The following is a 55420-nucleotide window of genomic DNA, read 5'->3' on the forward strand; positions in this document are numbered from 1 at the left end:
GGGTCGGTGGCGCGGTTGGGGTGGGAGCTGGTGCTTTCGTCGGCGGCGCGGTCGAGACCGGAGTCGGGACCGTGGTGGGCCGAGCGGTCGGGACCGTCGTGCGTCGCGCGGTCGGGACCGGAGTCGGGACCGTCGTGGGCCGCGCGGTCGAGACCGGAGTCGGGACCGTGGTGGGCCGAGCGGTCGGGATCGGAGTCGGGCCCGGAGTCAGGACCGTTGTCGGTGGGCCGGTGGGGGATGGAGGCAGTACCGCCACGCTCGGCCCGGTGAGGGGTGGAGTCGATACCGCCGCGCTCGGCCTGGTGGCGGTTGGAGTCGGTAGCGCTGCGCTCGGCCCGGTAGTACAGGTCGGCGTAGCGGCCGGCGTACATCAGGTGCAGCGCCGCCCAGGCCATGAACACCCCGGCGAGCGCGATCGCGGCCGCGGCGACGCGGCTGTCGGCGTTGCCGCGCAGGAGCAGCACCACGATCGCGACCAGCCCGCACAGCGCGGTCCCGACGACCAGCGGCTCCTCCAGCACAGGCCGGAAGTCCTCGCGCTGGGCGTTGCGCCGCGTGCGCGCGGCGTCCATCGGCCACAACACGGCCCAGCCCGTCACCACGAAGACGGTCTCCGTCGCGGCGATCCCGGCGAGAACCCCCAGCGGCGCGTCGGCCAGCGTGCCGACGAGCCCGCCCGTGGCCACCCCGGTGACCGCCGCACCCACCAGCCGGGCCAGCGCTGACACCGGTGACCTGCTCCACATGACGATTCGACGGTAGTGGTTTCCGCGTCGCGGCGACCGCAGGCGCGCGTGGCCGTCCATCTTCCGTACGCTGGGGCACGGCAACATTTCCACGCGAAGGGTCTCAAACGTGCGTAGCTCCATATTCGGCAACCTCGACGGTCAGCCGCTGCCCGGCGGGTTCGCGCTGGAGAACCGCAAGATGTTGCGGGTGCAGTTGCCGCACGAAGTGCTCGCCAAGCAGGGCTCCATGGTCGCTTTCCAAGGGCAGATGGACTTCGACTACGAGGGCTCGGGCGGCCTGGGCAAACTGTTCAAGAAGGCCGTCACCGGCGAAGGCGCCTCGCTGATGCGCGTACGCGGCCAGGGGCTGCTCTATCTCGCCGACAACGCCGACGACATCCACCTGTTCTACCTGGAGAACGAGGGACTGACCGTCAACGGGCGCAACCTGCTGGCCTTCCAGCCGCAGCTCGCCTGGGACATCAACCGCGTCCAGGGCGCCGGAATCGCGGCCGGCGGACTCTTCAACACCACCGTGACCGGGACCGGATGGGTGGCCGTCACGACGCACGGCACGCCGGTGCTGCTCGACGCCGCCCGCATGCCGACGTACGCGGACGGGCAGTCGGCCGTCTGCTGGAGCACCGGTCTGCACGTCGGGATCAACCGGACGATGAAGGCCGGAGCCCTCATCGGCCGAGGCAGCGGCGAGGCCATGCAACTGGCATTCCAGGGACAGGGTTTCGTCCTCGTCCAGGCCAGCGAAGGCGCCCCCATCGTCACCACAAGCTAGCCACGCCCCGTCACCTGGGCCGCCCGAACAGAACCAAGACGGAGCCCCAGCCGCCAGCCCGCCAACGCCCTGCCCGGGAGCGGCAGACAACCCCTGCCCCGGGACACGGATGACGGTGCCCTGACCCGGGACACGGATGGCGATGCGCTGGCCTGGTACACCGATGGCGGCGCGCTGGCCCAGGAACGCGGATAGCGGCCCGCCAGAGCCCGGCCCTCGGCCGCAGGTGTGCCGTTTGGGCTCGGAACGGCGGCGTAACGGAGCCCGGGCCTGGAAGGCGCCGAACCCGAGCCCGGACCCGTACGGCTACACGCTGGGGTCCTGGGCCAGCGGCGCGCGACACGGGACGCGCACGACGGCGGCGCGCCAGACCCCGGGCCTCGGACGGGGATTCGGACGGCGCCGAGCTGGGGCTTGGGCCTGGGACGGCGTCGAGCTGGGCCTGGGCCTCAGCGGGGCCTCGGCCGGTGGCGCGCCGGGCCGGGACACGCACGACGATGGCGCAGGCCTGGGACGCGTGCGGCAGCCTGCCAGCCGGGAATCCGGACGACGGCGGAGTGGGCGGCGTGCTAGCGCGGGATCCGGACGACGGCGGCGTGCCCAACCTCATGGGACAGGCCAGCCAGCGGGAGATTCGTACGACGGTGGCGTGGGCGGCGTGCCCAACCTCATGAGACAGGCCAGCCAGCGGGGGGATTCGTACGACGGCGGCGCGGGCGGCGTGTTAGCCGGGGATTCGGACGGCGGCGCCTGAGACGTGGATCCTGGGATCGCCGTCGCGGAGTTCCACCCGGAGCAGCCCGGGACGCCCCATGTCCTCGCCCTGATGCAGGGTGAGAACGGCGGCGGGGGAGACCTCGCCGAGCTCCCTCAGGTAGGCGCCCAACGCCGCCGCAGCGGCACCGGTGGCGGGATCCTCCACCACACCGCCGACGGGGAACGGGTCACGGACGTGGAACACATGCCCGGACGCCCGCCACACCAGTTGCACGGTCGTCAGATCATGCCCGGTCATGTACGCGGCGAGGCGGTCGAAGTCGTAGTTCAGGTCGGCCAGGCGCTCGCGGGTGGCGGCCGCCAGGATCAGGTGCCTGGCCCCGGCGTAGGCGAAGCGCGGCGGAAGCCCGGGATCGAGGTCGCCCTTGTCCCAGCGCAGCGCGTCCAGGGCGGTGCCGAGGTCGGCCGCCTCGGTCACGTACGGCTCGACGCTGGTGAGCGTCGCCTGGAGCACGCCGTCCACTTCGGTCACCTCGACGGGGATCGTCCCATTCCTGGTGGCGAACGTGAGAGCGCCTGGGCCGATCCGTTCCGCCAGCGCGACCGCGGTCGCGACCGTCGCGTGACCACAGAACGGGACCTCGGCCAGCGGGCTGAAATAGCGCAGAGTGAAGGCTCTGCCCGGTTCGCCGAGATCCTCCGGCGGCGCGGTGAGGAACGCGGTCTCCGAATAGCCCAGGTCCGCGGCGATGGCCAGCATGGCCGCGTCGTCCAGCCCGGAGGCGTCCAGGACGATCCCGGCCGGGTTGCCGCCGACGGGATCGCTCGCGAAGGCCGTGTAGTGCAAGATGTCAGTGTTCAGATCGCTCATGTGCCCATCGAACACACCAACGCTCTCCGCCGTCCACTTCCCGTTGTTCGGGCTTGTTCAGATCTTGCCGGCCATGCGGGCTCCGGGTTGGAGTGGGCGCGCCTGAGCGTGCCCACTCGTGTGAGTCGAGTGTGAGTGGACGGACCTGTGTCGACGCGCCTATTCGGGTCGAAGCATGCGCGGGTCGGCTGTGACAGGGGCGCCTTGAGCGGGCGGGGTGGTGCGCGTTGCGCCTGCACAGGCCGGCTCTGCCTGAGGCGCCATCGCGTGGGCGGTCCCAGGTGGGTCGGTCCTGGACGGGTCGGCATTGGGAGCGTGGTCCTGGTGGGGCGTGCCTGTGCGGTTCGGTATTGAACGGGCGCCTTTGCGTGGGCGGTCCCATGTGGGTCGGTCCTGGACGGGTCGGCTTTGAGTGCGCGGTCCTGGGCGAAGGCGCGCCCGTGAGGCTCGGCTTTGAATGGGCGTGTCTGTGTGGGTCGTGCCTGTGTAGGTCGGGTCGGTTTTGAGTGTGCGGTCTTGGGCGGGGGTGCGCCTGTGAGGCTCGGCTTTGAACGGGCGTGCCTATGCAGGCTGGGGAGGCTTGAGTGTGTGGTCCTGGGCGGAGCGGTCTGAGTGTGTGCCAGGCTGTGAAGTGGGGTTAGTCTCCGATCTCCCTGACGGGAGGCCCGTTCCGGGCTGAAAATCGGGGTGGTTGCCCGCCGACGTCGTTTGCTCTTTGGTCCGCTGGAGGCCGTGGGTTAGTAGGACGCCGGAAGCCGCGCTGTGGGCCCTTCACTGTGCTTCGAGCACGCGGACTAGATTCGCTTCTTCCCTGGCGGCTCCTTGGGCACTGTGCAGGGTGCTGGTGCGTGAAGAGCGGCGGGAGGTCGCGATGCTGGAGGAAAGCAGGGACCACGAGGAGATCGTCGAGCGGGTCGCGGCGCTGGACATCGGTAAGGCCACACTGATGTGCTGCGTACGCGTACCGGATGAGGACAAGCCCGGGCGGCGACTGCAGGAGGTGCAGTCCTACTCCACGATGACCCGCTCGGTGCTGGGCATGGCCGACCACCTGCACACCCTCGGGGTGAGCCGGGTGGTGATGGAGGCCACCTCCGATTACTGGAAACCCATCTTCTACCTGCTGGAAGCGGCTGAGTTCGAGGTGTGGCTGGTCAACGCCCGCGACGTCAAGCACCTGCCAGGCCGCCCGAAGACCGACCGGCTGGATGCGGTGTGGCTGTGTAAGGTCGCCGAACGGCAGATGCTGCGCCCCAGCTTCGTGCCGCCGCCCGAGATTCGCCAGTTGCGCGATCTGACCCGCTACCGGGTCGATCTGATCGGCGCCCGGACCGCGGAGAAGCAACGCGCCGAGAAGCTGCTGGAGGATGCGCAGATCAAACTGTCGGTGGTCGCCTCCGACATCTTCGGCGTCTCCGGCCGGGCGATGATGGCCTCGCTGATCGCCGGGGAACGCAGCCCGCGGGTACTGGCCGAGATGGCGCGCTCCACCCTCCGCAAGAAGATCGCTCTGCTGGAGGAGGCCTTCACGGGGCACTTCACCGACCATCACGCGTTCCTGCTGGCCAAGATGCTGGCTCGCGTCGATCAGATCAGCCATGACATCGCCCAGGTTGATGCCCGGATCGAGAAGCTGATCGCCCCTTTCGCCCAAGCGGCGGCGCAGCGGCTGGATGAGATCCCCGGCATCGGCGCCACCGCCGCCCACGCCATCATCGCCGAGATCGGCCTGGACATGAGCCGCTTCCCAACCGCCGCACACCTGGCCTCCTGGGCCCGTTTCGCCCCGGGCATCAAGCAGTCAGCAGGCAAGAGCAAGGGCCGCGGCGCGACAGGGCACGGCAACCGCTACCTGGCCCGAGTGCTGGGCGAAGCCGCCGTCGTCGCCGGCAAGAGCGACACCTTCCTCGGCGAACGCTACCGGCGCATCGCCCGCCGCCGCGGCACCAAGCGCGCGATCGTCGCCATCGGCCGCTCCATCTTGACCATCATCTGGCACCTGCTATCAGACCCCGACGCCCGTTTCATCGATCTGGGCGCCGACTTCTACGACAGGCGCATCGGCCCCGAACGCAAGAAACGCAACCACATCCGCCAACTCGAAGCGCTCGGCTATCGGGTCATTCTCGAACCAGTCTGACCAACAGAGCCGAACACAATCTCAACCTGCCATAGCCCGCCGGGTCCGCTGCCGCCTGCCCACTGACTCTCCGATTTTCGGACTAGAGCAGGTTGCGTTCCATGGCGGTGGTGACGGCAGCAGTGCGGTCTGATACGGCGAGTTTGCCGAAGATGCGCAGCAAGTGTGTCTTCACCGTGGTTTCGCTGATGAAGAGGCGTTTGCCCACGTCAGCGTTCGTCAGGCCTTTGGCCACCAGGCGGAGGACCTCGATCTCGCGTGGCGTCAGCGAGCCGGTGGCCGGGGTGCGCATGCGGGTGACCAGCCGGGTGGCCACCGAAGGGGACAGGACGGTCTCGCCCTGGACCGCCGCGTGCACCGCCGCCAGCAGGTCTTCCGCGCTGGTGTCCTTGAGGAGGTATCCGGCGGCGCCGGCCTCGACGGCGCGGACGATGTCCTGGTCGCTCTCGTAGGTGGTCAGCACGATCACCCGAGTGTCGGGGCGGGCTGCGAGGATGCCGGTGATCGCGCTCACCCCGTCGCCGTGCGGCATTCTGAGGTCCATCAGGACCACGTCTGGTTCCAGTTCGCGGGCCCTGACCACGGCCTCGTCGCCGGAGGCCGCCGTGCCGGCCACCAGCAGGCCCGGGTCGCCGTCGAGCATGCCGCGCAAGCCCTCACGCACCACCGGGTGGTCGTCCACGATGAGCAGCTTGATCACGCGGCCACCTCCACCGTCACCGTCGTGCCCGCGCCGGGCACGCTGTTCACCGACATCGTGCCGCCGGCCTGCTCCACCCGGGCGCGCATCATCTCCAGACCGTAGCCGCCGGTCGCAGGTTCGGCGAAGCCGGCGCCGTCGTCGGTGACCACCAGGCTCAGGCAGCGTTCGCCGTACGTGAGGACGACGCGCACCCGGCTCGCGGCGGCGTGTTTGCGTACGTTGGCCAGTGACTCCTGTAACGCCCTGATCAGCACCACGTCGAGGCGCGTGGGCAGCGGCCTGGCCGTGCCGTGCAGTTCGAAGCCGGCCTCCACCCCGATCTCATGGCCGGTTCGGCTGGTGATCCGGTGCATCGCCTCGACCAGCGAGGACGAGTCGAGCGGCGCCGGTGTGAGCGCCGAGATCAGGGCCCGGGCCTCGGCGAGGTTCTCCTTCGCGGTCTGGACGGCCAATGTCAGGTGATGGGTAGGATCGCGGTGGGTCCGCGCCTGCTTCTGGGCGGCCTGCACCAGCATGATGATGCTGCTGAAGCCCTGAGCCAGGGTGTCGTGGATCTCTCCGGCCAGCCGCTCGCGCTCCTGCTGCGCCCCCTGCTCGGCCGACAGCCGCTCGACCTCGGCCCGGCTGGCCTCCAGCTCCTCGATGAGACTCGCCCTTTCCCTGCTCTGCTGGGTGATCTTCTCGATCCAGATGCCGAAGGTGCTGGAGAAGAAGATCACGACAGTGATGATCACGATCAGGTTGAAGACCTCGTCCATGGTGTCGCCAGTGACGACGATTTTGATCGCCGGGGCCGTCCACAAGGCGATCACGCCCACCGTGGCCTGCTTGGCGGGCAGCGCGAGGAAGCACTGCGAGCAGAGCCCGAAGAGCGAGAACGAGACGGCGGGCATGGTCAGCACGGCCGGGGTGAAGAGCGCCACCAGGACGGCGACGTAGATCACGCTCTTGACCTGGCCGCCCTGCGTGATCGCCGGACGCCCCAGTAGCAGGTAGGTGGGCAGGGTCGCCAGCAGGCAGATCGAGACGATTGCCTTGTCGCGCGGGGGATGGTCGCCGAGCAGGGCGAACAGCACCGGGGTCGACACCGTGGCGATCAGGAGCATCTCCCAGCCCCACAGCTTCTCCCAGGCGTTGGGCGCCACGGCCGTCAGCCGTCGCCGTGCGGCTTCCAGCGGAACGTCATCAGGCACAGCACCAGGCCTCCGGCTATCCACGCGCCCAGCACGAGGGCGACCTTGCCTAATTCATATGACTTCGCCAGCTCCAGTGCGACGCCGGTGTCGCCGAGGAAGACCGAGCGGAAGCCCTGCGCCACCCACCTGAGCGGGAACACCGACGCGATGTTGATCAGCCAGGGCGGCAGCTCGGTGAACGGGATGTAGATCCCGGAGATGAACTGCAGCACCACGAACGGCAGCGTGATCACGGCCGCCGAGCTGCGCGCGGACTTGGGGATGCTGCTGGCCGCCAGGCCGAGCAGGCTGCCCGCGGCCAGGCCGAGCACCAGCACCCAGGAGAAGGTGAGCCAGGAGGACACCTCGGACGGTAACTCCAGGTCGTACATGAGCACGGCCACCGCCAGCAGCAGCGCCACCTCGATCGCGGCGATGACCAGGACACTGAGGATCTTGCCGAGGAAGTAGGCGCTCTTGGGCATGGGAGTGCCCGCCAGCCGTTTGAGTGCGCCCTCCTCCCGCTCGACGGCGACGCTGATCCCGAGGTTCTGGAAGCTGACGCTGAGCACGCCCGCGCTGATCAGGGCCGCGGCGTAGACCTGTGAGACGGTGATGCCGACGTCGTCGTAGGAGCCCGCGAAGATCGAGCCGAACAGCACCAGCAGGACGATCGGGAAGGCGAAGGTGAAGACGACGTGTTCTTTCTCCCTGAAGAACACCTTGAGCTCGTAGCCCGCCCGCGACAGCCCGATCCTGGCCGTCGAGGGCAGCTTGACGGTGGCCGCGGCCCGCGGCCGCGCGGTGACGGTCATGACTCTTCCTCCAGCAGGCTCAGATAGACGTCTTCGAGGGTGGGACGGGTCACCCGCAGCTCGGGGATCTCGCCGTCGTAGTGGCGCATGAGCCCGGCCACCGTCTTGGTCGGCGTGCTCGTGTGCTCCTCGCCATCGGCCCAGCTCACCGTGGCCTTGCTGGTGGCCCGGCCGCCGAGCGTGCGCGGGTCGCCCTCGGCCACGATGCGGCCGCCGTTGATCACCGCCACCCGGTCGGCCAGGGCTTCGGCCTCGTCGAGATAGTGGGTGGTCAGCAGGACCGTGGTGTCGTCGAGACCCTTGATCAGCTCCCAGAACCTCCTGCGTGCCTCGGGGTCGAACCCCGTGGTCGGCTCGTCGAGAAAGAGCAGCTCAGGACGGCCGATGAGACCGAGGGCGACGTCGAGCCTGCGCCGTTGCCCGCCGGAGAGCTTGCGCACGCGCGCGCCCGCCTTGTCGCCGAGCCCGACGCGCTCGATGATCTCGTCGGGATCGGCCGGGGCGGGGTAGTAGCCCGCGAAGTGCATCAAGGTCTCGCGGACGGTCACCTCGGCCACGTCGTTGGCCGTCTGCGGGACGATGCCCAGCCGGGACCGCCAGCGCCTGCTCGGTGCCCGGGGATCGGAGCCGAGCACGCTGACCTCGCCCGCGTCTCTGTCACGATGGCCTTCGAGGATCTCCACCGTGGTGGACTTGCCCGCGCCGTTGGGGCCGAGGAGTGCGAAGGTCTCGCCCTTGGCGATCTCCAGGTCCAGGCCGCGTACGGCGTGGACGTCCGCATATCGCTTGGCCAGCCCGCGTACTTTCACCGCCGAATCCATGCATCCAGGTTGCCGAGAACAGCGGGGCGACGGCACCTACGACCGGTGGACCCGGTGTCCTCCGTTCGATGGACAACGACGACGATGGTGCGGGCTGGTCGCCGCGACGGGGGCATTTGTCATAGGTGGGGCGTAGCGTGCCCCCATGAGGAACGCGCATACACCGCTCGACGGCGAACAGTGGCAGCCCGGGGACCTGGTCGTGGACGCCGACGGCGGTCTGTTCACGCGTGCCGGCCTGGCGGATCAGGACAAAGGCTTGCCGTGGGGATATCCGCGGGACCTGGCCCGGCTTCCCGGTGGTGGCGCGCACGTGCCCGAAGGTGAGCTGGCGGAGGAGGCGCCGGCCAGGCCGCTCACGTTGTTGCTCCGCGACGGTCATCCGGTCCTGCCCGCCGCGCCGGCGAACGCGTCCGCCGTCCTCGGCACTCAGGCGCGGCAGACCGCGGCCGGGGTGGGGGTCGGCGGGTTGTACCTGGCCGCCACCGCCTTCGACCCCGACGGCGCGGGCGATCCGCGAGCGGCGAAGCTGCGTGCCGACCTGCTCGACACGGTCGTGGTGGTGGAGAGTACGGAAGCGCTGGGTGCGATGTTCGGCGGTGCGGCCGACGGGCTCTTGGTCGAGTTGGCGGAGTGGCATCGGCGGAGTGTGGAGGAAAGCGCCTGAGGCATCACCGCGAGAACGCCGAAACGTCGGAACACCGGAACGCCGCATCGGCTGGCGTCGGTCGGCATCGCAGGCCAGCCGTCGCCTGGGTGCTGGACGGCCGTCGCCGGAGCGCTGGACGACCGGTCGTTGCCGAGTGCTGGACTGATCGTGATCGGAGGGGTGGGCTGGTCTTCGCAGGAGAAGCGGGCCGGTTGCTACAGGAGAAGCGGGCCGACCGTCAGCTGGTGGCGGATCGGTGGTCGCCGTAGAGGCGCTCCGTCTGGTTGTCGAGCAGGCCGTCGAGGCGCTTGCGGAGCAGCGCGGCCCAGGAGGCGGGAATCGCCTCGGGGTGGGCGAGCAGGTGCCGGGCGGCGTCCAGGTCGGTGCGGTCGACGTTGAGCACGCGGTGCGTCTCGGCCGCGGTGATGCCATGACGGGGACGGAAGATCAGGTCGATGCGGTCACCGGCGGCCACCTGGCCGGGACGTAGCACGCGGAAGTAGAACCCGGTCCTGCCGCTGCGCTGGGTCAGGACGGCCATGTCCGCGATGTCGTGGTGGGCGGCCAGCTTGTAGCAGGGACGGCGTGGCTGGCTCACTTGCAGGACGGCGGTGCCGACGGCGTAGACCGAGCCGAGCACGGCGTCGCTCTCCAGGATTCCGGAGATGGTGAGGTTCTCGCCGAACGCGGGGATGGCGAGGTTTCCGGCGGATGTGGGGACGGCGGGGTTTCCGGCGGATGTGGGTTCGGTGAGGTTTTCGCCGGTGGTGGGCTCGGTGGGGTGCTTCTCGGAAACCGGTGCGATGGGGCTGCCTTTGGGAAGCGGCGACGATGTGCGGTCATTCTCGGGGGGCGAGGTGGTGGGGGTCTCGACTGATGCCAGCTCGAGAGGGTTCTTGCCGAAGTGCGGTGTGGCGGGGTACCCGCCGAAGAACGGTGCGGTGGGGTACCCGCCGGGAAATGGTGTGGCGGGGTTCTCGCCGGAGGCCGGCGCGGTGGAGGTCTCGTCGGAGATCGAGGTTGTGGGGGTTTCGCCGGGTATCGGGGTGGTGAGTGTGCCGAGTTGTTCGGCCCAGGCTGTGTAGTGCTCGATCGGGTAGGCGAGGAGGGCCTTGTCCGGTCCGCCGTGGTGTTTCGTGTCGCCCTGCTCGTCGCCTGCCAGGCCGAGCGTGGTCACCTCGACCGGTCCGCGTACCGGCGTCTTCCTGATGCCGGACACCACCGTGCGGCCGCGCCAGGACAGGGGGCGTACGACGCCTGCGGACCCGACCACCACTCGTTGGTCGGTCATTAGATCACCACTTCTGCGGGCACATCGGCCTCCTTGATGTCGCGTGGCTCAATCGCCTCGGGTCAGGATGTCACATTATTGCTAGGAGTCCTACCTAGTGATGGTGGAGCTGTGTGGTGGCTGGGTCTGGGTAGGTGCGGCGGTGTTCGGTGTCGTCGTGTGGTTCGTGGCTGGCCAGTGGGGCAGCGACGGCTGTAGGTGTACGTCCCGCTGTCCGAGTTCGTGTGACGGCCTCGCCATCGTCGGTCAGGGTGAGCGGACGGTGGTGGGCGTTGGGCCGGGTGAGTGGGTGGTCGGCTTCTTGGGTTCCAGTGTGGCGACGGCATGGGACGCCGTTGGCGGGGTGGTGTTGGACTCCGTGGTGAGGGTGCTTGCCTCCTGGTGGGCGGTCGGTTGTCGGGAGAGCGTGAGCACGGTCTGTTGCTGCGGTGGGGAACGGCCGCGATCGCGGGCGCTGCGCTGGGCGAGCGTGCGCAGGTCGTGCCTGAGCCGTTCGAGATCACGTTGGCCAGTCGTCGATCTAAGGCGGACGGTGGCGGGCGTTGGGCCGGGTGTGTGGGTGGCTGGCTTCTTGTGTTCCGGTGCGGCGATGCCTTGGCGTGGTGGCGTTGAACTTCGTGGTGAGGGTGCTTGCCTCCTGGTGGGCGGCCGGTTGTTGGGAGAGTGTGAGCACGGTCTGTTGCTGCGGTGGGGATCGGCCGCGGGCGCGGGCGTTGCGCTGGGCGAGCGTGTGGAGGCCGTGCCTGAGCCGTTCGATCACGTTGGCCAGTCGTCGATCTAGCCGGTCGGCGGCCGGTCCAGGTCGGTTGGTCGCCGATCCGGAAGGGCTGGTCGCTGATTCGGGTCGGCCGGGGTATCGGTGCTCGTTGCGAGCTTGGTCGCCGCAGGTTTGGTGGCTGCGGGTTTGGGTGGTCGCGGGTTGGTGGCTGAGGGTTTGCGCCCGTGGACCCGGTCGTCGCGGGCACGGTCGTCGCGGGCACGGTTGGGGTGGGCGCGGGCGTGGGTGTGGGTGCGGCCTGGTGAGCGGGTGAGGTCGGTGGTGTTTGGTGTGGGCTTGGGTGTGCTGGTCGCTGGTTGAGCCTGCCTCGTTGTCGGGGCTCTTCGTGCGTGTTCGGTCATGCCGCCCGCCTCGAAGCGCAGCACGGACTCCTGATCGTTGTCCTGGCATGCACCGAGACGGACGGCGTACAAGCCGTCGCCGCCGGATCAGCCCGCCTTGTGCAGGGCCACCTTCGGGAAGTCGACGGGCACCGACAGGGCGACGTTGACGTAGTTGGTGAAGAGGTTGAGCGCCACATGCGCCACCAGTTCCACGATCTCCCCGTCGTCGAAGCCGGCCGTGCGCAGCGCCTCGACGTCGGCGTCCGTGACCTGGGCGCGAGCGTCCACCAGCTTGGCGGCGAAGCCGAGTGCGGCGGCGACGCGCGGGTCGTGCGAGTGGCCGGCCTGGGCCTGGCTCATGTCCGCCGCGGAGACGCCCGCCTTCCTGCCGAGCGCGGTGTGTGCGGCCAGGCAGTACTCGCAGGCGTTGCGGTCGGCGACGAGCACCGCGATCTGCTCGCCGAGCTGGGCGCCGAGGCGTCCGCCGCCCAGGGCGCCGAAGCCGGTCCACATCATCTTCAGCGCGGCCGGGGAGTTCGCGACGGTCTTGAACATGGCCGGCGTGCTGCCGAACGTGGCGGTGATGTCGTCGAGCAGCGGCTTGGACTCGCCGATGGCGTCCTGCGGGTCGATCAGTTTCACACGGGACATCGATGACGCTCCTGTCATTGGTGAAGGGGAGAGATGGATGCGCTGTCACTCGATCGATCGATCGTTAGGAGTCCTATCAATGTTGTTAGGATGGCGTCAACCTGAAGCCGATCGGGGGGAGGGAGCCAACCTTTGTGACAGTCGGCGGCGTCGGTATGGGCGAGAGGAGTCGTCTTGGATCGCAACGACAGCTTCCGCGAGTTCGTCGCCGCGCATCAGCAGTCGCTGATGCGCACCGCGTACCTGCTCACGGGAGACGCCCATCTCGCCGAGGACCTGCTGCAGAGCGTGCTGCTCAAGGTGCTCGGACGCTGGCCCAGGCTGTCGCACGTCGACAACCCGCGGGCGTACGCGCGCCGCGCCCTGGTCAACCAGCACATCTCCTGGCGACGCCGGCTGACCTGGCACGAGTCGCCCGTCGCGGCGCGGCCGGAGCGGGAGCCGTCCTGTTCGAGTGAGGACGCCACGGTGGTCAGGCTCGCCGTGCGGCAGGCGCTCGCGCGGTTGCCGCCGCGTCAGCGGGCGGTCATCGTGCTGCGCTTCTACGAGGACCTCACCGAACACGAGACCGCCAAGGCGATGAACTGCTCGATCGGCACGGTCAAGAGCCAGACCCATCACGCGCTGGCCCGGTTACGCATGCTCGCGCCGGAGCTGGCGCCCAGATTCGCCGAGATGGAAGACCCGAGGGAGGCTCGCCGATGACCTGGTTGCGTGACGTACTGGACGACCTGGCCGCGGACTCCCCCGAAGTGGACCTGGCCGAGCGGACGATCAGGCTGCGCGACCGGCGGCGGCGCACCGCCGTCTCGGTGCTAGCGGCGGCCACGGTCGTCGTCATCGCGCTGGCCGTGACGGCGGCCGTGCGGCTGCCGTCCGCCGAGCCCGCGCCGCCCGCGACCCCGGAAGAGGTCGCCGACCTGCCCGCGCGCGGGGTCGGGCCGCTGAGCCACGCCTACAAGACGTTCTGCCGCCCCGAGGACGGCAAGGTCCCGCCCGGCTGCGTGGACGGCGGCTGGCGGGTGGTCACCCGGAGCGGCAGGACGTACCGGCTGGCCCAGGCGCTGCCCGCGCTCAACCGCTACCGATGGACGGGCCTGCGCGACAGCCCGCTGGCCATCAGCTCGGACGGCCGCAAGATCGCCTACTACAGCGCCGCGGCCGGCACCTTCGCGGTCCGCGATCTCGCCTCCGGCGCGGAGGTCACGGCACCGTCGAGGGTGCCGCACGCCTGGCTCGGCACCATCGCCCACCTGCTGCTGTCGGACGACGGCCGCTTCCTCGCCTTCACCAAGAACCCGCCGCTGAAGGACCCGGCCATGCTCATCGACCTGCGCGAACGCATGGTCAGACCGCTGCCGAACGGCTGGAACCCGATCGGGCTGTCCGCGGACGGCGCCACGATCACCCTGGCCCAGTACGCGCCGAAGACCCGGCTGCGCACCATGACACACCTGTGGACGACGTCCACGGCCGGCAACGCCAGAACCGCCGACTTCGACCCGCCCTACCTGGTCGGCCCGCTGGGCCCCGACGGGAAGACCGTCGTCGCGCTGGAGAACGTCGAGATCCCCGGCACCCACTGTTTCAGGCAGGGCGACGACCTCGTCCGGCTGGACGCGGCCGCCGGCGAGGTGCTGCGCAGGGTCCCCATCAAGGGGGTGCCGATGAAGACCGACCGCGTGGTCCTGCGGGGCTGGCACAGCGAGACCGAGATCACCGCGCTGGCCACGCCGATCAGGTGCGACCCCGCCGCCTACGACGATCCGGGGCCGTCCAGGGAGGAGGACCGGTTCGACCCGCCCTTCGCGCCGGTGACCGCCTACGCCGTCGACGTCAGGACCGGCTCGGCCAGGAAGATCGGCTCCTACACCGCCCAGGGCCTGTTCGAGATCGTGGTCCCCGGTTTCCCCGGGACGGTCTGACGTGCCGGGAGCCGCCCGAGCAGTCGTTTCCCCGGTCGCCGGGGAACGGCGGGGCGGGCGCCAGTCGATGACCTAAGTCGGATGACCGATTCCTCCTCCGTCCGCGATCCCTAGCTTGGAGATCACCCAGCGGAGGAGGAAATCCCATGACATTCCACGTTCTGATCATCGGCGGCGGCATCGGCGGACTGACGCTCGCGCAGGGCCTGCGCAAGGCGGGCGTCAGCACCGCCGTCTACGAGCGCGACCACGCCAAGGACGACCGGCTGCAGGGGTACCGCATCCACATCTCGCCCAAGGGCTGCGCGGCGCTGCACGAATGCCTGCCCGCCGAGCTCTACGAGAGGTTCGTGACCACGTCCGGCAAGCCCAACACCACGCTCGGCTTCTACGACCACAAGTTCACCGAGCTGCTGACGATCGGCGAGGAGAACGCGCCCGAGCACTACATCGACAGCTTCAAGTCGGTCAGCCGCATCTCGCTGCGCGAGGTCCTGCTCGCCGGCCTGGACGACCTGGTCCACTACGGCAAGACCTGCACCGGCTACGAGCAACTGCCCGGCGGCCGGGTGCGCGCGCTCTTCGCCGACGGCACGCACGCCGACGGCGACCTGCTGGTGGCGGCCGACGGGGTCAACTCCAGGATCCGCGCCCAGCTGCTGCCGCACGCCGAGCGCATCGACACCGGCGCGCTGTCGATCTCGGCCAAGGTCCCGCTGGACGACGAGACGCGCAGGCTGCTGCCTCGGCAACTGTTCGCCGGCTCGGGGTTCCTGTTCGGCCCGGGCGGCAAGACGGTCTTCCTGGCCGCCCACGAGTTCCGCACCCGCCACACCGCTCACGAGCCGCGTACCCGCGACGCCGCGGACCAGTCACGTACCGGCGACGCCGCCTCAGGCGGGCCGGCGCAGGACGGCGGGCTGCTCATGGACAACACCGCCGACTACGTGATGTGGAACATCGTCACCACCTGGGACAAACTCGGCGACCGCGCGGAGCTGGAGCGCATGGACGCCGCCGAGCTGCAGCAGGTGGCCTTCGCCGCGACCGAGGGCTGGAGCAGGCACCTGCACGAGCTGATCGGCCGCAGCGACCTGGGCAGCGTCTCGGTCTTCCCGCTCAAGACCTCGACGCCGGTCAAGGGCTGGCGGACCACGAACATCACGCTGATCGGAGACGCCATCCACAACATGCCGCCGACCGCCGGCGTGGGCGCCAACACCGCCATCCTGGACGCCTGCCTGCTGCGCGACAACCTGGTCAAGCACGTCAAGGGCGAGCTGCCGCTGATCGACGCCGTCCACGCCTACGAGAGCGAGATGGTCGAGTACGCCTTCAAGGCCGTGGCGACCGCCATGCGCAACCTGAAGATGGGCGTCAGCGCCAACCCGGTGCAGCGCGTCTTCACCAAGACGCTGTTCCGCTTCTTCAACGCGGTGCCGCCGATCAAGAAGCAGATGACCGCCGCGATGATGAAGTAGGCGGCGGCGATGCGAACGGTCTTCCCCAGCCTGCTCGTCGTCCTGCTGCTGGCCACGCTCGACACCACGCTCACCGGCACCGTCGCGCCCGCGCTCGTCGCGGAGCTCGGCGGCGGTGCGCGGGTGGGGCTGGTGGTCATCGCCTACGCCACCGCCTCGACCCTGACCATCCCGCTCTGGGGACGGGCCGGCGACCTGCGCGGGCACGGCCGGATCCTGCTCGTGGCGCTGGCGGTGTTCCTGCTCGGCTCCGCCTGCTGCGGCGCGGCGCGGGACATGGCCCAGCTCGTGGCGGCCAGGACGGTGCAGGGGCTCGGCGCGGGCGGCCTGATGGTCGGCGTGGTCACCGTGGTGGCCACCCTGGTCCCGCCCCGCGAACGGCCCCGCTACCAGGGTTACGTGGCCGCCGTCACCGCGCTCGCCATGATCGGCGGCCCGCTGGCCGGCGGATGGCTGACCGACCTGGTGTCCTGGCGTCTGGCCTACCTGATCAACCTGCCGCTGGGCGGCGTGGCCTTCGCGGTCCTGCTGCACTCCGCCCGCCGCACACCACCGGCCGCGGCAAGCGCCCGCCGCACACCACCCGCCGCGGCAAACCCCGACAACGCAGACCATTCCCTGCCTGCCGAACAGCGGCGGTCCCTGGCGATCGTGCCGCTGCGGCTGCTCGGCGTGCGTAACTTCGTCCTGACCGGGCTGCTCGCGCCCCTCCAGGGAGCCGTGATGCTCAGCGCGGTCACCTACCTCCCGCTGCACCTGCAGCGGCACCAGGGCGTCGGCGCGGCGGCCAGCGGGATGCTGCTGCTGCCCCTGCTCGGCGCCTCGGTGGCGGCCTCGTTCGCGGCCGGCCGCCTGATCAGCGCGACGGGACGCTACAAGCTCGTCCTGGTCGCGGGCACCTCGCTCACCGCCGCGGGCGCCGCCGCCGTCGCGCTGACCGGGGTGAGCCTGCCGGCGATGGCGACGATCGGGCTGGGCGGCGGCATGCTCATGCAGCTGGTCACGCTCGTGGCGCAGAACAGCGTCCCGGCCGCGGACGTCGGCGTGGCCAGCGGGGCGGGGCCGTTCCTGCGCCAGCTCGGCGGCGTGGCCGGCGTCGCGCTCACCGGGGCGCTGTACGAGACGGGCTCGCTCGGCCCGGCGTTCGCCGCGCTGACCGCGCTCGCGGCGGCCGCGGTGGTGGTGGCCTGCCTGATCGAGGAGCTCCCACTGCGCGCCACCACGGGGTGAGCCCGCTGGTCATGGAGATCACGACAGGGTAAGCCTGGCCAGCTCGGTCCGTGTGCTCACGCCCAGCTTCGGATAGGCGTTGTAGAGATGGTGACCCACGGTCCTGGGGCTGAGGAAGAGCTGGGCGGCGATCTCCTTGTTGGTCGCGCCCGTGGCGGCCAGCCGGACCACCTGGAGCTCCTGCGGGGTGAGCCGGCCGAGCAGGTCGGCGTCCGAATCCCTGGTCAGGGTCTCGCCCGTGGCACGCAGCTCGGCGGCGGCCCGTTCCGCCCACGGCCGGGCGCCGAGCCGGTCGAAGGTCTCGGCCGCGGCCCGCAGCGGCGTCCTCGCCTCCTGCTTGTGCCGCTCCCTGCGCAGTCGCTCGCCGTGCAGCAGCCGGGCGCGTGCCTGGTCGAACGGCTGGTCCGTGGCCGTCGCGGCGACGTGCGCCGCCTCGTCGTCGGACGTCAGCGCCAGGCAGCGGTCGAGCACCGCCCGCGCCCATGGCTGCTCGGCGGCCGGCACCCAGTCGGCGAACGCGGCCAGCGGACCGGCCGCCCGCTCGGGCGCCCCGGACCGCACCGCGGCCTCGACCAGGTCGGCGACCGCCGCCGGATGATGCGCGGAGACGGGTTCGAGCCGGTCGAGCGCCGCGTCGTACCGGCCGAGGCCCAGGTCGAGCAGCCCGAGCGCCCACCCCGCCCACGCGCGCCCGTGCGGCACCGCGGACGCGCGTCCCGCCAGCTCCCCGCAGGCCCGCGCGTCACCGGCCACCGCCGCCAGCCACGCCCGCACCCCGCACAGCTGCGCCTCCAGATGCGCCTGCCCGGTCTGTACGGCGATGCGCTCGCCCGCCTCGGCCTCCGCCGCAGCCTCCCTGTGCCGGCCGGCCATCACGTCGGCCCAGGCCAGCAGCAGGTGCGTGTGCGGCAACCAGCCGATCATGCCGAGTGAGGTGCACTCGCTCGCCAGCAGCCTGGCGATGGCCGTGGCCGACTCGTGGTCACCGACCAGGAGCGCGGTCTGCGCGGCGTTGTTGCGCAGGCCGTACAGGCCCTCCTCGGCCAGCCTGCCGCCCGCCACGACGCGGCGCAGCAGCGGCAGCGCGACTCCGGGCCGGCCGGCCAGCAGCGCCGTCATGCCCTCGGCCATGGCCATCAGCGGGCGCAGCGGGTCGTCGTCGTGACGCAGGCCGGCGAGCAGCGCGGTGGCCTCTCGGGCGAGCGCCAGGTCGTGGGCGTACCAGGCGTTGCGCACGGCCTGCAGCAACAAGGTCCTGGCCGGGGCGTCGGCCACCCCGGCCGGCGGCCTGGCCGCCTTGAGCAAGGTGTCGCTGGCGTCCGCCAGCTTGCCGCGCTCGAACTCCACGTCCGCCCGGATGTTGGCCAGCCGCAGCCGCGTCTCGCCGCCGGAGCGGGTGCGGTCGAGTTCCTGCGTGGTGAGCTGCCAGGCGCGGTCGAGCTGGCCCGCGGTGAGCGCGGCGTCGGCCGCGTCCGCCAGGCGTCTGCCGCGTGCCTCCGCGTCATCGGAGAGCGCGGCCGCGCGTTCCAGCACCGCCGACGCCGCGGCGTACCCGGTACGCAGCCGGAAGCCCGCGGCGGCGCGTTCGAGCTCGCCGGCGAGCCGTTCGTCCGGGCCTGACGCGGCGATGGCCAGGTGCCAGATGCCCCGCTCAGGCCCGCTGACCTCGGCCAGGGCGCGGTGCGCCGCGCGGCGGCGGGCGAAACCGGCCGCCTGGTAGACCGCCGACCTGGCCAGCGGATGGCGGAACGACAACGTCGTGCCGCGCACCCGCACCAGATCGGCCTCCTCGCAGGTCTCCAGCGCGGATTCGTCCACGTCGAAGGCCCGCGCGGCGGCGCTCATGATGACCCGCAGCTCGCCGGTGTCCTCCGCCGAGGCCACCAGGAGCAGCGCGCGGGCCGGCTCGGGCAGCCGCGCGACGCGGTGGTGGAAGGCGTCCTGCAGCCGGCGGGTGAGCGGCAGCGGGCCGAGCTCGGGCGCGCTCTCGGCGCTCAGCGGCAGCTCGATCAGCCCCAGCGGGTTGCCCTCGGCCTCGGCCAGGATGCGTTCGCGCACGTCGGCGGCCAGGTCCGGGGCCCGCGCGGCGAGCAGTTCGCGGGCCGCGGCGCCGCCGAGCCCGGTCAGGGGCAGGCCGGGCAGCCCGTCCGCGTCGAACTCGGGACGGGCCACGAAGATCAGGACGACGCCCTCCGCCCGCAGCCGCCTGGCCGCGAACAGCAGGGCGTCACGCGAGGCCCGGTCCAGCCACTGCGCGTCGTCCACCACGCAGAGCAGCGGCTCCGGCTCGGCCACCTCGGCCAGCAGCGACAACGTGGCGACGCCGACCAGGAACCTGTCGTCGCCGGCGGCCTTCTCCGCGCCGCCGGGGTGCGTCAGGCCGAGCGCCCGGCGCAGCGCCGCGGCCTGCAGCTCGGGCAGCCGGTCGAGCGCGCCGAGCGCGGGCAGCAGGAGCTGGTGCAGCCCGGCGTAGGGCAGCTCGGCCTCGGACTCCACGCCTGAACCGCGCAGCGCGGTGAAGCCGTCCGCTGAGGCCACGGCGTGATCGGCGAGCGCGGACTTGCCCACGCCGGGCTCACCCGTGATCACCAGGACCGCGCTGCCGCCCTGCCTGGCCCGCCGCAGCAGGTCCTCGATGACGCGCTGCTCGTCGGCTCTGCCGTACAACACACCGCGATCTTACTTAGGCCGGATTCATGGGGAGGATGACCGATTCCGCGAAGCGGCGCGCTCCGTAGCGTCGTGAGCCATGAGGATCTCCTTCGTTCCCGGCGCGGCCGGGATCACGATCAACGCCAACCCCATGCTGGACGAGCCGTTCCTGGCGAGCTTCGACGGCATCCTGCCCGACGTGCGCGCCACCGCAGACCACGTGACCGTCGACTTCCCGCGCAGCTTCCACCCCGACAGCACCGGTTACGGCGGGAAGGTCACGCTGAACGCGACGCTGCCGTGGGCGATCGAGGTGCGCGGCGGCGCCGCACGCCTGGACGCCGACCTGCGCGTGCTCCCGCTGACCCGGCTCGACCTGCAGGGCGGCGCCGACCGGGTACGCGTGGACCTGCCCGCGCCCGCCGGCGAGCTGGTGATCCACCTCGCCGGCGGCGTCTCGCTGAGCGACTTCCGCCGCCGTCCGGGGGTGCCCGCGCGGCTGACCGTCGTGGGCGGGAGCACGCGGCTCCGGCTGGGGGAGCGGGCCGTGGTCGCGGCGCCGCCGGGAACCGTCCTGACCGACCCCGGCTTCGACGAGGCCGCCGACCGCTACGACATCCGCGTCTCCGGCGGCGCGGACCGGCTGACCGTCGACTGAGCCCCACGCGTCGGCCGAGCCACGCATCGGCCGCGCGTCGAGCGGGGGCGCGTGACCTGGTTAGGCTGGCGGGCATGCGTAAGGACGCCGTGCACAACCGCGAGCGCCTGCTGCGGGCGGCCCGGCGGCTGTTCGCGGACCGGGGCCTCGACGTGCCGCTCGACGAGATCGCCCGCTCGGCCGGGGTCAGCATCGGCACCCTGTACAACCGCTTCCCCACCCGCGACGCCCTGGTTGCGGCCGTCTTCGCGGACCGGGTGGCGAGCGTGGCCGAGCTGGCCGAGCAGGCCCTGGCGGCCGACGACGCCTGGGACGGGTTCGTGGCGTTCCTGACCGGCGCGTCGGAACTGCAGGCGGCCGACCTCGGCTACAACGACCTGGCCGCGCGCGGGGCGGCGGCGGCCGACCGCGGCCCCGCCCTGATGGAAGAGATCATCGGCCGGGCCCAGCGATCCGGCGACCTGCGGGACGACGTCACGCTGGCCGACATGGCGTTCGTGGTCTGGGGCATGGCCGCGACGATCAGGGCCACGGCCAAGGTGGCGCCCGGGGTCTGGCGGCGGCACCTGGCCCTGGCGCTCGACGGCCTGCGCGCCGACGCCGCCAGGCCGCTGCCGGTCCCGCCGATGACCGACGAGCAGATCCGCGCCGCCATGCGGGAGTGCTGACCGGCCGACGGGGCCGGACACTCGTCGGTACGCGGGCGTGCCGGCCGCCGACGGGGTCAGACGGTCGCCGGTAGGCGCAGGGCGAGCAGGGCGATGTCGTCGGCGCGCGGCGACGGGGCGCGCGAGACGATCTGGTCGCAGAAGACCTCGACCGGATGCGTGGCCAGCATGGCGGCCTGGTGGCGCAGCCGCATCAGTCCGGCGTCCAGGTGGGCGCCGGGGATCTCGACCAGGCCGTCGGTGTACATCAGCAGCGTGCTCCCCGGCGGCATCGGGTGGCAGGCGTCGGGGCGGCCGCCGTCCTCGTCCAGGTGGATGCCCAGCAGCAGGCCCTGGCCCGCCTCCAGGTAGCGGCTCTGGCCGTCGGCGGTGACCAGCAGCGGTGGCAGGTGGCCCGCGCTGGCCCAGCGCAGCAGCCAGCCGTCCGGCGGCGCGGCCTCGACCCTGGCCAGCACCACGGAGGCGGTCGGCGCGTCGCTGACCCCGGCCATCACGTGGTTGAACCGGTCCAGTACGGCGCTCGGCGGCTCCTCGTGGTGGTCCCAGGCCAGGGCCCGCAGCATGTTGCGCAGCTGGGCCATCTGCCCGGCCGCCTCCAGGTCGTGGCCCGCCACGTCGCCGATGGCCATCGCGGTCGCGCCGTCGGGCAGCAGGAAGGCGTCGTACCAGTCTCCGCCCACCTGCGAGCCGAGCGGCGCGGCCAGGTAGCGCGCGGCCAGCTGCAGGTGGTCCACCTGCGGCAGCGCGGTCAGCAGGTGGCGCTGCATGGTCTCGACGATGTCGCGCTGCTGGCCGAACAGCGAGGCGTTGTCCGCGGCCATCCCGGCGCTGCGGGCGATGTCGGCGATCAGCTCGACGTCCGCCGGGCCGTAGGCCGAACCGGTGCGTGCCACGGTCAGCGCGCCGAGCACGCGGCGCGCGCTGCACAGCGGCGCGACGATCGCCGACCGGCCGCCCAGCACCGAGAACAGGACGTGGTGCGCGGCCGCCAGCGGCGCGTCCGGCCGGGCGGCGATCTCGTCCGGCCCGAGCAGCAGCGGGCCCTCCTGCCCGCGCAGCACCCGCACCAGCGGCGAGCGCGAGGCGGCGGGCAGCGGCGGCAGCGGCCCGCACCAGCTCGGATCCAGCTCCTGGCCGCCGCGCGCCTCCACGGCCACCCGGCGCAGCTCGCGCGGGCCCAGCCACACGTCCACCGCCGCCCAGTCGGCCAGCCGGGGCACCAGCAGCCGGCCCAGCCTGCGCATGGCCTCGGTCATGTCCAGCGTCTGGGTGAGCACGGTGGTGATCTCGGTGATCATCGCCAGCTGTTCGGTCTGGGCCTGGGACTTGGCCAGCTGCTCGGCCTGCCGGCCGGCCTCGCCCATGCGCTCGACGATGTCGGTGAACACCACCACCACGCCCGTCAGCTCGCCGTCGCGGTGCAGCGGCGAGGCCAGCCACTCCACCGGCAGCAACCGTCCGTCGGCGCAGGCGAAGGTGGCGAAGTCACCGCGTACGGTCTCGCCCTGCCTGACCACCCGGCTCAGCTCGCAGCCCGCGCGCGGCGGCACCGTGCCGTCCGGGCGGCGGTGCAGCGTCTGGTGCGCGTCGGCGCCGCGCAGCGTCGCCTCGCCGCGGCCGAGCAGCGTGGCCGCCCGCGGATTGACCTCGGTGATGCGCCCTTCCAGGTCGGTCAGGAAGACGCCCACGCCGGCGCAGGCGACCACCGCCTCCCACAGCCCGCCGTCCGGCGTCGCCGTCCGGTCCATCGCCGCCCCCCGTTCCGATCCCCCGATCGAGCCCCATGGACGGTCTTACCCCCTCGTCGGGCCCATGACCGGGCACACTGGTCACGCCTGATCCCGGCCCGACTTGCGACCTATTAATGATGACTGTTTTTATTTGTCGGACGGCGTTGTTCACCAAGGGGGCGACATGCGGGTGCGCGGCAGTGACACTTCCAGGCTGAGAAGGATCAACATGGTCACCGCCCTGCGCGCGCTGCGCGGGCAGGGCGCGATCGGCCTGACCGAGCTGGCCCAGCGGGCCGAGCTGTCCAGGCCCACCGTCGAAGGGCTGGCCGAGGACCTGCTCGCACTGGGCTGGCTGGCCGAGTCGCCGCCGGAGACCGGGCGGATGGGCAGGCCGAGACGGCTGTTCAGGTTCCGCGCCGAGGCCGGGCACGTGCTGGGCGTGGACATCGGCTCCTACTCCGTCCGCGCGCTCGTCTGCGACCTGGAAGGCCAGGTCGTGGGCCGGTTCTCGACGCGTCTCGCGCCGCAGGCGAGCCGGGTGGACCGGCTGGAGGCGGTCAGGACCGCGGCCGGCGGCGCGTTGAAGGACGCCGGCATCGAGCCGGACCGCCTGATGGCCACCTGTGTCGGCACCACGGGAGTGGTGCGTGACGGCGCGGTCAAGCTCTCGGTCGCGCTGCCCGAGTGGACCGGCGTGAACCTGGTCGCCGAGCTCGGCGCCGACTTCGGCCCGGTGGTGCTGGTCGAGAACGACTGCAACCTGGCGGCGCTGGCCGAGCGGTGGACCGGCGTCGCCAAGGACGCCCGCGACCTGGTCTTCGTCCTGTCGGGCGTGCGTACGGGCGCCGGGCTGCTGATCCGCGGCGAGCTGCACGGCGGCGGCCGCGGCATGGCCGGGGAGATAGGCGCGCTGCCGCTGCTCGGCTGGCATCGGGCGCCTTCGCACCTGGCCGGGTTCCCCGGGCTGCCCGCGGAGACCGCCGCCGAGGAGGTGGCGGGCCTGGTCTTCTCCGCCGCCAGGGAAGGCGATCCGGCCGCGCGCTGGGCGGTCGAGCAGTACGCGCACGACCTGGCGGAAGGCATCGCGGCGCTGGTGCTGACGATGGACCCGGACCTGGTCGTGATCGGCGGCGGCGTCTCGCGCTCCGGCGACGTGCTGCTCGAACCGCTGCGCCGGCACCTCGACCCGCTCTGCCTGGAGCCGCCGGAGCTGGCCGTGTCGAGCCTGGGGGAGAAGGCCGTGGTGCTCGGCGCGGTACGGCACGCGCTCGACCACGTGGACGCCCGGCTCTACGACGTGGACGGCGCGCTCCCCGAGGCCGGCCCAGCCTGACGTGACGGCCCGCTGACCCGCCGGCGACGGACACCTTGACGGGGAAGACCTTCTCCAGACATATTTAGCCTCGCTTCCTTAATAAGTCGGGAGAAGAGCGCTTCCATGTCCACCAGCCGCCGCTTCCAGGTCGCCCGCCACGCACTCACGCTCGACGGCGAGCCGTTCCAGGTGCTGTCCGGAGCGATGCACTACTTCCGGACCCTGCCCCAGCAGTGGCCCGACCGCCTGGCCAAACTCCGCGCGATGGGCCTGAACACGGTCGAGACGTACGTGCCGTGGAACCTGCACGAGCCGCGCCCCGGCGAGTTCACCTTCACCGGCCTGGCGGACCTGGAGGGCTTCCTCACCGCCGCCGCCGAGGCCGGCCTGTACGCGATCGTCCGCCCGGGTCCGTACATCTGCGCGGAATGGGAGAACGGCGGCATCCCGGCCTGGCTGGAGTTCCGGCACCGCTGCCACGACCCCCGCTGGCTGGAGCCGGTCGACCGCTGGTTCGACGAGCTGATCCCGCGCATCGCCGCACACCAGGCCGGCCGGGGCGGCAACGTCCTGATGGTGCAGGTCGAGAACGAGTACGGCTCCTACGGCGACGACCACGTCTACCTGCGCCACCTGGCGGGCGGCCTGGTGCGCAGGGGCATCGAGGCGCCGCTGTTCACCTCCGACGGGAGCTGGGACCTCATGGTCACCGGCGGCACCGTGCCCGAGATCTACGCCACCGCCAACTTCGGCAGCGACCCGGCCGGTCACCTCGCCGAGTTCGCCAGGCACCGCGACGATCCCGAGTTCTGCATGGAGTTCTGGAACGGCTGGTTCGACCACTGGGGCGAGACCCACCACACCCGCGACCCCGACGAGGTGGCCAAACTCCTGGACGAACTGCTCACCAGGGGCGCGTCCGTCAACCTCTACATGGCGCACGGCGGCACCAACTTCGGCTTCATGGCCGGCGCGAACGCGGGCGGCGAGCAGGCCGACGGCCGCTACGAGCCGACCGTCACCTCCTACGACTACGACGCGCCGATCTCCGAGCACGGCGAGCCGACCCCCAAGTTCTGGGCCTACCGCGAGGTGCTGGGCCGGCACACGACGCTGCCGCCCGAGCCGTCACGCGAGCCGGCCCCGACGCTGCCCGCGCGGGAGATCGCCTGCGACGCGCGCCTGAGCCTGCTCGACTGCCTGGACGTGCTGTCCACGGGCACGGTGCGCGGCGCGCTCCCGCGCACGTTCGAGGAACTGGGCCAGTCCTACGGGCTGGCCGTCTACCGCGCCCACGTGCCTGGACCTCGGGCCGAGGAGCGGCCGCTGACCGTGGCCGGGCTGCACGACCGCGCCCACGTCCTGGTCGACGGCGTGCTCCGGGGCACGCTCGAACGCGACGGCGTCACCTCGCTGCCCCTGTCCACCCCGGAGCGCGGCGCGGACGTCACGCTGATCGTCGAGGCCATGGGCCGGGTCAACTACGGCCCGATCCAGGGCGAGAGCAAGGGCGTGACCGGGGGCGTGCGGCACGAGCGCCAGTACGTCTTCGGCTGGGAGATCGACCCCGTCCCGCTCGACTCGGTCGAGGACCTGCCCTGGGGGCGCGAGACCGGCGCCGCCGGGCCGTCGTTCCACCGCGCGACCCTGCACGTCGACGAGGTCATGGACGGCTTCCTGGCCCTGCCCGGCTGGGGCAAGGGCTACGTGTGGGTCAACGGCTTCAACCTCGGCCGCTACTGGTCGCGCGGGCCGCAGGTCACCCTCTACCTGCCCTGGCCGCTGCTGCGGCGGGGCGCCAACGAACTCGTCGTGCTCGAACTCGACGAGCCGCCCGCGGACCCGCGGGTCGAGATCAGAGCGGCACCCGACCTGGGGGAGAGCCGCTGACCGCTCGCCGGCCGTCCGGCCCGCGAGCCGCTGGAGAAGGAGCACCATGGCACGTGGTTCACGCCTGGCGGGAACGGCCCTCGCGGTCGTGCTCGCCGGCGCAGGCTTAACGGTCCTCGCTCCCACCGCGTACGCGGTGAGCAGCACCTACTACGTCGATCCGAACGGCGACGACGCCGCGGACGGGCGCAGCCCGTCGACGGCGTGGAAGACGCTCGGCAAGGTCAACGCCCAGACCTTCCAGCCGGGTGACACCGTCGGCTTCAAGTCGGGCGGCCAGTGGAGCGGGCAGCTCGCGCCGAAGGGCTCGGGCACCGGCGCCGCCCCGGTCACGTTCACCTCCTACGGCACCGGGGCCAAGCCGCTCATCGCGGGCGGCGGCGCCGTGGACGTCACGGTCAAACTGCACAACCTGCACGACGTGGTGGTCAGCGGCCTGGAGGTGACCAACACCGGAGCCGGCACCACGCCGCGCATCGGCATCGGGGTCAGCGCCACCGACGCCGGCGCGGTGCCCGGCATCACGATCCGCGGCAATTACGTGCACGCCATCCAGGGCGCCACCTCGGGCAGCCAGACGTCGAACCCGTCGGCCGGCGGGATCATCGTCAGCGCGCGGGGCAAGTCGGTCCCGACCTACTACCAGAACCTGCTCATCGAGAACAACGAGGTCGCCGACTCCCGCTCGTACGGCATCGTCACCTGGTCGCAGTGGATGCAGCGCGAGGGCTGGAACTACCTGTGGGAAGACCTCATGGGCATCCCGCGGGCCGACTACCGGCCGTGGACGCCGAGCACCGGCGTGGTCGTCCGCGGCAACCACGTGCACGACATCTCCGCCGGCGGCATCACGGTCATGCAGGCCGCCGGTGCGCTGATCGAGCGCAACCGGGTGCACAAGACCGCCCAGAACCACGGCAACGTGGGCATCTGGTGGGCCGGCACGGACGACACGCTGGTGCAGTTCAACCAGGTGTCGGGGACGAAGTACTGGGGGCTGGCCGCCGACGGCACCGCCTTCGACGCCGACGCCTCCGCGCACCGCAGCGTGATCCAGTACAACTTCAGCCACGACAACGAGGGCGGCTTCTTCATCGCGGTCTCGACCGGCACCGGGCCCGCCGAGGCGACGATCCGCTACAACGTGAGCCAGGGTGACGCCAACCAGGTGTTCGCCCTGTCGACCAACGCCACGAACATCGACGTCTACAACAACACGATCTGGGTGCCGCTGACCCCGTTCATCCGCGACCACCCGGACCGGGGTTCGTTCAGCCTGGTCAAGGTGTGGAACTCCAGCGTGGGCAGCGTCAGGTTCCGCAACAACGTCATTCACAACGCGGCGAACCTGCCGTACAACGACAGCGGCAAGGTCGTCTACGACCGCAACCTGTTCCATCAGGGCCCTGTCCCGTCGCGTGACAAGGCCGCGCTGACCGGCGACCCGCTGCTGACCTCGCCGGGCACGGCCACCTCGATCACCGGGCTCGGCGGCTACCTGCCCACCGCCGGCTCGCCGGTGCTCGGCCAGGGCCTGGAGATCCCCTTCGAAGGCGGCAGGGACACGGTCGGCACCGCGCTGCCGTCCGGGATGCCCGACCTCGGCGGCCTGCAGCGCGCCGCCGGTCCGGGCGCGGACGAGGCGGCGGCCGGCGCGGCCACCACGTTCGGCGACGGCCAGTCGACCACCCCGGCCGCGCTCACCGACGGCTCGGACCAGGCCACGTGGGCCAGCCCCAGCTCCGGCGTCACCCTGCCGGGCAGCATCACGCTGACCTACCCGAGCTCCCGCCGGGTGTCCGAGGTCGTCCTCGCCACGCACTTCGGCCAGGGCCAGGGCATCACCAAGCTGGACGTCCAGACGTGGACCGGCTCGGCCTGGGTCACCCAGGTCGCCGACGCCACGATCACCTGGGCGAGCAACACGGCCACCGTGGAACGCCGGGCGGTGACCCTGCCCGCCGCCGTCTCCACCACCCAGGTACGCCTGGTCGTCAAGGCCGCCAACCGCACGTGGGGCAACCTGTCGGTCAACGAGATCACCACCCGCTAGATCGCACCCGCCCGGTGACCCCGGCGGGCGGCGGAGCCCGCCGGGGTCGTCCGCCCTGCTCGGAAAGCGCTTCCCATCAGCCCTTGACAGCCTCCGGCGCCAACTAATAAAACCAGACACTATTAATAAGTCGGAGGAACATTCATGGTCACACTCGCCGTCATCGGGGCGGGACTGCGCGGGCTCGGTTACGCCCGCCACGCCCTGGAGAGCGGCCGGGCCCGCGTCGTCGCGGTGGCGGAACCGGACCGGCACCGGCGGGAGAGCTTCGCGGCCGAGCACGACCTGCCCGCCGCGAACGTCTTCGCCGACTGGCGCGAGCTGCTGGCCGGCGACCGCCTGGCCGACGCGATCATCGTGGCCACCCAGGACCGCATGCACCTCGAACCCGCCGTGCGCGCCGCAGAACGCGGCTACCACATCCTGCTGGAGAAGCCGATGGCGCCGACCGAGGCGGACGCCACCGCGATCGCCGAGGCCGCCCGCCGGCACGGCGTGCTGCTGGCCGTCTGCCACGTGATGCGCTACACGCCCTACACCAGGACGCTCAAGGCGCTCATCGACAAGGGCCGCATCGGCCAGGTGATGAACATCCAGCACCTGGAGCAGGTCGGCTGGTGGCACCAGGCGCACTCGTTCGTGCGCGGCAACTGGCGCAGCGAGGCCGACTCGGCCCCGATGCTGCTCGCCAAGGCCTGCCACGACCTGGACTGGATCGTCCATCTGAAGGGCGCGCTGCCCGAGCGGGTCTCCTCCTTCGGCAACCTGGTGCACTTCCGCCCCGAGCAGCGCCCGGCCGGCGCCGCCGAGCGCTGCCTCGACTGCCCGATCGAGCCGACCTGCCCGTACTCGGCCAAGCGCATCTACCTCGACTGCCTGGGCGACCCGGTCAAGGAGTTCTGGCCGCTGTCGGCGGTCACGCCCGACCACACCGAGGCCGGCGTGCTGGCCGCGCTGCGCGAGGGGCCGTACGGCAGGTGCGTCTACGCCGGCGGCAACGACGTGGTCGACACGCAGGTCGTCACGCTGGAGTTCGCCGACGGCACCTCCGCCACCTGCACCGTCACCGCCTTCGCGGCGCTGGAGCACCGCAAGACCCGCGTCTTCGGCACGCACGGCTCCATCGAGGGCGACGGCGTGACGCTGCGGGTGCACGACTTCCTCACCGACAAGGTCTCGGTGATCGACACGCAGGCCGGCCCGGATTCCGGTTCCGACTCCGGCGCCTCGGCCGCCACCGGGCACGGCGGCGGCGACGGGGCGCTGCTCGACGCGTTCGTCGCCGCGGTCGCACACGGAGACCCCTCGCTGGTGCTGACCAGCGGCCAAGAGAGCCTCGCGACGCACCGGGTGGTCTGGGCGGCAGAACGCGCCAGGCACACCGGCACCGTCGTCCCCTTCACCCTCCCATGAAAGGCCCCCACCATGCGTAAGTTGACGGCCGTACTCACCGTCGGAGCGCTCGCCCTGGCGGTCGCCGCCTGCGGCAAGAAGAACAGCGACCAGGACCCGGGCCAGAGCGCCGCCGCGCTGGCCTACCGTTCCTCCTGGGGCGCCGACGAGCCGCAAGGCAAGATCATTAAGGCGCTCCTGGACGACTTCGCCAAGCAGACGGGCACCAAGGTCGACCTGAAGTTCGTGGGGCGCAACGGCAACGAGAACCTGTCGACCGAGATGGCCTCGGGCCGCGGCCCCGACCTGTTCGACACCTCCACCGACAACCTCGCCACCTACGCCGCGCAGAACCTGGTCGCCCCGCTCGACGACGTGCTGCCCGCCCAGGTGCCCGGCGAGGGCAAGACGGTCCAGGAGGTCCTGCCCGAGTCGGTGCGCCAGGCGTCGTCGAACGACAAGGGCCTGGCGTTCGTCCCGCACACGGTGATCTCCACCGCGGTCTGGTTCGACGCCGCCAAGCACGCCGACCTGGCCGCCACGCCGCCGCAGAGCTGGGAGGACTTCATCGCCTACCTCGACCGGGCGAAGAAGGACGGCCGCACCCCGATCGGCCAGGACGGCACGATCAACTTCTACAACGTGTACTGGTTCTACACGATCCTGGTCAGGGCCAACGGCGCGGGCAGCCTCAAGGCGCTGACCACCGACGCCGCCGCCTGGGACCGGCCGGAAGTGCTGGCCGCCGCCGAGAAGGTCGCCCAGCTCGCCAAGGGCGGCTACTTCCAGAAGGACTTCATGGCCACCAAGTTCCCCGCCGCCCAGGACGCCTGGGCGCAGGGCCGCTACGACCTGAACCTCAACGGCACCTGGCTGGCCAGCGAGACCAAGCCCAAGCTGGCCGCCGGCGCCAAGGTCGCCTCCTTCCAGCTCCCGGCGGGCGGCAAGAACTCCGTCGAGGTCGGCACGCTCGGCTGGGCCGTCAACGCCAGGGGCAGGAACGTGGCGACGGCCAAGAAGTTCCTGGCCTTCGCGCTGCAGAAGAAGTACGTCGAGCAGATCGCCGCCACCGCGCTGAACATCCCCTCGCGCGCCGACGTGCCCGCGCCCGAGCACCTGGTCGCGGTGCAGCAGGCGGTCGCCGAGGCGACGGCCACGCACAAGACCTACGACGACGCCGCCGCCGACAAGACCTGGTGGAACGACCGCTTCCTGCCGCTGCACGACAAGCTCATCTCCGGCAAGATCGACCCGGCCACGTTCGTCAAGGACGGCAAGCAGGCGACCGCCGACTACCTCGCGAACAAGAACTGAGCCGATGGGAGCGGGAACCCTCACCCAGGCGCCGCCGGTGGCGCCACCGGCCACGTCCAGGGCGCTGCGCCCGGGGCGCGAACGGGCCTTCTGGCCGTTCCTGCTCCCCGCGCTCATCGCCTACACGGCGCTGTTCGTCGCGCCCTCGCTGTTCGGCTTCTGGGTCAGCCTCAACGCCTGGTCGGGGCCCGGCTCGGAGATGACCTGGCGCGGCCTGGACAACTACCTGGCGCTGCTCGGCAACGACGCGTTCCGCACGTCGTTCGCCAACACGTTCGTGATGGCGGTGGCCGGCGGCGCGCTGGTCTTCGGCTTCACGTTCCTGTCGATGGTGGTGCTGCGCCACATCAAGGGCCGCGCCTTCATCAGGTCCGTGATGTTCCTGCCGATGATCATCTCGATGATCGCGGTGGGCGCCGCCATCGGGTTCCTGCTCAACCCGGAAGGCGTGGTCAACACGCTGCTGACCGGGCTCGGGCTCGACCCGCAGCCGTGGCTCGGGCCCGACCTGGTCTTCCGGTGCATCGTGGGCGGCCTGGTCTGGTCGAGCACCGGCTTCTACGTGGCGCTGATGATGTCGGCCGCCGACTCCATCCCGGCCCACATCTACGAGGACGCCCAGCTCATCGGGGCCACCAGGTGGGAGCAGTTCCGGCACATCACGCTGCCGCTGACCTGGGACGTCTTCGCGGTGTCCGCCGTGCTGTGGGTGGTCAACAGCCTGAAGATCTTCGAGATCGTGCTCGCGTTCACCACCGCGGGCACGCCGGGCAGCCCGCCGCTGCAGGCCAGGACGGTGGCCGTGCAGCAGTTCTCCCTGGTGGCCGGCGGCGGCGTGCCCGAACTCGGCAGCGCCGCGGCGATGGGCGTGGTGGTGCTGCTCGTCACCGCCGTGCTCATCGCCCTGACCAGGCGCATCACCCGGCGCGATCGAGTGGAGCTGTCATGAGGCGCCTGATCGGCGACGTCCTGCTGCCGCGCGCCACCGCGATCGCGCTGTGGGCGTGGGTGGCCTTCAACCTCGCCCTGGTGCTCTGGGTGGGCCTGCAGTCGCTCAAGGACTCGGGCGAGGTGTGGCTCAATCCGTTCACGCTGCCGGCCGAACCGCAGTGGGGCAACTACGCCTCCGCCTGGCAGGCGGCCGAGTTCTCCGCCGCCGCGCTGAACAGCACCGTGCTGACCCTGCTCGGCGCGCTGCTCATCGTGGCGTTGTCGGCGCCGGCCGCGTACGTGCTGGCCCGCTCGAACCGGCGCGTGGCCGGGCCGCTGACCGGCTACTTCGCCATGGGCCTGAGCATCCCGCTGCAGACCCTGGTGATCCCGGTGGTCGTGGTCAAGCTGTCGCTCTACACGTTCATGGAGGACTGGGTCACCGGCTGGTGGGACAACCGCATCACGCTGCTGATCTTCCAGGTGGCGCTCTCGCTGCCGTTCGCGGTGTTCGTCCTGACCGGGTACCTGCGTTCGCTGCCGCACGAGATCGAGGAGGCGGCCGAGATCGACGGCGCGGGGCCGCTGCGGGCGTTCGTCCGGATCGTGCTGCCGGTGGCCAGGCCCGGGGTGATGACCGTGCTCGTGCTGAACGTGATCGGGTTGTGGAACGAGACGCTGCTGGTGCTGCTGATCGCGCCGCTGCCCGAGGAACGCACGCTGCCCGCCGCGCTGCTCAACCTCTACAGCTCCATGCAGTACAGCTCCGACTGGGGCGGCCTGTTCGCCGGGATCGTGATCCTGATCTATCCCATGATCGTGCTCTATCTGTGGCTGGGCCGCCGCATCGTCGACGGAATGACCGCCGGAATCGGCAAATGAACCTCCCGAAAGGAACGATGGTTTGCGTACTCGGCTCGGGTGGGCGGGTCTCGCCCTGCTCGCCATGACGGTGTCGCTCGCCGCGCCCGCGCACGCGGCGGAACCAGGCACCACCTACTACGTGGACGCCGAATCCGGCGACGACACGGCCGCCGGCACCGGTGCGTCCACCGCGTGGAAATCCCTGGCCAGGGCCAGCGCGCTGACGCTCGGCCCCGGCGACCGGCTGCTGTTCAAGTCCGGGCAGCGCTGGCAGGGGCAGCTCCTGATCAAGGGCGCGGGCTCGCCCGGCGCGCCCGCCCTGGTCGGCTCGTACGGCACCGGCCCCAAGCCGGTCATCGACGGCCAGGGCACGGTGGACGCCGCCGTCCGGATCAGCGACGTGCACGACTTCACCGTCGACGGCCTGGAGGTCACCAACCACAGCGCCGACACCTCCGTCTACCGCAGCGGCGTCAACCTGTTCGCCAAGGACTCCGGCCGGCTGGCCAACGTCACCCTGCGCAACCTGAACATCCACGACGTCAACGGCCAGGGCGGGCACAGCGTCGCCGCGGCCGGGCTGCTGATCTCCATCAGGGGCAATACCACGCCCACCTACTTCGACAACCTGGTCGTGGAGAAGAACGAGATCTCCAAGATCGGCTCGTACGGCATCATCATGTGGTCCACCTGGTCCCGCCGCAGCGGCATGACCAGCCTGTACCCGGTGGAGACCGGCATCCCGGACAGCGAGGTCGTCACCTGGACGCCCAGCACCGGCGTCCGCATCAGGGACAACTACGTGCACGACGTGACCGGCGGCGGCATCACCCCGATGCACACCGCGGGCGCGGTGATCGAGGGCAACCGGGTCGAGCGCGCGGTGCGCGGCCGGACCAAGACCACCGGCGGCAACGTCGGCATCTGGTGGCAGGGCAACGACGACATCGTCGTCCAGCGCAACGAGGTCTCGCACACCGGGTTCAACGGCCCCGGCAGCGACGGCCACGGCTTCGACGCCGACGCCGACAACAACCGCAGCCTCGTGCAGTACAACTACAGCCACGACAACGACGGCGGCTTCTTCCTGGCGGTCTCCTTCGCCGCGGCCCCGACCAGGGACACGGTCGTGCGCTACAACGTCAGCAGGAACGACGGCTACGAGGGCCTGGCCGCCTCGACCTCCACCACCGGCACCCACTTCCTGAACAACACGCTCTACCTGACCGACCGGGTGGTGGAGGTGAAGCCGCCGTTCAGCGGGGCCGGGAAGTACCCGTTCGAGCGGGCGGTGCGGCTGTACAACAACGCGGCCGGCGTGACCGTGCGCAACAACGTCTTCGTCAACCTCGCCGGGGCCGGCTTCGACAACAAGAACGGCATCGTCTACGACCACAACCTCTACTGGGGTACCGCCGAGCCGCCGACCGGTCACGACCACGCGCCGGTCGTCGCCGACCCGAAGCTCGCCGCGCCGGGGTCGGCCGACCCGGCGGACTACCGGCCGCTGGCCGGCTCGCCCGTCTTCGACGCGGGCGTGAGCGTGGCCGCCGAGCACGACTACGCGGGCGTGCCGATCCCCGACGGCGCTCCCGACCTGGGCGCCTTCCAGCGGGAGATCGGTCAGGCGCAGGTGGGCGGCAGCGTGGTGCCCAAGGGCCACCTGGAGCGGCTGGCCGACCGCGACCCGGCGACCGCCTGGCGCAGCGTGCCCAAGCCGCGCCTGCCCGCCACGATCGAGCTGGCCTACCCGGCCGCCCGCACCTTCCGCACGGTCACGCTGTCGGCCGCGCACGCCGCCTCCCGCGGCGTCACCCGGGTCGAGGTGCAGACCCACGACGGTCACGACTGGGTCGGCCGGACGAGCGCCGAACTCGACTGGACGAGCGACGCCGCCACCGTCGAGCAGCAGACGATCACCCTGCCGGAGACCGTCACCGCGAGCCGGGTCCGGCTGGTCGTCAAGGCGGCGGCCGGCGGCCCGATCCAGGTCAACGAGGTCACGCTCGGCGTGCCCGCCGCCGCGGAGCCGTACCGGCCCGGACCTTCGGCGACGGTGACCACCACGTTCCCGACCTCGCCCACGCACACCGTGGACGCGCTCGTCGACGGCGACCCGAGCAGCCCCTGGGCCACGGTGAGCAGCGGCGTGAGCTTCCCCGGCGAGTTCGTCGTGGACTACGGCACGGACAAGCGCGTCGCCGCCGTGACCCTGCACACCGCCTGGGCCAAGGGCCAGGGCGTCACCGACGTCTCGCTCGACACCTGGGACGGCGCCCGCTGGGTGCCCCAGGTGGCGCACCACCGGACGAACTGGCAGGAGAGCAGCGCCAAGGTGGAGACCAGCACGATCACCCTGCCCGCGCCGGTCACCACGCGCAAGGTCCGGCTGACCGTGCACGACGCGAACGTACAGTGGGGCAACATCGCGCTCTACGAGATCGTCACCTCCTGAGCGTGGTGCGGGAAAGGATGGGTCGAGCGTTGTCCGCCCAGGTGCGCGTGGCCACCTTCAACATCCATCACGGCCGCGGCCCCGACGGCCGGCTCGACCTGCGGCGCGTCGCCGACGTGCTCCGCACGGCCGACGTGGCCGGGCTGCAGGAGGTGGACCGGCACTGGTCGGACCGCAGCGACTGGGCCGACCAGGCCGCCTGGCTGGCCGGTGAGCTGGGCCTGCACCTGGCCTACGGCGCCAACCTGGACCTGGACCCGCCCGCACCCGGCGGCCCGTCCGCACCCGGCGGCCTGCTTGCTCTCGGAGGTCCGCGCCGCCGCTACGGGAGCGCGATACTGTCGCGCTTCCCGCTGCGCGACGTGGGCAACGTCCCGCTGCCGGTCGCGCCCGGTCACGAGCCGCGCGGCCTGCTGCGGGCCACGGTCGTGATCGGCGGCGTGCCCGTCCAGGTCTGCACCACCCACCTGCAGGACGACGACGCGGGCGAACGCCTGGCCCAGGCCCGCGCCGTCGTCCGGCTGGTCGAGGCCCGGCCGGGACCGGTGATCCTGACCGGCGATCTCAACGCCGGGCCGGGCACGCCCGAGGTCGCCGTGCTGACGCGAACCCTGCGCGACGCCTGGGCACGGGCCGGGAAAGGACCTGGTCACACCCATCCGGACACCGGTGAGCGCATCGACTACGTGCTCGTCTCGCCGGACGTCGAGGTGCGGTCGGCGGCGGTGCCGTCCGGCGACGCCTCCGACCACCTGCCGGTGTTCGCCGACCTGCTGCTGCCGGGGCCGAGGTAGAGGCCGGGATCAGGTTCTCAGCCGGACTCGGCGCGGGTGCGGCGGGCGTAGGCGCGGGCCGCGCGGGCGCGGTCGCCGCAACGGGTGGAGCACCAGTGGCGGCGGCCGTGACGCAGCAGGTAGCGGTTGCACGGCGGCGAGCCGCAGGGGGTCAGCCGCTCGGCGTCGGGGCCGGTGAGCAGGTCGGCCGCGTTGGCGGCCAGGGTCGCCAGCGCGTGGTCGAGGATCTCGTTGGTCGGGCAGGGGAGCGCCCGGTAGGGGCCCTCCTTCGCGTCCCAGTACAGCAGCGCCGCCGTGGGCACCCGGCTCATCGCGTCGTTGACCGCCGACAGCGCTGAGGGCAGCGCGGGCACCCCCGCCACCCGCGCGGCGAACAACGACCTGAGGTGCTCGCGCAGCGACCGCAGCTGCGCCGCGCACATCTCGCGCACGCCCGCGTCGACCGGCGCGAGCTCGCGCTCCACCAGCCAGTCCTGCGCCGCCGCCGGCGTGCCGAGCAGGTCGATGAACTGCCCGCCGGGCAGCGCGACCGCGCTGTTGACGAAGTCGAGCGCGAGGTACTGCTCCGCCCCGGGCGCGGGCAGGGCGGTCGTGCTGGTCTCGCTCATATCTCTCATGGTACGGCTTGCGCTCAACCGTGAGATACAACTACGGTCACTTCACGGATAGATCAGCCTTCATCCGTGAGGAGATGTGTCATGCCCACTTCCGGCGCCACCCACGAGCAGTTCCCCGTCCGGGTCTTCGGCGGCCCGACCGCCCTGTTCGACTACGGCGGCCTCAGGTTCCTGACCGACCCGACCTTCGACCCGCCGGGCGACTACCACCGGCCGGGGTCGAACCGCCGCATCCTGACCAAGACCGCGCCGCCCGCCGGCACCCCCGCCGACCTGGGCCAGGTCGACGTGGTCCTGCTCTCCCACGACGAGCACCCCGACAACCTGGACAAGGCCGGGCGTGCCCTGCTCGCCGACGTCCCGCTCGTCCTCACCACGCCGGGCGGCGCGGCCAGGCTCGGCGGCGGGGCCAGGGGACTGGCCGACTGGGAGCCGATCGAGCTGGACCGGCCCGGCGGCGGCACGATCACCGTGACCGGCGTGCCCGCGCTGCACGGTCCAGGCCCGCGCGCGGCGGTCGAGGCGGTCACCGGCCAGGTCGTCGGATTCGTCCTGACCGGGGAGGGGCTGCCGGCCGTCTATGTCAGCGGCGACAACGCGTCGCTCGACCTGGTCAAGGAGATCGCCGAGCGGTTCGGCCCGATCGACACCGCGATACTCTTCGCCGGCGCGCCGCGCATCCCGGTGCTGTTCGACGGCGCGCTGATCGTCCTCGACGCCGCGCAGGCGGCCGAGGCGGCCGGGATCCTGGGCGCCCGCCGGGTGGTTCCCGTGCACTGCGACAGCTGGGCGCACCTCACCGAGGGCCGCGACGACGTGGTGGCCGCCTTCGCCGCCGCCGGTCTCGCCGACCGCCTCGACCTGGGCTGACGACGGGGCCGGGTGACAGCATCGTGCGGACTCACACGCGGGCCGGGTGACAGCCTCGTGCCGACTTACCCACAGGCCGGTGATCTCTCGCGTTCCCTGGCGCAGCGGCGCGTCCTGATCGTCCTGGTCGTGGCGCAGGTGCTAAGTGGGGCCGGGCTGGCCGCGGGGGTGCTGGCCGGGGCGCTGCTGGCCCAGGACCTGCTCGGCTCCACCGGACTAGCCGGGCTGCCCAGCGCCCTGGGCACCGCGGGGTCGGCGGTGGCGGCCGTGCTCGTCGGGCGTCTCTCGCAGGCTCGCGGTCGGCGTCCCGGGCTGGCCGCCGGATACCTGGCAGGCGCGGCGGGCAGCGCGGGCGTGGTCGTGGCCGCCGTCGCGGACAGTGCCGTCCTGCTGCTGCTCGCGCTGTTCTGCTACGGCGCGGGGCCGGCCACCAACCTGCTGGCCCGCTACGCCGGGGCCGATCTGGCCGCACCCGAGCACCGGGCCCGCGCGGTGTCCGTGGTGCTGGTCGCCACCACGCTGGGCGGCGTGGCCGGGCCGGGACTGTCCGCGCCGACCGGTGAACTCGCGCTCGCGCTCGGCATCCCGTACCTGGCCGGGCCGTTCCTGCTGGCCTTCGCCGCCTACGGGCTGGCCGCGCTGGTGCTGTTCTGTTGGCTGCGTCCCGATCCGCTGCTGCTGGCCGGGGCGCTGGAGAGCGGGGGCCAGGCGGACGAGCCGCCGCCGGGCAGGCGGCCGGGGGTGACGACGGGGGCGCTGGTGATGGTGCTCGCCCAGCTCGTGATGGTCGCGATCATGACGATGACGCCCGTGCACATGCACGCGCACGGCTCCGGCGCGGCCGCCTCCGGGCTGGTCATCGCCGTGCACATCGGCGCGATGTACCTGCCTTCGCCGCTGACCGGGCGGCTGGCCGACCGCTACGGCCGGCGGGTGGTCGCGGCGGCGTCCGGGCTGGTCCTGGCGGCGGCCGGGATCGTCGCGGCGGTGGCGCCCGGCGACTCGGTGGTCCCGATCGCGGTGGCGCTCGCGCTGCTCGGCCTGGGCTGGAACCTCGGCCTGGTGGCCGGGACAGCGATGATCACCGACGCCGTGCCGCCGGCCGGGCGCGCCAGGACGCAGGGGCAGGCCGACGTCCTCGTGGCCGTCGCGGGGGCCACCGGCGGCCTGGGCTCGGGGCTGGCCGTGGCCGCCGCCGGGTTCCCCGCGCTGGCGCTGGCCGGCGGCGGCGTCGCGCTCGTCCTGCTGCTCGCCGCCGCCCGCCCGCGACCCTAGAGGTCCCGTTCCTGCCGGCTCAGAGGTCCTGTTCCTGCTGGTCGAGGATGGACAGTGCGACCGACACCGCCGTGGCGGCGTCCTCGGCCTCGATCGCGGCCAGCAGGTCGTCGTGCGAGGTGTCGGGGCCGAGCACGGCGCGTTCCATGCAGTGGTCGTGGCGCACGCTGTCGCGCAGCGCGTCGCTCATGCTCCGGTACAGGTCCGCCAGCACCGGGTTGTGCGCCGCCTGCGCCACGGCCAGATGGAAGTCGACGTCGGCGTCGGCGAAGCCGTCCAGGTCCACCGCCCGTCCCGCGGCCGCCCGGCGGCTCAGCGCCTGCCGCATCCGGTCGAGGTCGTCGTCGGTGCGCTTGCCTGCCGCCAGCCTGGCCGCGACCAGGTCGAGCCCGCGCCGCACGTCGATGATGTCCATCGCGGCCGCTCTGCTGAGATGCCTGCGCAGCGCCACCTGTGACTCGTCGCTGGCCGTCACGTAGGTGCCGTCGCCCTGCCGGGTGGTCAGCAGCCCGGCGTGCACCAGCACCCGGACGGCCTCACGCACCGACAATCTGCTCACGCCCAGCGTGGTGGCCAGCTGGCTCTCGGACGGGATCTTGCTCCCGACCGGCCAGGTCCCGTTCGCGATCTCCTGGCGCAGCTCGGCGATCGCGGCGTCCACGAGAGAGATCCGACCAACGGTCCGCATCAGTCCTCTTCTCTAAACATCTGATGTTCTGATAACTCTAGTCCGGAGTTCTCCGCAAGGTAAGGGGATCACCTCCCATGCGTTCCGTGTTGTTCACTCATATCCGTCCCCATGACCTGCTGGTCGTCGACGGCCGCTTCGCCGACCCGGCCGTCACCCCCGAGAACACCGTGATCGTCGACGGCCGGGGCGCGCTCGCGCTGCCCAGCCCCGTGGACGCGCACATCCATCCCGACAAGACGACGTGGGGCCAGCCGTGGCTGAGCCGGGCCCACGCCGAGACCCTGGTGGACCTGATCGAGGGCGACGTGCGCGCCCGCGCCGACATGACCGCCTCGGTGGCCGAACGGGCGGGGGCGCTGATGGACGCCGCCATCGCCCGCGGCACCCGCGCCTGGCGCGCCCACGTCGACGTCGCCCCGGTCTACGGCCTGGCCAACGTGCACGGCGTGCGCGAGGCGGCGGCCGCCAGGGCCGGTCTGATCGACGTGCAGATCGTCGCCTTCCCCCAGCTCGGCCTGCTCACCAGGCCGGGCACGGCCGAGCTGATGGAACGCGCGCTGGCCGAGGGTGCCGACGTGATCGGCGGCCTCGACCCGCTGGGCATCGACGGCGACCTGCACGGCCACCTCGACGTGCTGTTCGGCCTGGCCGAGCGCACCGGCGCGCCCGTCGACATCCACCTGCACGACCGCGGCGAGCCCGGCCTGACCCAGGTCAAGGAGATCGCCAGGCGCGCCGCCGGTCACGCCGTCACCATCAGCCACGCCTTCTGCCTGGGCGAGGACACCGCCGCCGCGCGCACGCTGGACGAGCTGATCGCGCGCTCCGGCATCGCCCTGACCACCTGCGCGCTCGGCGGCGACCCGGTCCTGCCGGTGGGCCCGCTCACCGGGGCGGGCGTGCTGCTGGCCGCCGGGTCCGACGGCGTCCGCGACCCGTGGACGCCCTTCGGCGACGGCGACATGATCGCCCGCGCGCACCTGCTCGCCTACCGCACCGACGCGCGCACCGACGAGGAACTGGCCGCCTGCTACGCGGTCGTGGCGCACGGGGGCGCCGCGCTGCTCGGTCTCGAGCGGGTCGAGTTCCAGGCCGGCGACCCCGCCGACTTCGTGCTGGTCGACGCGGGATCGCTCGCCGAGGCCGTGGTCGACCGGCCCATCCCCCAGTTCGTCGTCCGCGGCGGTGTCGTCATCGCCCAGGACGGACAACTCCTCGAAAGGTCCCCCCGATGATCCGTCGTGCACTCCCCGCGGCCGGGCTCGCCCTGGCGCTCACCGCCTGCGGCGGCGCCCAGCAGCAGCAACAGCAGCAGCCGGCGCAGAGCGCGCCCGTGGCGCTCGACCTGAAGACCTCGACCGCCGCGGCCGCCACGGGCCTGGACAAGGTGACCTGGAACCTGCCCTACGAGCCGCAGACGATCGACCCGATCAGGTCGTTCAACTACGCGGAGAACACCGCGCTGGCCAACATGTGCGAGAGCCTGCTGCGGCTCACGCCCGACTTCAAGATCGAGCCGGGCCTGGCCGAGAAGGCCGAGAACCCCACGCCGACGACCTGGGTCTACACGATCAGGAAGGGCGTGAAGTTCTGGGACGGCAAGGAGCTGACCGCCGCGGACGTGGCCGCCAGCCTCGAGCGGCACCTCGACCCGGCGCTCGGCACCTGGTGGGGCGACTACTTCCACACCGTGGAGAAGGTCGAGGCCACCGGGCCGATGCAGGTCACGGTGACGCTCAAGCAGCCCGACGTGCTGTTCAACCAGGCCATGGCGACGGCCGCGGGCGCGGTCGTGTCCGCCGAGTACGCCGCCAAGAAGGACCTGGGCTCGCCGACCACCGGCGTCATGTGCACCGGGCCGTTCACGTTCAAGGGCTGGAAGCCCGGCGACTCGCTCACCCTGGCACGCAACGACGCCTACTGGGACACCACACTGGCCGCCAAGTCGAAGGAACTGGTCTTCCGCTTCATCGCCGACGAGACCACCGCGGTCAACGCGCTGCGCTCGGGCGAGGTGGACGGCCAGTACTTCTACCTGCCGCCGGCCGGCCTGGGCCAGCTGAAGGAGTCCACCACCGGCTCGGTCACGCTGGGCAAGTCGCTGACGTTCTGGACGCTGCTCGGCGCCGCCAAGTCCGGCCCGTACGCCGACCCGAAGGTGCGCCAGGCGCTCTCGCTCGCGCTGGACCGGGCGGCCATCTCCAAGGTCGTCTTCCAGGGCACGGCCGCCCCGCAACGCGCGCTGGCCGGCGCCGAGTACTGGGGCTACGAGCAGAACACCTTCAAGCAGGCCTACGACGCGCTGCCGCCGGAGACGCAGGACCTGGCCAAGGCCAAGCAGCTGCTCACCGAGGCCGGCTCGCCCACCCAGCCGATCACCATCGCGATCCAGGGCAGCGCCGCCACCCACGAGCAGACGGCCAACCTCATCAAGGCCACCGGCGAGGCGCTCGGCCTGAAGATCAATATCAAGGTCGTCCCGGTCGAGCAGTACGGCAACCTCTACAGCGACCCCAAGGCCCGCGAGGGCATCGACGCCTTCTTCTCCACCTGGTACGGCAACGTGCCCGACCCGCTCGACATCTACACCGTCTTCCTGGCCGGCGGCAGGACCAACTTCAACGACTACCCCGCGGTCGACGCCGACATCAAGAAGGCCAGGGCCGAGTACGACCCGGCCGCCCGCGCCGCGCTCGTCACCGGCATCCAGGACAAGGTCACCCGTGACGTGGCCTGGATGCCGCTGAACAACCTGCCGGTCATCCTCTACATGAACAAGCGGGTCACCGGCGCGGTCCCGTCCTTCCCCTACCTGTACTACCCATGGGCCGCCGGGCTGGGTGCGGCGTGAGGTTCACGCTCAAGCGGCTGGCAGGGCTCGGCGTGGTCCTGCTGGTCGCCTCCTTCCTCGTGTACGGCCTGCTCTACCTGGTGCCAGGCGGCCCGATGGCCTTCCTGCTCGGCAACAGGAGCGGAACCCCCGAGCAGATCGCCGCGATCAGGGCGCAGTACCACCTCGACGACCCGTTCCTGGTCCGCTACTTCGCCTGGCTGCGCGACGCGCTGACCGGCGACTTCGGCGACTCGCTGGTCTACCGGCAGCAGGTGTCGGCGCTGATCGGCTCGCGCGTGTCCACCACGATCCTGCTGGTGATCTACGCGACCGTGCTGATCTCGCTCGGCGGGATCGCGATGGGCCTGCTGGCCGGGCTGCGCGGCGGCCGGGTCGAGTCCGCCATCGGCGTGGTCTCGTCGGTGCTGCTGGCCACGCCGCCGTTCGTGGTCGGCGTGCTGCTGGTGATCGTCTTCGCGCTCGGGCTCGGCTGGTTCCCCGTCTTCGGCCCCGGCGACGGCCCGCTCGACCGGCTCTACCACCTGACCCTGCCCGCGATCACGCTGAGCCTGGCCTCGGCCGCCTTCCTGGCCCGCATCACCCGCGCCTCGGTGCAGGAGGAACTGGGCCGCGAGCACGTCGAGACCGCGCACGCCCGCGGCTTCGCCGCGCGCCACATCGTCCGGCGGCACGTGCTGCGCAACGCGGCGATCCCGGTGGTGACCGTGACCGGGCTCAACGTGGCCGGGCTCATCGCCGGGTCGGTCGTGGTGGAGAACATCTTCGCGCTCGACGGGCTCGGCTCGCTGTTCGTCCGGGCGATCCTGCAGCGCGACTTCGCCATCGTCCAGGCGGTGGTGCTCGTGCTGGTGACCGCCTTCGTCCTGATCAACCTCCTGGTGGACCTGTGCTACTCAGCTCTCGATCCGCGCCTGTCGCGGTGACCCGCCTGGGCGGCCTGGGCACGGCGGCCGCCGTCCTGCTGGCCGCGGTGGCGGCGGCGACCCTGCTGGCGCCGATCCTGGCGCCGTACGACCCCGACTTCCCCGACCTGATGAACGCGCTGAGCGGCAGCACCGCCGCGCACCCGCTGGGCGCCGACGCGCTCGGCCGCGACGTGCTGTCCAGGCTCATGTACGGCGCCCGCACCACGCTCATCGGCCCGCTGCTGATCATCTGCGTGTCCACGGTCGCCGGGACCACCCTGGCCATCGCCGCGGCCTGGGCCGGCGGCCGGGTCGACGCGGTGATCTCCCGGCTGCTCGACGTGCTCTTCGCGGTGCCCGGCATCGTGTTCGCGCTGGTCACGGTGGCCGTGCTGGGGCCTGGCATCCCGGGTGTGGTGACCGGGCTGGCGGTGGCGTACACGCCGTACGTGGCCAGGGTGGTGCGCTCGGCGGCGCTGCGCGAGCGGAGCCTGCCGTACGTGGCGGCGGCGTGGGTGCAGGGCCGCTCGGCCTTCGCGATCTGCGTCCGCCACCTGCTGCCGAACCTGCGGCCGATCATCGTCGCGCAGTCGGTGTCGGCGCTCGGCTTCGCGGTGATCGACGTGGCCGCGGTCTCCTTCCTCGGGCTCGGCGTGCAGCCGCCGACCGCCGACTGGGGGCTCATGGTCAAGAGCGGGCTCGACAGCGCGCAACGCGGCCAGCCGCTGGAGGCGATCGCGGCCGGCGTCATGATCGCGCTGGTCGTGGCCGCGGTGAACGTGCTGGGCGACCGGCTGGGGAGGCGGCGATGAGCCTGCTGACGATCGAGAAGCTGGCGCTGGCCGTCCCGTCGGGGCGGGAGTGGCGGACGCTGGTCGAGGAGGTCGATCTGGAGATCGGCCGGGGCGAGGCCGTCGGCCTGGTCGGCGAGTCCGGGTCGGGCAAGTCGATGACCGCGCGAGCCGTCATCGGGCTCACCCCGCCCGGCGCCAGGCTCAGCGGGCGGATCCGCTTCGACGGCGCCGACCTGCCGTCCGGGCGGGCGCTGCGCGAGCTGCGGGCCAGGCGGATCGCGATGATCTTCCAGGACCCGCGTGCGCACATCAACCCGGTGCGCAGCGTGGGCGACTTCCTGACCGAGGCCATGCTCACCCACCTGGGCGTGCCCGCCCGCGAGGCGTCCGCGCGGGCCGTGCGGCTGCTGGCCGAGGTGGGCATCGGCGACGGCGAGCGGCGGCTGCGGCAGTACCCGCACGAGCTGTCCGGCGGCCTGCTGCAACGCGTGATGATCGCCTCCGTGCTCGCCGTCGAGCCCGACCTGATCCTCGCCGACGAGCCGACCACGGCGCTCGACGTCACCACGCAGTCCGAGGTCATGGCCATCCTGGACGAGCTGCGCCGCGAACGCGGCATGGCGATGCTGCTGATCACCCACGACCTGGAACTGGCCGCGGCCACCTGCGACAGGCTCGCCGTCATGTACGCCGGCCGCATCGTCGAGTCCAGGACCGCGGACGACCTGACCGCCGCGCCCCTGCACCCCTACACCAGCGGCCTGCTGCTGTCCCGGCCCAGCCTGGAACAGGTCAGCCGGCGGCTGCCGGTCATCCAGGGACGGCCGGTGGCCGCGTTCGAGGCCGAGCCCGGCTGCGCGTTCGCGCCCCGCTGCGCGCACGCCCAGCCCGAGTGCGGCCGGGCCCGGCCGGTCTTCGACGGCACCGTGGCCTGCGTACGCGCGGCCGAACTGACCCTGCGGGGAGAGTCATGACCGTGATCCAGGCCGACGGCCTGCGCAAGGTGTACGGCGACGCGGTCGCGGTCGACGACGTGTCGTTCACCGTGGAGGAAGGCGAGTCGCTGGCCATCGTGGGCGAGTCGGGATCGGGCAAGACCACGGTCGCCAAAATGCTGCTCGGCCTGGAGACGCCGACCAGCGGCACGATCACCGTCTGCGGCCGGCCGCGACCGCCCGGCCGCGTCTCGTCCAAGGAGCGGCGCCGGCGGGCCAGGGAGATCCAGATCGTCTTCCAGGACCCCTACTCCTCGCTCGACAAGCTGCAGAAGGTCGGCGACGTCATCGCCACCAGCCTGTCGCTGCACTTCACGCTCACCCCGGCCGAGCTGCGCAGCCGCACCGCCGAGCTGCTGGAGTCCGTGGGCCTGGCCGAACGGCACGCCGCCATGCTGCCCAGGCAGCTGTCCGGCGGCCAGCGGCAGCGGGTGGCCATCGCCCGCGCGATCGCCGTCGAACCGCGGGTGCTGGTGCTGGACGAGGCCGTCGCCGCGCTCGACGTCTCCATCCAGGCGCAGATACTCAACCTGCTGGCCGACATCAGGGAGCGCGGCGCCATCAGCTACGTCTTCATCTCCCACGACCTGGCCGTGGTCAACCAGATCAGCGACACGGCCGTGGTGATGCACCGGGGCGTGATCGTGGAACGCGGCCGCACCGCCGACCTGCTGCGCGACCCGCAGGAGGACTACACCAAGGCGCTGCTGGCCGCGGTGCCCCGGCCAGGCTGGAAACCGACCAGGAGAAACCGCACCCCGTGAGCACCACACTCGTCAAGGCGTCGTACGTCATCGGCTTCGACGGCGGCGACCACGTCATACACCGCGACGGCTGCGTCGTCTACGCGGGCGACTCGATCGTGCACGCCGGCGGCCCCTACGCGGGCCCGGTGGACGAGGTGATCGACGCCGGCCGGGCCATCGTCGGCCCCGGCTTCATCGACCTCGACGCGCTGGCCGACATCGACCACGCGATACTCGACACCTGGCCCGCCGGCACCGACCTGAACTGGTCGCACGACTACGCCGTCAACCGCAGGGCGGCGGTCTTCCCGCCGGAAGAGACGCTGTTCATGCGCGAGTACGCGCTCACCCAGCTCATCCGCAACGGCATCACCACCGCGATGCCGATCGCCGCCGAGACGCACGGCGACTGGGCCGAGTCCTACGCGGAGTTCGCCGGCGTCGCCGAGATCGCCGGACGGCTCGGGCTGCGCATGTACCTCGGGCCCAGCTACCGCTCCGGCGTCCCGGTCGTGCGCGACGGCACGCGCGAGGTGCACTGGGAGCCCGAGCTGGGGGAGCGGGGGCTGGCCGACGCGATCAGGTTCGCCCGCGACTTCGACGGCGCCCACGACGGACGGCTGCGCGCCGCGCTGCTGCCGTGCCGGATCGAGACGCTCACCCTGGACCTGATGCGCGCCACCGCCAGGGCCGCCGAGGAGCTCGACTGCCTGGTGCGCCTGCACTGCATGCAGGGGCTGACCGAGCTGCGGCTGCTCTCGCAGTGGTACGGCAGGCACCCGCTGGACGTGCTCGACGACGCGGGACTCCTCGGCCCGCGCCTGCTCATCCCGCACGCGCTCTACCTGGGCCCGCCCGGCACGCCGTACGAGGGCTCGCCGGAGCGGCTGGCGGCGCTGGCCGGCATCGTGCACTGCCCGCTGACCATGGTCAGGTACGGCGACGCGCTCCGCGACTTCGACCGCTACCTGGCGGCCGGGGTGAACGTGGCGATGGGCACCGACTCGTACCCGCCGGACATGATCAGGAACCTGGACTACGGCAACAACCTGGCCAAACTCCTCACCGGCCGGCCGGAGGCCGGGTCGGCGGCCGACTACTACCGGGCCGCGACCCTGCACGGCGCCCGCGCGCTCGGCCGCGCCGACCTGGGCAGGCTCGCGCCCGGGGCGAAGGCGGACCTGATCGTGGTCGACCTGTCCGGCCCGCGCACCGGCCCGATCGACGACCCGATCAGGACCCTGCTGATGAACTGCTCGGGCGCGGACGTGTCCACCGTGGTCATCGACGGTCGGATCGTGATGCGCGACCGGGTGATCCCCGGCGTGGACGAGGCCGCGTTCACCGCCAGGGCGCAGGCGTACTTCGAGCGCATGAAGGACGCCTACTCCGTGCGTGACGAGCAGCGCAGGCCGGCGGACGAGCTGTTCCCGCCGTCGTTCCGCGTGGCGTAGCGGCCGGGTGCGGCCGGGTGCATGAAGTCTGCACCGGATCCGCACACACGCTGCGCGGCATTCGCATACCGGTTTGCTTTGATGGCGCCGTGACCGCGCGCGAGCAATGCCTGGATCGCGCCGGGACGGCCCTGCACAAGGAGTTGAACCGTCATGCGTCATCCGGATGAAGGCACGCTGCGCCGGCTGCTCGACGCGCCGGCCGGGGTGGCCGACGCCGATCGCCGGCACGTCGCCGACTGCTCGCAGTGCCTGGGCGGGCTGGCCGTCGCGATCGAGGACCCGCCGCCCGCCGGCCAGGTGCGGGAGCAGGCGCCCGCCGGACGCCGGGGCGGGCGGGTCCGCGCGATCGTCCGCCGGCCGGCCGTCGCGGCCCTGGCCGTCGCCGTCGTGCTGGCCGGCGCGGGCACCGCCGCCGCCAACGACTGGCTGCAGATCTTCCAGACCGAGCGGATCACCCCGGTCGGCGTCGGCGCCGGCGACCTCGTCGCCCTGCCCGACCTGAACGGCTACGGCACGGTCCAGGTGACCGGCGGCGGCGACGTGCGCCAGGTCCCCGACGCGGCCGCCGCCGCCACCGCGACCGGACTGGACGTGCCGCGCGTCGCCGAGCTGCCCAGGGGCGTCGGCGGCGAGCCGGCGTACCAGGTGGGCGGCGAGGTGAGCGCCACGTTCACCTTCTCCGCGGACCGGGCCGCCCGCACCGCCGCGCAGACCGGCGAGACCCTGCCCGCCGCCCCGCCCGGCCTGGACGGCGGCCAGGTCCGCCTGGTCGCGGGCCCGGGGCTGGCCGAGGTCTGGGAGCAGCCGGCCGGGGTGCCCGCGCTGGTCGTCGGCCGGGCGGTCGCGCCCAAGGCCTTCTCCACCGGCGTCCCGTTCGAGACGGTGCGCGACTACCTGCTTTCGCTGCCCGGCCTGCCCGCCGACGTCGCGGCGCGGCTGCGTACCTTCAGCGGCGACGGCTCCACGCTGCCGCTGCCCGTCCCCGCCGACGAGGTCGAGACGTCGTCGGCGGACGTCAACGGCGCCGACGCCACCGTGCTCGCCACCCGCGACAGGACGATGGCCGCCGTGGTGTGGGTGCGCGACGGCGTGGTGACCGCCGTGGCCGGCGCGCTGGACACCGGCGAGGTCCTGACGATCGCCAGGAACCTGAGGTGACCGTGGCCCCCGCGGGACCAGGAGCGGAAGCGGAAGCGGACCGCGATGCGGCGCGGCGCGCGGCGGACCTGGTCGCCGGGCTGCCACCGACGGTGGCGGTCTGGTGCGCGGGCCTGCGCAAGCGGTACGGCCGCCGCCCGGCCGTCCGGGACGTGTCGCTGGAGGTGGGCCGCGGCGAGGTGGTCGGCCTGCTCGGGCCGAACGGGGCGGGCAAGTCCACGGTGATCAAGATGCTGCTCGGCCTGGTGCGGCCGGACGCCGGAGAGGCGTTGCTGCTCGGCCGGCCCGCGTCCGAGCCCGCCGCCCGCGCCCGCGTCGGCTACCTGCCCGAGCTGTTCAGGTACCAGCCATGGCTGAGCGCGGCCGAGGTGCTGGCGCTGCACGTCCGGCTGTCGGGGGCGCGGGTGCCGGAGCGTGAGCGGCGCGACTGCCTGGCCCTGGTCGGCCTGGCCGACCGCGCCGGCGACCGCGTCGGCGGCTTCTCCAAGGGGATGCAGCAGCGGCTCGGGCTGGCGGTCGCCCTGGTGGCCGGGCCCGAGCTGGTGATCCTGGACGAGCCCACCAGCGCGCTCGACCCGCTGGGCCGCGCCGACGTCCGTGACATCGTGCTCGGCCTGCGGGAGCGGGGCGTCGCGGTGCTGCTCAACTCGCACCTGATCGGCGAGGTCGAGCGGGTCTGCGACCGGGTGGTGATCCTCGACGGCGGCCGGGTCGTCGCCTCGGGGACCCTCGCCGAGCTGCTCGGCCAGCGCGAGCTGCGGCTGCGGCTGACCGGGCTCTCCCCGGCGGCCGAGTCACGGCTGTCCGTCACCGGCGAGGTGGCGCGCGCGGGCGACTGGTTCACCCTCTCGCTGCCGTCCGGCGACGACGACGGCACGGCCGTCCCCGACCTGGTACGCGACCTGGTGGCCCTGGGCGCGCGGGTGCACGCGGTCGAGCCGGCCCGGATCAGCCTGGAGGAACGCCTGCTCGGCATCCTGCGCGCCGAGCACGACGCGCAGACCTCGGCCGGAACCGGCGGAGACGATGGGGCCGACGGAGACGACGGGGGCGAGCGATGACGACGGTTCGCACGGTCGCCACCATCGCCGCGCTCACCCTGCGCGAGGCTTCGCGCCGCCGCGCGCTGCTCGCCCTGGCCGTGCTCACCGCGGCGCTGCTCCTGCTGAGCGGCTGGGGGTTCTCGCGCCTGGCGGCCGAGTCCGAGTTCGCCACGCTGACCAGCGGCCAGGCCAGGCTGGTGGCCTCCCAGCTGCTGAACCTGGTGATGTTCGGCTTCAGCCTGATCGCCGCGCTGGGCACCGCCTTCCTGGCCGGGCCCACCCTGGCGGGCGAGACGGAGTCGGGCATCGCGCTGTCCGTGCTGGCCAGGCCGATCCGCCGATCGGCCGTGCTGCTGGGCAAGTGGCTCGGCCTGGTGGCGTTCGGCACCGGCTTCGTGCTGGTCGCCGGGCTGGCCCAGTGCCTGGTCGTGCTCTGGACGGTGGACTACTGGCCGCCGCAGCCGGTCGCCGCGCTCGCGCTGCTGGCCGCGCAGACGGTGGTGCTGCTGACGCTCGGCCTGCTGCTGTCCACGGTCGTCTCGCCGATGGCGTCGGGCGTGGTCGCGGTGGGCCTGTTCGGCGCCACCTGGGTGGCCGGCGTGGTGGGCGGCATCGGCGAGGCGCTGGGCAACGAGGGCGTCGCCGGCGTCGGCACGGTCTCGCGCATGCTCCTGCCCACCGACGGCCTGTGGCGCGGCGCCATGCACGCCTTCCAGGACCCGGTCGCGCTGGCGCGCTTCGGTCAGGAGATGAAGGGCTTCCCGTTCCTCAGCGAGGCGCCGCTGACGGCGGCCTACCTGGTCTGGGCCGCGGTGTGGGTGGCGCTGGTCTGGGGGCTGGCGGCGATGTCCTTCACCCGCAGGGACGTGTGACCGCCGCCCTGCGGCGTCCGTGGTCTCAGGAGGTGTCGTCCCGGGCGGAGGACTTCATGTCATGATTGCCCGGCTCCCTAGACGAGGCATGGTTCATGGACTACCTGTCCCAGGTCGCGACCATCCTGCCCGCGGTGGCCGGGATCTCCCTGCTCGCCTACGCGGTGATCTTCCTGTCGCGCGGCGGCGCCGGCGCGCCCGGCCGGGTCCGGCGCGGGTCGCGGCGGAGTTCCTGCTGACCGGCTCCGTGGTGGCGTTCGTGTACGTCACCCAGCTCATGGAGTTCGGCGACGGCCTGGGCGACCTGATCAACCTGCGGCCGCTGCGCGCCTTCCACGTCGCGGCCGTCTACGGGCTGGTCAACGCGCAGGGCCTGGCCCAGGTGGCGCTGAACGTGCTGATCACCGTACCGATCGGGATCCTGCTGCCGCTGGTGTTCCCCGGGGCGTTCGGCCGCGTCCACCGGGTGTTCCTGGCCGGATCGGCCCTGGTGCTGGTCACCGAGCTGGTGCAACTGGGGACGGGGCGGCACGCCGACGTGGACGACGTGATCGCCAACAGCGCGGGCGCGGCGTTCGGCGCCGCCCTGGTGACCGTGCTGCGCCCGCTCGCCGTCCGGCTCTCGCGCCGTCCCGGCGGCCCTCCCACCGGACGGTGGCGGGTGGTGGCGGCGGTCGCGGTGATCGCGGGGGTGCTCGCGCCGTTCGTGACCGTCGTCGCGATCGACGGCGGCAACCGGCAGGGCGTCGTCTACTACGGGCACCTGCGGCCGTCCGCCATGCGGTTCCCCGCCACGATCGCGGCGACCGGCGCCGGCGCGCGGCTCTACCGCGCCGCGCCGGCGGAGACGCCCGAGTCGGTCCTGGCGCGCCTGCGCGCCAGGCTGGCCGTCGGCGGCGAGTGCGTCAGGCGGGACGGGACGTGGATCTGCGCGGACGGCGGCCCGACCAAGCTGTTCGTCTACCCCCACGGCACCTGGTACGCCGACTTCGGGTACGACGCCGCACCCGGGGACGAACCGGCCACGCCCCCCGACGAGGTGGCCGGCGACCGGGCGGCCCGCCGCCACCTGGCCGCCTTCGGCATCGATCCGGCCGTCCTGGCCCGCCCGAGCGTCAACGACCACTGGCAGGACGCCTACCTGCATCTCGACTACGAGAACGCGGCCCAGGGCGGTGACGCGTTCCAGTGGGGGAAGATCTCGGTCACCCTGGACGGGCACGGGAAGCTGATCGGCATCGAGGACCGGCGCATCCGGGTGCGCTCGGTGCGGACGGCCGAGACCATCTCGCCCCGCGCGGCCATCGACATCGCCAAGGACGTGGGCGTGGACACCGTCGACGGGACGGTGCACGTCCGCTCGGCCACGGCCGGGCACCACTTCGACGAGGACTCCGGTTACCTCGTCCCGGTGTGGCGCCTCGAGGGCTCGCTCACCCGTGAGAGTGGCGAGGTCACCGACTGGAGCGCGCCCGTCGACGCGCGAACGGGCTGAACCCGCCGCCCCGGGTGCGGGGGGCGGCGGGCCACGGGCGCCGCGGCAGGACGGCGCCCGTCCCCGGCCTCAGCCGGGGGTCAGGAGCCGATCTTCTTGCCCTGGCCGTGCCAGACGACGCACACCGACGGGCGCGGCTGGTCGCCGTCGGGCCAGCGGCTGGCCGGACGGTCCGGGCTGGCGCCGTCCACCTCGCCCGGGTGCTGCACGGCGATGAACACCGAACGCTGGTCGTCGGTGATCAGCGGGCCGCAGCACTCAGCGCCGACCGGGACGGTGAGCAGCTGACGCAGGTAACCGCGCTCCGGGCCGTGCAGCGGCATCACGAACATGCCGTCGTTGCTGCCCAGCTTGTTGTCGTCGGTGGCCAGCCACATGTTGCCGTCGCGGTCGAAGGCCACGTTGTCCGGGCTGGAGATCGGCGAGACCTTCGACTTGTCGTAGCCGGCGAAGTAGGTGCTCGGGTCGTTCGGGTCACCGGCGACCAGCGGCAGCGACCAGGCGAACGTGGTGGCCGTGTGGTCGTTGCGGTGCTCGACGATCTCCACGATCTGGCCGTGCTTGTTCCCCGGGCGTGGGTTGGCCTCGTCCACCTGGGCGGCGGTACGCATGGTGTTGTTGGTCAGCGCCGCGTAGACGTGCCCGGTGTACGGGTGGACCTCGACGTCCTCGGGGCGGTCCATCTTGGTCGCACCCACCCGGTCGGCGGCGATGCGGGTGTAGACGTACACCTGCTCGGCCGTCATGCCGGGCACGTGCGAGACGTCGCCCGAGGCCAGCGGGATCCACTCGCCCGAACCGTCGAACAGGCCGTCGGAGGGCAGCTTGCCGGAGCCGTCGATCTCGGCGGCCGGGCTGTCGCCGGTGAACCTGCCGACGTAGAGCGTGCCCTCGTCGAGCAGGGTGCGGTTGTGGCGGTCGTTGCCCGGGATGTAGCGGTCCTTGGAGACGAACTTGTAGATGTACTCGAACCTGGCGTCGTCCCCCATGTAGGCGACCAGGCGGCCGTCACGGGCGATCGTGGTGTTGGCGCCCTCGTGCGCGAACCGGCCGAGCGCGGTGCGCTTGATCGGCGTGGACGTGGGGTCGAACGGGTCGATCTCCACGATCCAGCCGAACCGGTGGATCTCGTTCGGGTGCTTGGCCAGGTCGAAGCGCTCCTCCACCCGGAAGAAGCCGCGGTCGCCGGCCGGCACGCCGGTCGGGACCAGGTAGCGGGCGTTCTCGGGGGTCTTGGCGCCGTTGACGAAGTAGCGGTCGAAGTTCTCCTCGGCGGTCAGCACCGTGCCCCACGGCGTGCGCCCGCCGGCGCAGTTGTTCAGCATGCCGATCGGGTTGAGTCCGGCGGGGTCGGCCGCCGTCCTGAGCAGCGCGCCGCCGGCGGCCGGGCCGGAGAAGCGCATCGGCGTCTGCGCGGTGATGCGCCGGTTGTAGCGGCGGCGGCCCTTCGTGGTCAGGCGCCACTCGCCGGTGCCGCGCACGCGCTCGATCTCCACGATCGAGCCGCCGTGCGCGGCCATGGAGATCTTGATCTGCTCCAGGGTGGCGGCGGTTCCGCCGGTGTACCCGCGGAACATCAGGGCGTCGTTGGTGTACTCGTGGTTCACCCAGAGCAGGCCGCGGTTGTTGCCCATCTCGAAGAAGGTGACGTAGTCGCAGTTGTAGCCGAACTGCAGGTTCTGCGCGGCGGCGGTCTGGTTCTCGAAGTCGAACGCGGGCGCGCCGGGCAGGATCGGGTCGCCCCACTTGATGAGCACCGCGGACAGGTATCCGTTGGCGACGGTCACCTTGTCGTCGGTGTTCGGCGGGACGGGGGTGAACGTGATGCCCTTGCCGTGGAAGCCCCGGGCGTCCTGGCCGGGCGCGGCGGCCGCCCCCGGGTCGTCCGCGAGCGCGGGCATCGCGCCGGCCACGCCGACACCGGCGACCAGCGCGCCCAGCGCCCCGGCACGCAGGACGCCGCGCCGCGACAGCGCCTCCTTGACGACGTCGCCGAAGTAGGCGTTGGCCGAGGTGTTGGGCACCTCGTGCGCGCACGCGTTGCCACAGCGGTACAGACAGGTCATCGCGCTCCGGCCACCCTTGTGTGGGGTGAGCAGCGGCAGCAGCCGCCGGGCGCCAGGGGGGTTCGACACAGGTCCTCCAAGATCGAGGCGATCGTTCGCGCTGAACGCTACGGCCCGGCTCGCCGGCTTTGGTGAAGGTTTCTCTACGGTTTGATAAATATTAGTATTTTATTATTATTGGGGTGCAGGCTGCCTGAGCTATGAGTCGCGCCTGCTCAGCAGCTTGGGCAGGGTCGCCAGCGTGGCCCCGGCCGCGCCGCCGCCCCCGAGCAGGGCGGCCGGCCACTGCGCGCCGGTGCTCAGCACGAGCGCGCAGGTGATCGCGGCGATCATGATCGTCACGGTGAGCGTGAGCAGCTGACGCGTGGTGAACATCGGTCCTCTTCCTTCGGATGTGGTGGTCGGCGTTCTTCAGATGCGGTCGTCGGCCCAGAAGTCGATGAGCTCTTCCGGGGACAGCTCGTCGGGACGGGCCGCGGGTGGCATGCGTCCGGTCGCGAGCACCCAGGTCGTCACGAGCGTGATCAGCAACTGCTCGTCCGCGAGGCAGGGGGCGTCGGCGCAGTACACGATGCTTGGCGGACGAGCCGTGAGCAACGGCATGAGCGGATGGCCTCCCGGAGATCAGCGATGAATGCGGCCAACCATGCATCCGGGGGAGTGTCGCCTGCCACCGGTCCAAACGTGCTCGGACAGAGCCGTACAAGTCCGGAAAAGGGGACTCGATTTCGCAATCCTCCGGGGTCTTCCGCAATCATCCGGACTCATCCGGATTTATCCGGAGAAGGTGGTGTGAAGGCGGTAAGTCGCCACCCGGCGGGGCTTGTGGGAACGGTGGGGCTGCGGACGTCTGGGGTGGTCACAGCGTCCGGATGAGATGGAATCTGTGAAATGTCCGGGACTGCGAGACTCTTTCTGAAACCATGGGCGACACTGATCACCCTCCGAACTCCATCAAGGACGATGACTGACACCCTCAGGGCCGGATCCCATTCAGCCTTCATAGCCGCGCTCATCGAGCTGCGGGAATCGGCAGGCCAGCCGAGCTATTCGCAGATACAGCGGTTGTCGCGCGCCCCGGACATGCCCAAGGAACTACCGGGCAGCACGCTCAACGACATACTCAACGGCAAGCGCGAACGCCTGCCGGACTGGGAGCTCGTCGCCTCCTTCGTCCGGGTCTGCCACCGGCACGCCGAGCGGACCGGGCTGCCCACGGCCGCGCTCGGCAGCGTGGAGGAGTGGCAGACGCGCTGGCGCGCCGCCCGCGCCGAGCAGTCGCGCCCGCACGCCACCGGGTCCTACGACCTCTACGGCACGCCCGCAGACGAGGCCGAGCGGCGCACCACGAGAACCGTCGCGCGCCTGGTCCGCCTGGCCGGCGACGGCGACGCGGAATCCGCCTACCGCCTGGCGATCATCCACGTGCTCACCGGCCAGTCGGCTGAGGCCCGCTACTGGATGCACGCCGCGGTCCAGCAGCGCCACCCCGGCGCCGAGACCTTCGCGGTCAACCCGCGCCCCATCGAGTTCGCGGCGAACCTGTCCTTCGCCTACGGCCAGGCCTACGAGCAGGAGGGCCCGGCCAAGCGCGACATCGCCAGGTTCTACTACGGGCTCGCCGCCCGCCACGGCCACCCCTACGCCACCGAGCGCCTGCGTGCGCTGCGCGCCGTCCCGTTCGGCAAGCTGCTGCCCGCGCCCGTCGGCATCGAGTACGGACCCCGAAACCCCATGACCTGAACGCCGCCCCAACGCGCGAGCCCCCTCCTG

General features: G+C 72.0%; 48 protein-coding genes. 33 read left to right on the forward strand and 15 right to left on the reverse strand.

Annotation, left to right across the window (positions count from 1 at the left end):
* On the reverse strand, positions 1-728 hold a 728-nt coding region (locus HII36_RS55710; protein ID WP_217369634.1), incomplete at its 3' end, for a DUF1345 domain-containing protein.
* A gap of 127 nt (positions 729-855) precedes the next feature.
* On the opposite strand from HII36_RS55710, the gene HII36_RS17505 reads away from it, so the two are divergent.
* Positions 856-1521, forward strand: a complete 666-nt coding sequence (locus HII36_RS17505; protein ID WP_173524266.1) for an AIM24 family protein — start codon at positions 856-858, stop codon at positions 1519-1521.
* Between the two features lie 724 nt (positions 1522-2245).
* On the opposite strand, the gene HII36_RS17510 is transcribed toward HII36_RS17505, so the two are convergent.
* The gene (locus HII36_RS17510; RefSeq protein WP_173524267.1) at positions 2246-3109 is read right to left on the reverse strand and encodes a PhzF family phenazine biosynthesis protein; all 864 of its coding nucleotides are present in this window, start codon (positions 3107-3109) and stop codon (positions 2246-2248) included.
* Between the two features lie 838 nt (positions 3110-3947).
* On the opposite strand from HII36_RS17510, the gene HII36_RS17515 reads away from it, so the two are divergent.
* Positions 3948-5249, forward strand: a complete 1302-nt coding sequence (locus tag HII36_RS17515; protein ID WP_217369635.1) for an IS110 family RNA-guided transposase — start codon at positions 3948-3950, stop codon at positions 5247-5249.
* An 82-nt stretch (positions 5250-5331) separates the two neighbouring features.
* Here HII36_RS17515 and HII36_RS17520 read toward each other — a convergent pair whose 3' ends face one another.
* Genes HII36_RS17520 through HII36_RS17535 form a run of 4 tightly spaced genes read right to left on the reverse strand, consistent with a single transcriptional unit; the run spans position 5332 to position 8763 of the window.
* Complete coding sequence (locus HII36_RS17520) at positions 5332-5949, reverse strand: response regulator (RefSeq protein ID WP_173524268.1); 618 nt, start codon at positions 5947-5949, stop codon at positions 5332-5334.
* Positions 5946-7145 carry a sensor histidine kinase gene (locus HII36_RS58665; protein ID WP_173524269.1) on the reverse strand — a complete coding sequence of 400 codons (1200 nt, stop codon included), beginning with the start codon at positions 7143-7145 and terminating at the stop codon, positions 5946-5948. The genes HII36_RS17520 and HII36_RS58665 overlap by 4 nt, the downstream gene beginning before the upstream one ends.
* Positions 7103-7942, reverse strand: coding sequence for an ABC transporter permease (locus HII36_RS17530; RefSeq protein WP_173524270.1), 840 nt, complete (start codon positions 7940-7942; stop codon positions 7103-7105). The genes HII36_RS58665 and HII36_RS17530 overlap by 43 nt, the downstream gene beginning before the upstream one ends.
* Positions 7939-8763 carry an ABC transporter ATP-binding protein gene (locus HII36_RS17535; protein WP_173524271.1) on the reverse strand — a complete coding sequence of 275 codons (825 nt, stop codon included), beginning with the start codon at positions 8761-8763 and terminating at the stop codon, positions 7939-7941. Before HII36_RS17535 ends, HII36_RS17530 begins: the two co-directional genes overlap by 4 nt.
* Before the next feature lie 145 nt (positions 8764-8908).
* Here HII36_RS17535 and HII36_RS17540 point away from each other — a divergent pair, with 145 nt between their 5' ends.
* Positions 8909-9430, forward strand: a complete 522-nt coding sequence (locus HII36_RS17540) for a hypothetical protein (RefSeq protein WP_173524272.1) — start codon at positions 8909-8911, stop codon at positions 9428-9430.
* Between the two features lie 220 nt (positions 9431-9650).
* Here the strand turns inward: HII36_RS17540 and HII36_RS55715 are convergent, their stop codons facing one another.
* Together HII36_RS55715 and HII36_RS17550 are read right to left on the reverse strand one after the other, a co-directional pair.
* Positions 9651-10703: an MOSC domain-containing protein gene (locus tag HII36_RS55715; protein WP_217369636.1), complete on the reverse strand. Its 1053-nt coding sequence runs from the start codon at positions 10701-10703 to the stop codon at positions 9651-9653.
* A 1206-nt stretch (positions 10704-11909) separates the two neighbouring features.
* Positions 11910-12455, reverse strand: coding sequence for a carboxymuconolactone decarboxylase family protein (locus tag HII36_RS17550; RefSeq protein WP_173524273.1), 546 nt, complete (start codon positions 12453-12455; stop codon positions 11910-11912).
* A gap of 174 nt (positions 12456-12629) precedes the next feature.
* On the opposite strand from HII36_RS17550, the gene HII36_RS17555 reads away from it, so the two are divergent.
* From HII36_RS17555 to HII36_RS17570, 4 genes are all read left to right on the forward strand, one after another.
* Complete coding sequence (locus HII36_RS17555; protein ID WP_173524274.1) at positions 12630-13160, forward strand: SigE family RNA polymerase sigma factor; 531 nt, start codon at positions 12630-12632, stop codon at positions 13158-13160.
* Positions 13157-14380: a TolB-like translocation protein gene (locus HII36_RS17560; protein WP_173524275.1), complete on the forward strand. Its 1224-nt coding sequence runs from the start codon at positions 13157-13159 to the stop codon at positions 14378-14380. Before HII36_RS17555 ends, HII36_RS17560 begins: the two co-directional genes overlap by 4 nt.
* Positions 14381-14526: 146 nt before the next feature.
* Positions 14527-15861 carry an FAD-dependent oxidoreductase gene (locus tag HII36_RS17565; RefSeq protein WP_173524276.1) on the forward strand — a complete coding sequence of 445 codons (1335 nt, stop codon included), beginning with the start codon at positions 14527-14529 and terminating at the stop codon, positions 15859-15861.
* A 9-nt stretch (positions 15862-15870) separates the two neighbouring features.
* Complete coding sequence (locus HII36_RS17570; RefSeq protein ID WP_173524277.1) at positions 15871-17091, forward strand: MFS transporter; 1221 nt, start codon at positions 15871-15873, stop codon at positions 17089-17091.
* Positions 17092-17109: 18 nt separating this feature from the next.
* Here the strand turns inward: HII36_RS17570 and HII36_RS17575 are convergent, their stop codons facing one another.
* Positions 17110-19761, reverse strand: a complete 2652-nt coding sequence (locus HII36_RS17575; protein WP_173524278.1) for a helix-turn-helix transcriptional regulator — start codon at positions 19759-19761, stop codon at positions 17110-17112.
* 79 nt (positions 19762-19840) lie between these two features.
* Between HII36_RS17575 and HII36_RS17580 the strand changes: the two genes are divergently transcribed.
* Positions 19841-20401 carry a hypothetical protein gene (locus HII36_RS17580; protein ID WP_173524279.1) on the forward strand — a complete coding sequence of 187 codons (561 nt, stop codon included), beginning with the start codon at positions 19841-19843 and terminating at the stop codon, positions 20399-20401.
* Between the two features lie 74 nt (positions 20402-20475).
* Positions 20476-21069, forward strand: coding sequence for a TetR/AcrR family transcriptional regulator (locus tag HII36_RS17585; protein WP_173524280.1), 594 nt, complete (start codon positions 20476-20478; stop codon positions 21067-21069).
* 56 nt (positions 21070-21125) lie between these two features.
* On the opposite strand, the gene HII36_RS17590 is transcribed toward HII36_RS17585, so the two are convergent.
* On the reverse strand, positions 21126-22817 hold the full coding sequence (locus HII36_RS17590) for a SpoIIE family protein phosphatase (protein WP_173524281.1): 1692 nt from the start codon (positions 22815-22817) through the stop codon (positions 21126-21128).
* A gap of 211 nt (positions 22818-23028) precedes the next feature.
* Between HII36_RS17590 and HII36_RS17595 the strand changes: the two genes are divergently transcribed.
* From HII36_RS17595 to HII36_RS17635, 9 genes are all read left to right on the forward strand, one after another.
* A complete protein-coding gene (locus HII36_RS17595; RefSeq protein ID WP_217369637.1) occupies positions 23029-24135 on the forward strand; it encodes an ROK family protein in 1107 nt (368 codons plus the stop codon).
* Positions 24136-24240: 105 nt separating this feature from the next.
* Complete coding sequence (locus tag HII36_RS17600) at positions 24241-26007, forward strand: glycoside hydrolase family 35 protein (protein WP_173524283.1); 1767 nt, start codon at positions 24241-24243, stop codon at positions 26005-26007.
* Positions 26008-26053: 46 nt separating this feature from the next.
* Positions 26054-28060, forward strand: coding sequence for a right-handed parallel beta-helix repeat-containing protein (locus HII36_RS17605; protein ID WP_173524284.1), 2007 nt, complete (start codon positions 26054-26056; stop codon positions 28058-28060).
* A 144-nt stretch (positions 28061-28204) separates the two neighbouring features.
* Positions 28205-29473, forward strand: coding sequence for a Gfo/Idh/MocA family protein (locus HII36_RS17610; RefSeq protein ID WP_173524285.1), 1269 nt, complete (start codon positions 28205-28207; stop codon positions 29471-29473).
* Positions 29474-29485: 12 nt separating this feature from the next.
* Entirely contained in the window at positions 29486-30766 is a 1281-nt protein-coding gene (locus HII36_RS17615) for an ABC transporter substrate-binding protein (RefSeq protein ID WP_173524286.1), read from the forward strand.
* 4 nt (positions 30767-30770) lie between these two features.
* On the forward strand, positions 30771-31715 hold the full coding sequence (locus tag HII36_RS17620; RefSeq protein WP_173524287.1) for a carbohydrate ABC transporter permease: 945 nt from the start codon (positions 30771-30773) through the stop codon (positions 31713-31715).
* Positions 31712-32578 (forward strand): carbohydrate ABC transporter permease, encoded by an 867-nt coding sequence (locus HII36_RS17625; RefSeq protein ID WP_173524288.1) that lies wholly within the window; start codon positions 31712-31714, stop codon positions 32576-32578. Before HII36_RS17620 ends, HII36_RS17625 begins: the two co-directional genes overlap by 4 nt.
* A 22-nt stretch (positions 32579-32600) precedes the next feature.
* Positions 32601-35015, forward strand: coding sequence for a discoidin domain-containing protein (locus HII36_RS17630; protein ID WP_173524289.1), 2415 nt, complete (start codon positions 32601-32603; stop codon positions 35013-35015).
* A gap of 17 nt (positions 35016-35032) precedes the next feature.
* Positions 35033-35809, forward strand: coding sequence for an endonuclease/exonuclease/phosphatase family protein (locus tag HII36_RS17635; protein WP_173524290.1), 777 nt, complete (start codon positions 35033-35035; stop codon positions 35807-35809).
* A 17-nt stretch (positions 35810-35826) separates the two neighbouring features.
* On the opposite strand, the gene HII36_RS17640 is transcribed toward HII36_RS17635, so the two are convergent.
* A complete protein-coding gene (locus HII36_RS17640; protein ID WP_217369638.1) occupies positions 35827-36417 on the reverse strand; it encodes a CGNR zinc finger domain-containing protein in 591 nt (196 codons plus the stop codon).
* Positions 36418-36507: 90 nt separating this feature from the next.
* On the opposite strand from HII36_RS17640, the gene HII36_RS17645 reads away from it, so the two are divergent.
* Both HII36_RS17645 and HII36_RS17650 read left to right on the forward strand, forming a co-directional pair.
* Positions 36508-37296, forward strand: a complete 789-nt coding sequence (locus HII36_RS17645) for an MBL fold metallo-hydrolase (RefSeq protein WP_173524292.1) — start codon at positions 36508-36510, stop codon at positions 37294-37296.
* Between the two features lie 57 nt (positions 37297-37353).
* Positions 37354-38571 carry an MFS transporter gene (locus HII36_RS17650; protein WP_173524293.1) on the forward strand — a complete coding sequence of 406 codons (1218 nt, stop codon included), beginning with the start codon at positions 37354-37356 and terminating at the stop codon, positions 38569-38571.
* A gap of 19 nt (positions 38572-38590) precedes the next feature.
* On the opposite strand, the gene HII36_RS17655 is transcribed toward HII36_RS17650, so the two are convergent.
* Positions 38591-39259, reverse strand: a complete 669-nt coding sequence (locus HII36_RS17655; RefSeq protein WP_173524294.1) for a FadR/GntR family transcriptional regulator — start codon at positions 39257-39259, stop codon at positions 38591-38593.
* 77 nt (positions 39260-39336) lie between these two features.
* Between HII36_RS17655 and HII36_RS17660 the strand changes: the two genes are divergently transcribed.
* The 12 genes from HII36_RS17660 (at position 39337) to HII36_RS17715 (ending at position 51581) form a co-directional block, all read left to right on the forward strand.
* On the forward strand, positions 39337-40497 hold the full coding sequence (locus tag HII36_RS17660) for an amidohydrolase (RefSeq protein WP_173524295.1): 1161 nt from the start codon (positions 39337-39339) through the stop codon (positions 40495-40497).
* Positions 40494-42113, forward strand: a complete 1620-nt coding sequence (locus tag HII36_RS17665; RefSeq protein ID WP_173524296.1) for an ABC transporter substrate-binding protein — start codon at positions 40494-40496, stop codon at positions 42111-42113. Before HII36_RS17660 ends, HII36_RS17665 begins: the two co-directional genes overlap by 4 nt.
* Positions 42110-43039 carry an ABC transporter permease gene (locus HII36_RS17670; RefSeq protein WP_328807758.1) on the forward strand — a complete coding sequence of 310 codons (930 nt, stop codon included), beginning with the start codon at positions 42110-42112 and terminating at the stop codon, positions 43037-43039. Before HII36_RS17665 ends, HII36_RS17670 begins: the two co-directional genes overlap by 4 nt.
* Positions 43036-43833 carry an ABC transporter permease gene (locus tag HII36_RS17675; protein ID WP_173524298.1) on the forward strand — a complete coding sequence of 266 codons (798 nt, stop codon included), beginning with the start codon at positions 43036-43038 and terminating at the stop codon, positions 43831-43833. Before HII36_RS17670 ends, HII36_RS17675 begins: the two co-directional genes overlap by 4 nt.
* On the forward strand, positions 43830-44789 hold the full coding sequence (locus tag HII36_RS17680; RefSeq protein ID WP_173524299.1) for an ABC transporter ATP-binding protein: 960 nt from the start codon (positions 43830-43832) through the stop codon (positions 44787-44789). The genes HII36_RS17675 and HII36_RS17680 overlap by 4 nt, the downstream gene beginning before the upstream one ends.
* Positions 44786-45574: an ABC transporter ATP-binding protein gene (locus HII36_RS17685; RefSeq protein ID WP_173524300.1), complete on the forward strand. Its 789-nt coding sequence runs from the start codon at positions 44786-44788 to the stop codon at positions 45572-45574. The genes HII36_RS17680 and HII36_RS17685 overlap by 4 nt, the downstream gene beginning before the upstream one ends.
* On the forward strand, positions 45571-47010 hold the full coding sequence (locus HII36_RS17690; RefSeq protein ID WP_173524301.1) for an amidohydrolase family protein: 1440 nt from the start codon (positions 45571-45573) through the stop codon (positions 47008-47010). The genes HII36_RS17685 and HII36_RS17690 overlap by 4 nt, the downstream gene beginning before the upstream one ends.
* Positions 47011-47163: 153 nt before the next feature.
* Positions 47164-48171, forward strand: a complete 1008-nt coding sequence (locus HII36_RS17695) for a hypothetical protein (protein WP_173524302.1) — start codon at positions 47164-47166, stop codon at positions 48169-48171.
* Positions 48168-49232, forward strand: a complete 1065-nt coding sequence (locus HII36_RS17700) for an ABC transporter ATP-binding protein (protein WP_217369639.1) — start codon at positions 48168-48170, stop codon at positions 49230-49232. Before HII36_RS17695 ends, HII36_RS17700 begins: the two co-directional genes overlap by 4 nt.
* On the forward strand, positions 49229-50086 hold the full coding sequence (locus HII36_RS17705) for an ABC transporter permease subunit (protein WP_173524303.1): 858 nt from the start codon (positions 49229-49231) through the stop codon (positions 50084-50086). Before HII36_RS17700 ends, HII36_RS17705 begins: the two co-directional genes overlap by 4 nt.
* 95 nt (positions 50087-50181) lie before the next feature.
* Complete coding sequence (locus tag HII36_RS17710) at positions 50182-50325, forward strand: hypothetical protein (protein WP_173524304.1); 144 nt, start codon at positions 50182-50184, stop codon at positions 50323-50325.
* 11 nt (positions 50326-50336) lie between these two features.
* Complete coding sequence (locus tag HII36_RS17715) at positions 50337-51581, forward strand: VanZ family protein (RefSeq protein WP_173524305.1); 1245 nt, start codon at positions 50337-50339, stop codon at positions 51579-51581.
* Between the two features lie 80 nt (positions 51582-51661).
* On the opposite strand, the gene HII36_RS17720 is transcribed toward HII36_RS17715, so the two are convergent.
* The 3 genes from HII36_RS17720 to HII36_RS17730 form a co-directional block, all read right to left on the reverse strand.
* Complete coding sequence (locus HII36_RS17720) at positions 51662-53647, reverse strand: PhoX family protein (protein ID WP_173524312.1); 1986 nt, start codon at positions 53645-53647, stop codon at positions 51662-51664.
* Positions 53648-53845: 198 nt separating this feature from the next.
* Positions 53846-54022 carry a hypothetical protein gene (locus HII36_RS17725; protein ID WP_173524306.1) on the reverse strand — a complete coding sequence of 59 codons (177 nt, stop codon included), beginning with the start codon at positions 54020-54022 and terminating at the stop codon, positions 53846-53848.
* Between the two features lie 36 nt (positions 54023-54058).
* Positions 54059-54250 carry a hypothetical protein gene (locus HII36_RS17730; protein ID WP_173524307.1) on the reverse strand — a complete coding sequence of 64 codons (192 nt, stop codon included), beginning with the start codon at positions 54248-54250 and terminating at the stop codon, positions 54059-54061.
* Between the two features lie 360 nt (positions 54251-54610).
* On the opposite strand from HII36_RS17730, the gene HII36_RS17735 reads away from it, so the two are divergent.
* Positions 54611-55390, forward strand: a complete 780-nt coding sequence (locus tag HII36_RS17735) for an SEL1-like repeat protein (protein ID WP_173524308.1) — start codon at positions 54611-54613, stop codon at positions 55388-55390.
* Positions 55391-55420: the final 30 nt, after the last annotated feature.

This window comes from Nonomuraea antri (assembly GCF_013283785.1).
GTDB classification, from domain to species: Bacteria; Actinomycetota; Actinomycetes; order Streptosporangiales; family Streptosporangiaceae; genus Nonomuraea; species Nonomuraea antri.

Excerpts from the sequence above, each read along its gene's own strand:
- HII36_RS17615 (WP_173524286.1), top strand. The coding sequence starts at position 29,486 with ATGCGTAAGTTGACGGCCGTACTCACCGTCGGAGCGCTCGCCCTGGCG.
- HII36_RS17665 (WP_173524296.1), top strand. The coding sequence starts at position 40,494 with ATGATCCGTCGTGCACTCCCCGCGGCCGGGCTCGCCCTGGCGCTCACC.
- HII36_RS17540 (WP_173524272.1), top strand. The coding sequence starts at position 8,909 with ATGAGGAACGCGCATACACCGCTCGACGGCGAACAGTGGCAGCCCGGG.
- HII36_RS17640 (WP_217369638.1), bottom strand. The coding sequence starts at position 36,417 with ATGAGCGAGACCAGCACGACCGCCCTGCCCGCGCCCGGGGCGGAGCAG.
- HII36_RS17600 (WP_173524283.1), top strand. The coding sequence starts at position 24,241 with ATGTCCACCAGCCGCCGCTTCCAGGTCGCCCGCCACGCACTCACGCTC.
- HII36_RS17565 (WP_173524276.1), top strand. The coding sequence starts at position 14,527 with ATGACATTCCACGTTCTGATCATCGGCGGCGGCATCGGCGGACTGACG.
- HII36_RS17655 (WP_173524294.1), bottom strand. The coding sequence starts at position 39,259 with ATGCGGACCGTTGGTCGGATCTCTCTCGTGGACGCCGCGATCGCCGAG.
- HII36_RS17710 (WP_173524304.1), top strand. The coding sequence starts at position 50,182 with ATGGACTACCTGTCCCAGGTCGCGACCATCCTGCCCGCGGTGGCCGGG.
- HII36_RS17645 (WP_173524292.1), top strand. The coding sequence starts at position 36,508 with ATGCCCACTTCCGGCGCCACCCACGAGCAGTTCCCCGTCCGGGTCTTC.
- HII36_RS17570 (WP_173524277.1), top strand. The coding sequence starts at position 15,871 with ATGCGAACGGTCTTCCCCAGCCTGCTCGTCGTCCTGCTGCTGGCCACG.
- HII36_RS17695 (WP_173524302.1), top strand. The coding sequence starts at position 47,164 with ATGCGTCATCCGGATGAAGGCACGCTGCGCCGGCTGCTCGACGCGCCG.
- HII36_RS17580 (WP_173524279.1), top strand. The coding sequence starts at position 19,841 with ATGAGGATCTCCTTCGTTCCCGGCGCGGCCGGGATCACGATCAACGCC.
- HII36_RS17620 (WP_173524287.1), top strand. The coding sequence starts at position 30,771 with ATGGGAGCGGGAACCCTCACCCAGGCGCCGCCGGTGGCGCCACCGGCC.
- HII36_RS17590 (WP_173524281.1), bottom strand. The coding sequence starts at position 22,817 with ATGGACCGGACGGCGACGCCGGACGGCGGGCTGTGGGAGGCGGTGGTC.
- HII36_RS17635 (WP_173524290.1), top strand. The coding sequence starts at position 35,033 with ATGGGTCGAGCGTTGTCCGCCCAGGTGCGCGTGGCCACCTTCAACATC.
- HII36_RS17705 (WP_173524303.1), top strand. The coding sequence starts at position 49,229 with ATGACGACGGTTCGCACGGTCGCCACCATCGCCGCGCTCACCCTGCGC.
- HII36_RS17720 (WP_173524312.1), bottom strand. The coding sequence starts at position 53,647 with ATGACCTGTCTGTACCGCTGTGGCAACGCGTGCGCGCACGAGGTGCCC.
- HII36_RS17510 (WP_173524267.1), bottom strand. The coding sequence starts at position 3,109 with ATGAGCGATCTGAACACTGACATCTTGCACTACACGGCCTTCGCGAGC.
- HII36_RS17685 (WP_173524300.1), top strand. The coding sequence starts at position 44,786 with ATGACCGTGATCCAGGCCGACGGCCTGCGCAAGGTGTACGGCGACGCG.
- HII36_RS17585 (WP_173524280.1), top strand. The coding sequence starts at position 20,476 with ATGCGTAAGGACGCCGTGCACAACCGCGAGCGCCTGCTGCGGGCGGCC.
- HII36_RS17725 (WP_173524306.1), bottom strand. The coding sequence starts at position 54,022 with ATGTTCACCACGCGTCAGCTGCTCACGCTCACCGTGACGATCATGATC.
- HII36_RS55715 (WP_217369636.1), bottom strand. The coding sequence starts at position 10,703 with ATGACCGACCAACGAGTGGTGGTCGGGTCCGCAGGCGTCGTACGCCCC.
- HII36_RS17550 (WP_173524273.1), bottom strand. The coding sequence starts at position 12,455 with ATGTCCCGTGTGAAACTGATCGACCCGCAGGACGCCATCGGCGAGTCC.
- HII36_RS17680 (WP_173524299.1), top strand. The coding sequence starts at position 43,830 with ATGAGCCTGCTGACGATCGAGAAGCTGGCGCTGGCCGTCCCGTCGGGG.
- HII36_RS17660 (WP_173524295.1), top strand. The coding sequence starts at position 39,337 with ATGCGTTCCGTGTTGTTCACTCATATCCGTCCCCATGACCTGCTGGTC.
- HII36_RS17625 (WP_173524288.1), top strand. The coding sequence starts at position 31,712 with ATGAGGCGCCTGATCGGCGACGTCCTGCTGCCGCGCGCCACCGCGATC.
- HII36_RS17530 (WP_173524270.1), bottom strand. The coding sequence starts at position 7,942 with ATGACCGTCACCGCGCGGCCGCGGGCCGCGGCCACCGTCAAGCTGCCC.
- HII36_RS17535 (WP_173524271.1), bottom strand. The coding sequence starts at position 8,763 with ATGGATTCGGCGGTGAAAGTACGCGGGCTGGCCAAGCGATATGCGGAC.
- HII36_RS17730 (WP_173524307.1), bottom strand. The coding sequence starts at position 54,250 with ATGCCGTTGCTCACGGCTCGTCCGCCAAGCATCGTGTACTGCGCCGAC.
- HII36_RS17605 (WP_173524284.1), top strand. The coding sequence starts at position 26,054 with ATGGCACGTGGTTCACGCCTGGCGGGAACGGCCCTCGCGGTCGTGCTC.
- HII36_RS17735 (WP_173524308.1), top strand. The coding sequence starts at position 54,611 with ATGACTGACACCCTCAGGGCCGGATCCCATTCAGCCTTCATAGCCGCG.
- HII36_RS17595 (WP_217369637.1), top strand. The coding sequence starts at position 23,029 with ATGGTCACCGCCCTGCGCGCGCTGCGCGGGCAGGGCGCGATCGGCCTG.
- HII36_RS17610 (WP_173524285.1), top strand. The coding sequence starts at position 28,205 with ATGGTCACACTCGCCGTCATCGGGGCGGGACTGCGCGGGCTCGGTTAC.
- HII36_RS17560 (WP_173524275.1), top strand. The coding sequence starts at position 13,157 with ATGACCTGGTTGCGTGACGTACTGGACGACCTGGCCGCGGACTCCCCC.